General features: G+C 65.1%; 69 protein-coding genes and 2 tRNA genes (1 of these 71 running past the window's edge). 23 read left to right on the top strand and 48 right to left on the bottom strand.

The annotated features are described in order from the left end of the window. Together BMX57_RS19000 and pyrF are read left to right on the top strand one after the other, a co-directional pair. Positions 1-658, top strand: partial view of a PEMT/PEM2 family methyltransferase gene (locus tag BMX57_RS19000; RefSeq protein WP_092371127.1) — the 3' portion only. 44 nt of this gene lie to the left of the window's left edge; only the last 658 of its 702 coding nucleotides appear in the window; its start codon lies beyond the left edge, outside the window; it ends in the stop codon at positions 656-658. 58 nt (positions 659-716) lie between these two features. Further along, entirely contained in the window at positions 717-1,412 is a 696-nt protein-coding gene (gene pyrF / locus BMX57_RS18995; protein ID WP_092371124.1) for an orotidine-5'-phosphate decarboxylase, read from the top strand. A gap of 210 nt (positions 1,413-1,622) precedes the next feature. Here pyrF and BMX57_RS18990 read toward each other — a convergent pair whose 3' ends face one another. After that, positions 1,623-2,024, bottom strand: coding sequence for an NUDIX hydrolase (locus BMX57_RS18990; protein WP_092371121.1), 402 nt, complete (start codon positions 2,022-2,024; stop codon positions 1,623-1,625). A 100-nt stretch (positions 2,025-2,124) separates the two neighbouring features. Here BMX57_RS18990 and BMX57_RS18985 point away from each other — a divergent pair, with 100 nt between their 5' ends. Next, positions 2,125-3,378, top strand: a complete 1,254-nt coding sequence (locus tag BMX57_RS18985; protein ID WP_092371118.1) for a DNA polymerase IV — start codon at positions 2,125-2,127, stop codon at positions 3,376-3,378. Between the two features lie 15 nt (positions 3,379-3,393). Here BMX57_RS18985 and BMX57_RS18980 read toward each other — a convergent pair whose 3' ends face one another. Continuing rightward, entirely contained in the window at positions 3,394-4,254 is an 861-nt protein-coding gene (locus BMX57_RS18980) for an N-formylglutamate amidohydrolase (protein WP_092371115.1), read from the bottom strand. 151 nt (positions 4,255-4,405) lie between these two features. On the opposite strand from BMX57_RS18980, the gene BMX57_RS18975 reads away from it, so the two are divergent. From BMX57_RS18975 to gap, 3 genes are all read left to right on the top strand, one after another. Further along, positions 4,406-4,480, top strand: a tRNA-Val gene (locus BMX57_RS18975). A gap of 81 nt (positions 4,481-4,561) precedes the next feature. Then, positions 4,562-4,687, top strand: a complete 126-nt coding sequence (ykgO, locus tag BMX57_RS18970) for a type B 50S ribosomal protein L36 (RefSeq protein ID WP_068338904.1) — start codon at positions 4,562-4,564, stop codon at positions 4,685-4,687. 301 nt (positions 4,688-4,988) lie between these two features. Further along, on the top strand, positions 4,989-5,996 hold the full coding sequence (gene gap / locus BMX57_RS18965; protein ID WP_092371112.1) for a type I glyceraldehyde-3-phosphate dehydrogenase: 1,008 nt from the start codon (positions 4,989-4,991) through the stop codon (positions 5,994-5,996). Positions 5,997-6,041: 45 nt separating this feature from the next. Here gap and BMX57_RS18960 read toward each other — a convergent pair whose 3' ends face one another. Further along, positions 6,042-7,187: a 2OG-Fe(II) oxygenase gene (locus BMX57_RS18960; protein WP_092371148.1), complete on the bottom strand. Its 1,146-nt coding sequence runs from the start codon at positions 7,185-7,187 to the stop codon at positions 6,042-6,044. A gap of 194 nt (positions 7,188-7,381) precedes the next feature. Beyond that, a complete protein-coding gene (locus tag BMX57_RS20510) occupies positions 7,382-7,561 on the bottom strand; it encodes a hypothetical protein (RefSeq protein ID WP_143057956.1) in 180 nt (59 codons plus the stop codon). 173 nt (positions 7,562-7,734) lie between these two features. On the opposite strand from BMX57_RS20510, the gene BMX57_RS18955 reads away from it, so the two are divergent. Together BMX57_RS18955 and BMX57_RS18950 are read left to right on the top strand one after the other, a co-directional pair. After that, positions 7,735-8,676, top strand: coding sequence for a hypothetical protein (locus tag BMX57_RS18955; protein WP_092371109.1), 942 nt, complete (start codon positions 7,735-7,737; stop codon positions 8,674-8,676). Between the two features lie 21 nt (positions 8,677-8,697). Then, positions 8,698-10,353 carry a DUF3626 domain-containing protein gene (locus BMX57_RS18950; RefSeq protein WP_092371106.1) on the top strand — a complete coding sequence of 552 codons (1,656 nt, stop codon included), beginning with the start codon at positions 8,698-8,700 and terminating at the stop codon, positions 10,351-10,353. A 90-nt stretch (positions 10,354-10,443) separates the two neighbouring features. Here BMX57_RS18950 and BMX57_RS18945 read toward each other — a convergent pair. The 4 genes from BMX57_RS18945 to BMX57_RS18930 form a co-directional block, all read right to left on the bottom strand. Further along, positions 10,444-10,520 (bottom strand) — tRNA-Arg (locus BMX57_RS18945). 65 nt (positions 10,521-10,585) lie between these two features. Further along, the gene (locus BMX57_RS18940; protein WP_092371103.1) at positions 10,586-11,971 is read right to left on the bottom strand and encodes a sensor histidine kinase; all 1,386 of its coding nucleotides are present in this window, start codon (positions 11,969-11,971) and stop codon (positions 10,586-10,588) included. A gap of 16 nt (positions 11,972-11,987) precedes the next feature. Beyond that, entirely contained in the window at positions 11,988-13,406 is a 1,419-nt protein-coding gene (locus BMX57_RS18935; RefSeq protein WP_092371100.1) for a dihydrolipoyl dehydrogenase family protein, read from the bottom strand. Between the two features lie 3 nt (positions 13,407-13,409). Continuing rightward, positions 13,410-14,141: a TVP38/TMEM64 family protein gene (locus tag BMX57_RS18930; RefSeq protein ID WP_092371097.1), complete on the bottom strand. Its 732-nt coding sequence runs from the start codon at positions 14,139-14,141 to the stop codon at positions 13,410-13,412. A gap of 294 nt (positions 14,142-14,435) precedes the next feature. On the opposite strand from BMX57_RS18930, the gene rpmH reads away from it, so the two are divergent. From rpmH to BMX57_RS18870, 12 genes are all read left to right on the top strand, one after another. Further along, positions 14,436-14,570, top strand: a complete 135-nt coding sequence (rpmH, locus tag BMX57_RS18925) for a 50S ribosomal protein L34 (protein ID WP_092371094.1) — start codon at positions 14,436-14,438, stop codon at positions 14,568-14,570. A gap of 25 nt (positions 14,571-14,595) precedes the next feature. Continuing rightward, positions 14,596-15,000 (top strand): ribonuclease P protein component, encoded by a 405-nt coding sequence (gene rnpA / locus BMX57_RS18920; protein WP_092371091.1) that lies wholly within the window; start codon positions 14,596-14,598, stop codon positions 14,998-15,000. A gap of 90 nt (positions 15,001-15,090) precedes the next feature. After that, a complete protein-coding gene (gene yidD / locus BMX57_RS18915; protein ID WP_092371088.1) occupies positions 15,091-15,351 on the top strand; it encodes a membrane protein insertion efficiency factor YidD in 261 nt (86 codons plus the stop codon). Positions 15,352-15,406: 55 nt separating this feature from the next. Further along, the gene (locus BMX57_RS18910) at positions 15,407-17,035 is read left to right on the top strand and encodes an acyl-CoA dehydrogenase family protein (RefSeq protein WP_092371085.1); all 1,629 of its coding nucleotides are present in this window, start codon (positions 15,407-15,409) and stop codon (positions 17,033-17,035) included. 50 nt (positions 17,036-17,085) lie between these two features. Continuing rightward, on the top strand, positions 17,086-17,982 hold the full coding sequence (ttcA, locus tag BMX57_RS18905; protein ID WP_092371082.1) for a tRNA 2-thiocytidine(32) synthetase TtcA: 897 nt from the start codon (positions 17,086-17,088) through the stop codon (positions 17,980-17,982). A 63-nt stretch (positions 17,983-18,045) separates the two neighbouring features. Then, entirely contained in the window at positions 18,046-19,587 is a 1,542-nt protein-coding gene (locus tag BMX57_RS18900; RefSeq protein WP_092371079.1) for a putative bifunctional diguanylate cyclase/phosphodiesterase, read from the top strand. Between the two features lie 125 nt (positions 19,588-19,712). Next, positions 19,713-21,539, top strand: a complete 1,827-nt coding sequence (gene yidC, locus BMX57_RS18895) for a membrane protein insertase YidC (protein ID WP_092371076.1) — start codon at positions 19,713-19,715, stop codon at positions 21,537-21,539. After that, positions 21,536-22,273, top strand: a complete 738-nt coding sequence (locus tag BMX57_RS18890) for an MOSC domain-containing protein (protein ID WP_092371074.1) — start codon at positions 21,536-21,538, stop codon at positions 22,271-22,273. The genes yidC and BMX57_RS18890 overlap by 4 nt, the downstream gene beginning before the upstream one ends. Beyond that, complete coding sequence (yihA, locus tag BMX57_RS18885) at positions 22,270-22,923, top strand: ribosome biogenesis GTP-binding protein YihA/YsxC (protein ID WP_092371071.1); 654 nt, start codon at positions 22,270-22,272, stop codon at positions 22,921-22,923. Before BMX57_RS18890 ends, yihA begins: the two co-directional genes overlap by 4 nt. A 71-nt stretch (positions 22,924-22,994) precedes the next feature. Then, positions 22,995-23,858: an acetylglutamate kinase gene (gene argB, locus BMX57_RS18880; RefSeq protein WP_092371068.1), complete on the top strand. Its 864-nt coding sequence runs from the start codon at positions 22,995-22,997 to the stop codon at positions 23,856-23,858. A gap of 72 nt (positions 23,859-23,930) precedes the next feature. After that, positions 23,931-24,584 carry a ferredoxin gene (locus tag BMX57_RS18875; RefSeq protein WP_092371065.1) on the top strand — a complete coding sequence of 218 codons (654 nt, stop codon included), beginning with the start codon at positions 23,931-23,933 and terminating at the stop codon, positions 24,582-24,584. Further along, the gene (locus tag BMX57_RS18870) at positions 24,581-25,081 is read left to right on the top strand and encodes a SixA phosphatase family protein (RefSeq protein WP_092371062.1); all 501 of its coding nucleotides are present in this window, start codon (positions 24,581-24,583) and stop codon (positions 25,079-25,081) included. Before BMX57_RS18875 ends, BMX57_RS18870 begins: the two co-directional genes overlap by 4 nt. Before the next feature lie 85 nt (positions 25,082-25,166). On the opposite strand, the gene BMX57_RS18865 is transcribed toward BMX57_RS18870, so the two are convergent. The 9 genes from BMX57_RS18865 to BMX57_RS18825 form a co-directional block, all read right to left on the bottom strand. Continuing rightward, positions 25,167-25,934, bottom strand: coding sequence for an amino acid ABC transporter ATP-binding protein (locus tag BMX57_RS18865; RefSeq protein ID WP_092371059.1), 768 nt, complete (start codon positions 25,932-25,934; stop codon positions 25,167-25,169). A 9-nt stretch (positions 25,935-25,943) separates the two neighbouring features. After that, a complete protein-coding gene (locus BMX57_RS18860; RefSeq protein ID WP_092371056.1) occupies positions 25,944-27,236 on the bottom strand; it encodes an amino acid ABC transporter permease in 1,293 nt (430 codons plus the stop codon). 2 nt (positions 27,237-27,238) lie between these two features. Next, a complete protein-coding gene (locus BMX57_RS18855; RefSeq protein WP_092371053.1) occupies positions 27,239-28,459 on the bottom strand; it encodes an amino acid ABC transporter permease in 1,221 nt (406 codons plus the stop codon). A gap of 129 nt (positions 28,460-28,588) precedes the next feature. Next, positions 28,589-29,605: an amino acid ABC transporter substrate-binding protein gene (locus BMX57_RS18850; protein WP_092371050.1), complete on the bottom strand. Its 1,017-nt coding sequence runs from the start codon at positions 29,603-29,605 to the stop codon at positions 28,589-28,591. A 224-nt stretch (positions 29,606-29,829) separates the two neighbouring features. Continuing rightward, positions 29,830-30,537: an ATP12 family chaperone protein gene (locus tag BMX57_RS18845; protein WP_092371047.1), complete on the bottom strand. Its 708-nt coding sequence runs from the start codon at positions 30,535-30,537 to the stop codon at positions 29,830-29,832. Continuing rightward, complete coding sequence (locus BMX57_RS18840) at positions 30,534-31,577, bottom strand: RluA family pseudouridine synthase (protein WP_092371044.1); 1,044 nt, start codon at positions 31,575-31,577, stop codon at positions 30,534-30,536. The genes BMX57_RS18845 and BMX57_RS18840 overlap by 4 nt, the downstream gene beginning before the upstream one ends. Then, entirely contained in the window at positions 31,574-31,954 is a 381-nt protein-coding gene (crcB, locus tag BMX57_RS18835; RefSeq protein ID WP_092371041.1) for a fluoride efflux transporter CrcB, read from the bottom strand. Before crcB ends, BMX57_RS18840 begins: the two co-directional genes overlap by 4 nt. Positions 31,955-31,985: 31 nt before the next feature. Continuing rightward, complete coding sequence (locus tag BMX57_RS18830) at positions 31,986-33,311, bottom strand: replication-associated recombination protein A (protein WP_092371038.1); 1,326 nt, start codon at positions 33,309-33,311, stop codon at positions 31,986-31,988. Positions 33,312-33,314: 3 nt separating this feature from the next. Then, the gene (locus tag BMX57_RS18825; RefSeq protein ID WP_092371145.1) at positions 33,315-34,697 is read right to left on the bottom strand and encodes a trypsin-like peptidase domain-containing protein; all 1,383 of its coding nucleotides are present in this window, start codon (positions 34,695-34,697) and stop codon (positions 33,315-33,317) included. Between the two features lie 118 nt (positions 34,698-34,815). Between BMX57_RS18825 and BMX57_RS18820 the strand changes: the two genes are divergently transcribed. Beyond that, positions 34,816-35,022, top strand: a complete 207-nt coding sequence (locus tag BMX57_RS18820) for a hypothetical protein (protein ID WP_092371035.1) — start codon at positions 34,816-34,818, stop codon at positions 35,020-35,022. Between the two features lie 19 nt (positions 35,023-35,041). Continuing rightward, on the top strand, positions 35,042-35,497 hold the full coding sequence (locus BMX57_RS18815) for a host attachment family protein (protein WP_092371032.1): 456 nt from the start codon (positions 35,042-35,044) through the stop codon (positions 35,495-35,497). A 77-nt stretch (positions 35,498-35,574) separates the two neighbouring features. On the opposite strand, the gene rplQ is transcribed toward BMX57_RS18815, so the two are convergent. From rplQ to rplB, 26 genes are all read right to left on the bottom strand, one after another. After that, a complete protein-coding gene (rplQ, locus tag BMX57_RS18810; RefSeq protein ID WP_092371029.1) occupies positions 35,575-36,000 on the bottom strand; it encodes a 50S ribosomal protein L17 in 426 nt (141 codons plus the stop codon). Positions 36,001-36,193: 193 nt separating this feature from the next. Beyond that, positions 36,194-37,210, bottom strand: a complete 1,017-nt coding sequence (locus tag BMX57_RS18805) for a DNA-directed RNA polymerase subunit alpha (protein ID WP_092371026.1) — start codon at positions 37,208-37,210, stop codon at positions 36,194-36,196. Positions 37,211-37,326: 116 nt separating this feature from the next. After that, positions 37,327-37,716 carry a 30S ribosomal protein S11 gene (rpsK, locus tag BMX57_RS18800; RefSeq protein ID WP_092371023.1) on the bottom strand — a complete coding sequence of 130 codons (390 nt, stop codon included), beginning with the start codon at positions 37,714-37,716 and terminating at the stop codon, positions 37,327-37,329. A 15-nt stretch (positions 37,717-37,731) separates the two neighbouring features. Then, on the bottom strand, positions 37,732-38,100 hold the full coding sequence (rpsM, locus tag BMX57_RS18795; RefSeq protein WP_092371020.1) for a 30S ribosomal protein S13: 369 nt from the start codon (positions 38,098-38,100) through the stop codon (positions 37,732-37,734). Between the two features lie 199 nt (positions 38,101-38,299). Then, positions 38,300-38,941: an adenylate kinase gene (locus BMX57_RS18790; RefSeq protein ID WP_092371017.1), complete on the bottom strand. Its 642-nt coding sequence runs from the start codon at positions 38,939-38,941 to the stop codon at positions 38,300-38,302. Next, positions 38,938-40,311: a preprotein translocase subunit SecY gene (gene secY / locus BMX57_RS18785; protein WP_092371014.1), complete on the bottom strand. Its 1,374-nt coding sequence runs from the start codon at positions 40,309-40,311 to the stop codon at positions 38,938-38,940. Before secY ends, BMX57_RS18790 begins: the two co-directional genes overlap by 4 nt. A 110-nt stretch (positions 40,312-40,421) precedes the next feature. Continuing rightward, positions 40,422-40,895: a 50S ribosomal protein L15 gene (rplO, locus tag BMX57_RS18780; protein ID WP_092371011.1), complete on the bottom strand. Its 474-nt coding sequence runs from the start codon at positions 40,893-40,895 to the stop codon at positions 40,422-40,424. Positions 40,896-41,166: 271 nt separating this feature from the next. Beyond that, a complete protein-coding gene (locus BMX57_RS18775) occupies positions 41,167-41,382 on the bottom strand; it encodes a DUF1127 domain-containing protein (protein WP_092371008.1) in 216 nt (71 codons plus the stop codon). A 237-nt stretch (positions 41,383-41,619) separates the two neighbouring features. Beyond that, a complete protein-coding gene (rpmD, locus tag BMX57_RS18770; RefSeq protein WP_050605831.1) occupies positions 41,620-41,808 on the bottom strand; it encodes a 50S ribosomal protein L30 in 189 nt (62 codons plus the stop codon). A gap of 5 nt (positions 41,809-41,813) precedes the next feature. Then, on the bottom strand, positions 41,814-42,392 hold the full coding sequence (rpsE, locus tag BMX57_RS18765; protein ID WP_092371005.1) for a 30S ribosomal protein S5: 579 nt from the start codon (positions 42,390-42,392) through the stop codon (positions 41,814-41,816). A gap of 141 nt (positions 42,393-42,533) precedes the next feature. Beyond that, the gene (gene rplR, locus BMX57_RS18760; RefSeq protein WP_092371003.1) at positions 42,534-42,893 is read right to left on the bottom strand and encodes a 50S ribosomal protein L18; all 360 of its coding nucleotides are present in this window, start codon (positions 42,891-42,893) and stop codon (positions 42,534-42,536) included. Between the two features lie 11 nt (positions 42,894-42,904). Next, entirely contained in the window at positions 42,905-43,438 is a 534-nt protein-coding gene (gene rplF / locus BMX57_RS18755) for a 50S ribosomal protein L6 (protein WP_092371000.1), read from the bottom strand. 12 nt (positions 43,439-43,450) lie between these two features. Further along, positions 43,451-43,843: a 30S ribosomal protein S8 gene (gene rpsH, locus BMX57_RS18750; protein ID WP_092370997.1), complete on the bottom strand. Its 393-nt coding sequence runs from the start codon at positions 43,841-43,843 to the stop codon at positions 43,451-43,453. A gap of 13 nt (positions 43,844-43,856) precedes the next feature. Then, on the bottom strand, positions 43,857-44,162 hold the full coding sequence (gene rpsN, locus BMX57_RS18745; RefSeq protein ID WP_092370994.1) for a 30S ribosomal protein S14: 306 nt from the start codon (positions 44,160-44,162) through the stop codon (positions 43,857-43,859). An 18-nt stretch (positions 44,163-44,180) separates the two neighbouring features. After that, entirely contained in the window at positions 44,181-44,744 is a 564-nt protein-coding gene (rplE, locus tag BMX57_RS18740; protein ID WP_092370991.1) for a 50S ribosomal protein L5, read from the bottom strand. After that, a complete protein-coding gene (rplX, locus tag BMX57_RS18735) occupies positions 44,737-45,048 on the bottom strand; it encodes a 50S ribosomal protein L24 (RefSeq protein ID WP_092370988.1) in 312 nt (103 codons plus the stop codon). The genes rplE and rplX overlap by 8 nt, the downstream gene beginning before the upstream one ends. Next, positions 45,048-45,416 (bottom strand): 50S ribosomal protein L14, encoded by a 369-nt coding sequence (rplN, locus tag BMX57_RS18730; protein ID WP_008757934.1) that lies wholly within the window; start codon positions 45,414-45,416, stop codon positions 45,048-45,050. The genes rplX and rplN overlap by 1 nt, the downstream gene beginning before the upstream one ends. A gap of 75 nt (positions 45,417-45,491) precedes the next feature. Further along, positions 45,492-45,722: a 30S ribosomal protein S17 gene (gene rpsQ / locus BMX57_RS18725; RefSeq protein WP_092370985.1), complete on the bottom strand. Its 231-nt coding sequence runs from the start codon at positions 45,720-45,722 to the stop codon at positions 45,492-45,494. Between the two features lie 12 nt (positions 45,723-45,734). Continuing rightward, on the bottom strand, positions 45,735-45,941 hold the full coding sequence (gene rpmC / locus BMX57_RS18720) for a 50S ribosomal protein L29 (protein WP_092370982.1): 207 nt from the start codon (positions 45,939-45,941) through the stop codon (positions 45,735-45,737). Between the two features lie 230 nt (positions 45,942-46,171). Then, positions 46,172-46,555: a hypothetical protein gene (locus BMX57_RS18715; protein WP_143057955.1), complete on the bottom strand. Its 384-nt coding sequence runs from the start codon at positions 46,553-46,555 to the stop codon at positions 46,172-46,174. A 189-nt stretch (positions 46,556-46,744) separates the two neighbouring features. Then, complete coding sequence (locus BMX57_RS18710) at positions 46,745-47,365, bottom strand: 2OG-Fe(II) oxygenase family protein (protein ID WP_092370976.1); 621 nt, start codon at positions 47,363-47,365, stop codon at positions 46,745-46,747. Between the two features lie 203 nt (positions 47,366-47,568). Then, positions 47,569-47,982, bottom strand: a complete 414-nt coding sequence (gene rplP / locus BMX57_RS18705) for a 50S ribosomal protein L16 (protein WP_092370973.1) — start codon at positions 47,980-47,982, stop codon at positions 47,569-47,571. A 12-nt stretch (positions 47,983-47,994) separates the two neighbouring features. Continuing rightward, the gene (rpsC, locus tag BMX57_RS18700) at positions 47,995-48,702 is read right to left on the bottom strand and encodes a 30S ribosomal protein S3 (protein WP_092370970.1); all 708 of its coding nucleotides are present in this window, start codon (positions 48,700-48,702) and stop codon (positions 47,995-47,997) included. Next, positions 48,702-49,082: a 50S ribosomal protein L22 gene (gene rplV, locus BMX57_RS18695; protein WP_092370967.1), complete on the bottom strand. Its 381-nt coding sequence runs from the start codon at positions 49,080-49,082 to the stop codon at positions 48,702-48,704. The genes rpsC and rplV overlap by 1 nt, the downstream gene beginning before the upstream one ends. A gap of 3 nt (positions 49,083-49,085) precedes the next feature. Then, positions 49,086-49,364 carry a 30S ribosomal protein S19 gene (gene rpsS, locus BMX57_RS18690; protein ID WP_092370964.1) on the bottom strand — a complete coding sequence of 93 codons (279 nt, stop codon included), beginning with the start codon at positions 49,362-49,364 and terminating at the stop codon, positions 49,086-49,088. Positions 49,365-49,367: 3 nt separating this feature from the next. Further along, a complete protein-coding gene (gene rplB / locus BMX57_RS18685) occupies positions 49,368-50,210 on the bottom strand; it encodes a 50S ribosomal protein L2 (protein ID WP_092370961.1) in 843 nt (280 codons plus the stop codon). Between the two features lie 355 nt (positions 50,211-50,565). On the opposite strand from rplB, the gene BMX57_RS20505 reads away from it, so the two are divergent. Next, on the top strand, positions 50,566-50,889 hold the full coding sequence (locus tag BMX57_RS20505) for a hypothetical protein (RefSeq protein ID WP_143057954.1): 324 nt from the start codon (positions 50,566-50,568) through the stop codon (positions 50,887-50,889). A 160-nt stretch (positions 50,890-51,049) separates the two neighbouring features. Here BMX57_RS20505 and BMX57_RS18680 read toward each other — a convergent pair whose 3' ends face one another. The 5 genes from BMX57_RS18680 to BMX57_RS18660 all read right to left on the bottom strand — a co-directional run. Continuing rightward, a complete protein-coding gene (locus tag BMX57_RS18680) occupies positions 51,050-51,346 on the bottom strand; it encodes a 50S ribosomal protein L23 (protein ID WP_092370958.1) in 297 nt (98 codons plus the stop codon). Further along, positions 51,343-51,960 (bottom strand): 50S ribosomal protein L4, encoded by a 618-nt coding sequence (gene rplD, locus BMX57_RS18675; RefSeq protein WP_092370955.1) that lies wholly within the window; start codon positions 51,958-51,960, stop codon positions 51,343-51,345. The genes BMX57_RS18680 and rplD overlap by 4 nt, the downstream gene beginning before the upstream one ends. Beyond that, positions 51,957-52,691, bottom strand: coding sequence for a 50S ribosomal protein L3 (gene rplC / locus BMX57_RS18670; protein ID WP_092371142.1), 735 nt, complete (start codon positions 52,689-52,691; stop codon positions 51,957-51,959). Before rplC ends, rplD begins: the two co-directional genes overlap by 4 nt. Positions 52,692-52,708: 17 nt before the next feature. Then, entirely contained in the window at positions 52,709-53,023 is a 315-nt protein-coding gene (gene rpsJ / locus BMX57_RS18665) for a 30S ribosomal protein S10 (RefSeq protein ID WP_092370952.1), read from the bottom strand. Between the two features lie 161 nt (positions 53,024-53,184). Further along, positions 53,185-53,279 (bottom strand): EF-Tu C-terminal domain-related protein (locus BMX57_RS18660; RefSeq protein ID WP_207545791.1); only part of this gene is annotated, 95 nt, incomplete at its 5' end.

Here is a 53,279-nt window from a genome sequence, read left to right as displayed (position 1 = left end):
CATGCTCGAAGGCCAACCGCAACATGCCGGGCTTGCCCTGCTTCTGGCCATCGGAGCGCTCGCCCTGCTGATAGAGCCGCCGCACGCGCCCCGGCTGCTGGGGTTGACTGCCGGTGCGTGGGCCACTCTTTCGATCTCGCTCGCCATCCTGCATCAGGTCCTCGTCGCGATCGTGTTCCGCCTGCAACTGCATCGCAACCTGATGACGCGGGCCTTCGGGGACCGCGACATGAGGGTTTGGGCCGCGCTTTTCCTGCCTCTGCTGATCGCGCGCCCACTGACCATCCTGCTTTGCGGCTGGGCCGATACCGTTCCGATCACCCCCTATCGCGGCGCCGAGATCGCGGTGGGCGTTGTTTTGCTGGGCGTCGCAATATGGGCGCTGCACTCGACGCTGGTACATTTTACTATCCGCCGCGCCCTGGGCGGCGACCATTTCCGCGACGAGATCGCGGCGATGCCCCTGGTGGACAAGGGGGCGTTCCGCTACACCTCGAATGCGATGTATGGCGTGGCGTTCCTGGGCCTCTGGGGCATTGCCCTGCTGTTCGGGTCGTGGAACGCACTGATCGCGGCGCTGTTCCAGCACGTCTATATCTGGGTCCACATGTACTGCACCGAAAGGCCGGACATGGACTGGATCTACGGCAATCGGTGACTTGATCCGGCCCGCACCCGCCACTAGGAAGGCGCGACCCAGATCCGCGAGGCCACCCATGTCCGATGACCGCCTGATCGTTGCCCTCGACGTTCCCGACGCCCGTGCGGGGCTGACACTTGCCGACCGGTTGGGCGAGACCGTGTCGTTCTACAAGATCGGTCTGGGAATGCTGACCGGCGGCGGGCTGGCGCTGGCCAACGAGCTCAAGCAGGAACAGGGCAAGCGCATCTTCCTCGACATGAAGCTCTTTGACATCGGCCACACCGTCGAGGCGGCGGTGCGCGGGCTGGCGCAGTTCGATCTGGATTTCCTGACGGTCCATGGCGACCCGCATGTGGTCCGCGCCGCCAAGGAAGGTGCCGCCGGCAAGGATCTCAAGATCCTCGCCGTGACCATCCTCACCTCGCTTGACCGCGGCGACCTGGACGCCGGGCTGATGGTGCCCGGCCCGGTACCCGACCTGGTGCTGGAAAGGGCCGCCCGGGCCTTCGGGGCCGGCGCGGACGGCGTCATCGCCTCGCCACAGGAGGCCGCCGCCATCCGCGCCCTCCCCGAGGCGCAGGGCCGGTTGATCGTCACGCCCGGCGTGCGCCCCGCCGGCAGCGATCTGGGCGATCAGAAGCGCATCGCCACGCCGGGCCGCGCCGTTTCGGACGGGGCCGACCACATCGTCGTGGGCCGCCCCGTGCACGCCGCGCGCGATCCCGCGGCCGCCGCGCGGGCCATCATCGACGAGCTTTCAGCGCTCTGACGGGCTGTGCCCGCAAAAGCACATTCGCGGTGCATATTCCGGACACCGGCCATTCGCGGCTGGCCTTTGTGCCCGTTTCGGGCGACTCTCAAAACGAGACACTCCCCAACGGACCTTCCTCTTCCTGAGGTTCGTTACCTCCCCCCGCACACTGCGGGGGTTTCTTTTGCGCTTCCTTCGACATCCCGGCCATGCCTTTCGCGACCCGCATCATGTGGTGTCGAGGTAATCCTGCAGCTGCGAGGGGAAGAACGGCACGGTCATCGGGTGCCGCATGAAGGCCTCGGGCGACATCATCATCCAGCCCTGCCCCTCGTCCCCGAACCGGACATCCCGCGCCGTTCCGGCCGGTCTGTGCGCGGCAAAGAGCCAGTGGCGCCCCGACCGGCGCACATAGTTGCGCGACCATATCAGCTCGGCCGGGTCCAGCTGCAGACCCACCTCCTCTGCGGTCTCGCGCAGCACGCAGGCCTCGGGGCTTTCCCCCATCTCGCGCCCACCGCCGGGCAGGTCCAGGTGGTCGGGAAAGGGTATGTCGGGCCGGTTGTCGCGCCGGATCACCAGCAGATCGGCGCCCAGGAACAACGCCAGTTTCGCTCCGGAAAACTCCATGCCGACGGCCTGCCCCGCTTTTGCTCGATCCCGCAACAGGCTAGAGTGAAATGCGTTCCGCGCCGGTTTGCAACCCGCCCCCGATCCAAGAGTAGCACCGATGCCAGGTCTTTGCCGCGACTGCTTCGAACAGGTGCCGCCTGCGCGGCGGTGCCCGTCCTGCGGCAGCCCGCGTCTGCTGCACCATCCCGAGCTGTTCGACCTGACCATCGCGCATATGGATTGCGACGCCTTCTATGCCTCGGTCGAGAAGCGCGACAATCCCGAACTGGCCGACAAGCCGGTGATCATTGGCGGCGGCCGGCGCGGAGTCGTCTCGACCGCCTGCTATGTCGCGCGCATCCGCGGCGTGCGCTCGGCCATGCCGATGTTCCAGGCGCTCAAGCTCTGCCCCGACGCGGTGATCATCAAACCCCGGATGGAGGTCTATGCCGAGGCCAGCCGCAAGATCCGCGCCATGATGGACGCGCTGACCCCGGTGGTGCAGCCGCTGTCGCTGGACGAGGCCTTCATGGATCTCTCCGGCACACAACGGCTGCATGGCGCACCGCCGGCGGTGATGCTGGCGCGGCTGGTCCGGCGGATGAAGGACGAGCTGGGCCTGACCGGTTCGATCGGGCTCAGCCACAACAAGTTCCTGGCCAAGGTCGCCTCGGACCTGGACAAGCCGCGCGGGTTTTCGGTGATCGGAAGGGCCGAGACCGCCGATTTCCTGCGCGATAAGCCGGTTCGGCTGATCTGGGGCATCGGCCCGTCGGCCCAGGCGGCGCTGGAGACCGCGGGCATCCGCAGCTTCGCCGACCTGCTGCGCTGGGAACAGGAGGCGCTGGTGGCCCGCTTCGGGTCGATGGGCGCGCGCCTGTGGCACCTGGCGCGCGGCGAGGACGCCCGCCGTGTCGATGCGCGCGAACCGGTCAAGTCGATCTCGAACGAAACCACCTTTTCCAGCGATACTGCCGATCCCGACCTGCTGGACGGCCATCTGTGGCGGATGGCCGAGAAAGTGTCGGACCGCGCCAAGGCCAAGGGACTGGCCGGCCGGGTCGTGACGCTCAAGCTCAAGCGGGCCGACCATCGCATCCTGACCCGGCGGCTCAGCCTGCGTGACGCCACCCAGATGGCCGACACCGTCTATCGCACCGCGCGGGCGCTCTTCGACCAAGTGGGCGCGCAGGGGCCATATCGCCTGCTTGGCTGCGGCTTGTCCGACCTTGTGCCCGCGGCGCAGGCCGACATCTCGGGCGACCTGCTCGATCCCGGCGCCATTCGCCGTGCCGGGGCCGAGCGCGCCACCGACGAGATCCGGCGCCGCTTCGGATCGGATGCTATTCTCAAGGGCCGCGCGTTGCGCTGATACCGCCGGCCGGCCCTATTCCGCGGCCATCGGCATCCGGGTCTGACCGATCACGGCGATCCGCGCGACGACGGTGCGCAGGGCGGCACGAAAGCCGTCGAAATCGGAACTGGGGCGAATGCGGCTCTCGTCCATATAGAGCGAGCGGTCGATCTCGACCTGAACCGCATGCTGGTTGCGGGACGGACGGCCATAGGCCTGCGTCACATAGGCCCCGGCAAACGGCGTGTTGCGGACCACGCGGAACCCCGCCCCGGCAAAGGCCGCCTCGACCTCTTCCATGATCTCGGCCGAGGCTGAGGCACCGAACCGGTCGCCCAGCACGATATCGGGGCGCCGCGCACCGCTGCGCGACAGGCTCTCCAGCGCCTCACGCGGCATCGAATGACAGTCGATCAGAAGCGCCTGCCCGAAATCGGCCCGCGCCTCGTCCAGCAAGGACTGCAACCGCGCGTGATAGGGCCGCCAGATCGTGTCGATCCGCGCCTGTGCCTCGGCCATCGCCAGCTTGCCGCGATAGATCTCGCGCCCGTTGGCCACCACCCGCGGGATCACCCCCAGGCCGGAGGCCACGCGCGGGTTGTGACCATGCCGGCGCAGCCCGCCGATCAGGGCCGGATCCAGCTCATCCGCGGCCCGGTTGAGATCCAGATAGGCCCTGGGCGCCGCCGCCTTCAGGAACGGTGCGCCGAAGCCGGTTGCCGGCTCGAACAGCAGATCCACAAAGGCGTCCTCGGAACTGCGAATCGCGTGCCGGTCCAGGACCGAGCGGCGCAGGAACTCGGGCGGGTAATCGCTGCCGCTATGCGGGGAGGCGAAGACGACGCAGGATGCGCGCGCCGCCGGCAGGGACAGATAATAGGGCGCAATGGACATGCTCACTCCTCGTTCGGAAAAAATAATAGACCGGAAACCGGATCGTTCAAAAGCCCTTGATCCCCCCTGCGACTCCTTTTATAGACCCCGCTACCGGCGCGGGCTTCCGCGCCCCATTTCGTTGTGGGGTCAGGCGCGGGTCGGTATTCATGGGCGATTAGCTCAGCGGTAGAGCACTTCGTTGACATCGAAGGGGTCACAAGTTCGAACCTTGTATCGCCCACCATGAATTCACTGTTCCGGACCTGCTCCGGGACACCCGACAACCCAGGCGCTGGCCCGCGCCGCAGGAACTGGAGAGACGGCGATGAAAGTTCGGAACTCGCTTCGCTCGCTGAAGAACCGGCACCGCGACTGCCGGGTCGTGCGTCGCAAAGGCCGCGTCTACGTGATCAACAAGACGCAGCGGAAATTCAAGGCGCGCCAGGGCTGAGCCCCAGCAAACCCGACCAAAGACCCGAACCGCGCCCATCGAGGCGCGGTTTCTTTTTGTGCCGCCGGCATCGGCGAGCGCGCGCCGCCCCGGACTGCCGAGACGGTCGATCCGTTTTCGCCTTCAGCGCCACGCGCGCTCTTCCCCTTGTTGAACCGCCACCCCGAAGAGTAGCGTATCCGGGTGATCGCCCCTTCTGCCCCGCTGGCGGGGCAGTTAGGATTTGCCTTTCCAGCTCGTTAGCGCTAACAAGCGCGGGACCCGCAAACTGGATTCATTTCAACTTACCGGAGCGACTGCCATGACCCTGAGAATCGCGATCAACGGCTTTGGCCGCATCGGCCGCAACGTCCTGCGCGCGCTGATCGAAAGCGGCGCCAAGGATGTCGAAGTTGTCGCCGTGAACGACCTGGCCCCGCCGGAGACGCAAGCGCATTTGCTGAAATACGACAGCGTCCACGGCCGCCTGACCACCCCGATCCAGATCGAGGCCGAGCGGCTGAAGGTCGGCGGCCAGGACATCCGCATGACCGCCATCCGCAACCCCGAGGAGCTGCCCTGGTCCGATGTCGACGTGGCCTTCGAATGCACCGGGCTGTTCACCGCCCGCGACAAGGCATCGATGCTGCTCAAAAGCGGCGCCCAGCGGGTGCTGATCTCGGCCCCCGGCAAGGACTCGGACCGCACCGTGGTCTTTGGCGTCAACCACAAGGATCTGACCGCCGAGGACGTGATCGTCTCGAACGCGTCCTGCACCACCAACTGCCTGGCGCCGCTGGCCATGGTTCTGGACAACGCCTTCGGTATCAAGACCGGCTACATGACCACGATCCACGCCTATACCGGCGACCAGCCCACCCATGACGCGCCGCACAAGGATCTTTACCGCGCCCGCGCAGCGGCGGTGTCGATGATCCCGACCTCGACCGGCGCGGCCCGCGCGATCTCCGAAGTGCTGCCGCATCTCAAGGGCCGGCTCGAAGGCTCGGCGATCCGCGTGCCGACGCCGAACGTGTCGCTGGTAGACTTTACCTTCGTGCCGGAAAACCGCGCCACGGTGGACGAGATCAACGCCGCGGTGAAGGCCGCCGCCGAGGGCGATCTGCGCGGGATTCTTGATTATGGCGACGAACCGACGGTATCGATCGACTACAACCACGACCCGCATTCGTCGAACTTCGCGGCCGCCCAGACCGCCGTCACCACCGAGGGGCTGGTCCGCGTGGTCAGCTGGTATGACAACGAATGGGGCTTTTCCAACCGGATGCTGGACACCGGCCGGGCGATGGGCAAGCTGATTTCAGGCTGACGCCGAAATGCGGATCGGGGCGCGTCACCGCGCCCCGATCCGCGTTCAGGCCTGCGCCTCACGCGGGCCGCCGCCCTTGTAGGCGCCGATGTTTTCACCCAGGAACGCGTTGTTCTGCTGACGGATCTCGGCCGCCGCATCGTCATAGAGGAAGGGCAGGAAGGCATAACGCCGCCCCCGCGTGACCTTGGACACCGCGTGCAAAAGAGAGCACGAAAACACCACGGCACCGCCCGCCGGCGCCTTGTAGCTGCGCGGCCCGTATTCGGGGAAACTCACCTCGCCGCCATCGAAATCGTCGTTCAGGTTCACCGACACGGCGAAGCGCCGATGTGCCGTGCCCTTGGTCGTGTTGTCCCGATGCGGGCGGAAATGGCCACCATCCTCTTCGGAGTAGCAGGCAACGATATACCGCTCCATCCGGGTCACGTGGTACTGATGGACCTTGGCGATCTCGGGGATCACCCGGCGCAGGAAGCGGGCACGCAAATCGCTGATGAGGCTGGCGTCTTCGATGTTGTAGTCGCGTCGTGACTTGTGACTGTGATCGGTCACCCCAACGGTCTTTCCGTCGATTTCGCGAACGAATCCGGACTCGGTTCCTCCATCGGCTTCATACAGACCGATCAGGTGCCGGCAAAACGACTCCTCGAACACGTTTGGCAGGACAAGTATGGGGGCATTCACTTCGAACCCGGCAAATTGGTTCGGTGGCGGAAGGGATTGCAGGTAATTCATCACTTCCGGTATGTCGCTCAGATCCTTTTTGAACCCGAAAACCCTCATCACCCGCATGGTCGGATCGATGACAACCCAGAACCTTCTATAGACGTGCGAGGAATCGTTTGGCACTGCTTCGGTATCCGCGGCGCCATAGAGCTTGCTGACCGAAAGATCGAAATCCCAGAAGGTCCGGTAGCCCGGAATCCTGTTGTAGGTGCGGCCGGCCTCTTCATCCGAGGGATCGACACAGACCCCGAAGAAACTGGCGGTTTTATCGTCAAAGACACTTGGCAGTTTCTGAACGGCCTCAATGGCTTTCTGGCTGTGTGGCTCGCCGGCCGATCCGAAAAAACAAAGGACAAGGTAGCGCCCGGCAGCGCTGTCGAATGAATAGGATTCGTTGCTGGGACTGCGCTGTCGAAAATAGGGTGCCGCGTCTCCCAGCGAAATGTCGATTGAATAGGCCATATCCGGAAACTCGCTTTGGAATATCTTGGGTATCATTCCACGCTCTTGCCGATCCGACAAGCGGCAAGCCGGCCCGATCCACCGGGCTGGTTCATGCGGCGCGGCGTTTGCGGGAGTCGATTTGGCCGGACCCTTCCGGATCCGGCCTTCTCCCCCGGCAAACGGCCGCCCGTTTCCGGACGCGGCCCGAATACTCAGTGATCCATATAGCGGTCGACCCTCAATTGGATCCGGGCGCAGCGGCGCAAGGCCCCGAAAAACCCGTCGAGAAAGTCCAACCTGCCGTGATGCGCGGTGATGGCGGCGCAGGCCCGCCGATGCGTGGTGATGTGGTAGTGCCGTTCCATGGTCTTGCCCCCAATGTCATGTGCCAAACTCAGCAAGTCCCCCGACCCTAGGTCATCGCCACGGGGCCGTCTGTGAACTGCCCCACATAGATGGCCGCCCCCGCCCGCACTGTTTCCGTTGCCAGAACATTCGAGCTGACCTAGGGTAAACCGTTGAAGGCGGCGGATTTCCCGGCCGCTGAAATTCAGGATCCCAGCCGATGTCCGGAGCCGAACTCAAGGCGTCCCTGTCCAAGGCGCGCACCACGCCGATGAACTTTCTGCTGGTGACCAAAGGCGCGTCCGTTCTGGGCCTGATCGTCCGCAAGAAACCGATTCGCGACAACGAGGGAACGCAGTTCAAGACAGAAACCAAGGCCTCGGCGATACACACCGGCATCTGCGTCGGCGGATCCGGCGGGCTGATCTTTCGCTTTCGGGCCGAGAAGGCCCCCGGCTTCGAGGCGAAGCTCAAGAAATTCATCAAGGACAAGGCCGACACCAGCCTGTCGCTGTCCTTCGAGGCCGATGCGTCGCTCGAAACGATCGACGAGGACAGCCTGGATCTGCCCACCGAGATCGCAACGCTCAACGCGGCGCTGGCCAAACTGGCCAAGCGGGCGTCGAAGGTCATAGCACTTCGGCCCGAGGCGCGCTCGGACCTGCTGGCCCGGCTGGGCGAGGCCAAGCGCCTGATCCAGGAAATCAGCGACGAACGCCGCGACCGGGTTGCGACCGCGAAATCCTATCTGGCCGAGTTGACCGCCTCTGTCGCCGAACTTCAGCAGCAGGCCGATGACGACGCGTCCGAGTCCTCTTCAAGCGACGAGTTCTCCTCGGCGCTCGATTCCGCGAGCGAGACCGACCCGGATGACGACGTGCTCGGCAAGGGCAAGGGCAAGGCCAAGGCATCCGACAAGGGCGACAAGGACATCCCGGACAAGGCCAAGGCGGAGCTCAAGAAGGTCTATGTCGCTGCCGTGCTGAACGGCGACGAGGCACAGTGGCCGCGGTTTCACAAGCATTTCAGCTCGGCCTCGCAGGCGGCCCTGCTCAAGACCTTCGGCGGGCCGCGCGGCCTGACGGCGCTCGGCAAGCTGCTGAACGAGGTCTGCGGCGGCGACGCGGCGCGGCTGCGCCGGCTTTCGGACGCGCTGGATTGATAGGAAGGGAACGCCGGTAAAATGCCCAAGGACGGACTCAAGAAGCTCTATGTCACATTCCGGGGCGATACCGCCGCGATCTCGCTGTTCCTGAAGCAGTGCGGCAGCACCAAGGCGCTGGCCGCCGCGCTCAAGGCCGCGGACTGGGATCTCTCCGTCTTGCGCCAGGACCTTCTGGACAGTCGCGAAAAGGCGGCCGACAAGGCCGACCGCAAACTGGCCAAGGGGGAGAAGAAGCGCGACGCAGCAGCCGAAAAGGACGCGGCGGGTTTCATCGATGCCGAGCAGATCGAAAGCGCCGAGGTCAAGGCGCTGGCCGGGAAATTCGCCAAGGTGGCCAAGGCCTTCGAGGCGCAGGGGTTCGACCCCAAGGGCGCGACGCCGGACATGCAGTATCTCGACGTCTCCAAGGCCGACCGGTTCGGCATGGGGTCGCCCGGCAACGTGATGGCCGGTGACGTCGGCAAACTGCTGGACCAGGAACCGGCCATCAAGATGGGCAAGATCCTGACCGCGCTGTCCGATGATCTGGCCAAGATCCGCAAGGACGCAGAGGATGACGACCAGCAGGCCCTGGACCTGATCGCCGCACAGATCCAGTCGCTTCAGGATCGGCTGGCCGAATTCTTCAACGCTGCGGCGCCCGCACCCCGGAAGATGCCCCGCGACGAGCAGTACATGGTCCCCGGCGCCACCGACATGGGCGCCATCGAGGACCGGCTGGAGAAGACCCGCGGCATCGACACCGAGAGCCAGGCTTGGGCGCTGGAAGGCGCCGAGATCAAGGGCGAGGCCGATCTCGACCGCAACCGCCTGCTGGCGCTCGACCGGCTGATCGAGATCGGCAAGCGGACCGGCGCCGGCTATGACGAGAGTCACCTGCAGACGGTGCTCGACTACATCGCCAAGGGCAAGATCGCCACGAACTACTGGCTGTCGCAGCCGCCGGGCTACAACGTCGACAAGTCCGACCAGAAACTGAAGGGCCCCAGCCTGGCGTCGCTGCTGGTCAAGAGCAAAAACTTCAAGAATGTCTGGGAAACCGGCGCCAGCCAGGCCAGCAACGAGAAGAACCGCCGCGGCGGTGTCGAAGAGGGCATGGGCTATGGCGCCGCCCTTAAACGGACCGAGGGCACGCCACAGGACTTCACGGTGGCCCAGGACACCAAGTTTCGTGCCGAGGATCCGAGCGATGGCGAAACCGACCCCGCCGAGATGCCGAAATACGCGGCCCAGATCGGCGACACCCAGGCCGAAGAGAACATGGACGGGGTCTCGCAGCGCTATGGCGACTGTTTCGTGATCTGGAAGGACGACATCCGCGAGCGGATCACCCACACGCCAGCGGACAGCTGGTCACCCGAGTTTCGCAGCGGGGTGATGAATTTCACCAGCAACTCGAACCCCGAAGTGTTACTGGCCGAGGGCGACTACCAGGTCATGCGCCTGCTCGCCGCCGAGGCCACCGGCAAGGACCAGGGGTTCATCAAGGAGATCAAGGACAGTGCCGAAGGCGTGAAACGCTATGTCGAGACGCAGATCCACGGCGACCTGACCTGGGAGGACGTGGATGTCCTGGTCCTGGGCGGCAGCAAGGACGAGCAGGAAAAGCTCAACGCAATGTTCACGACATTCAAGAAGAAGGAAGGGCACAGCTTCAAGATCCAGCTCAAGTGATCCCTGAGCCGCCCGAAACGCAACGACACTCAGACGCCTGCCGACCCGGTCAGGTGGCGCTTGAGATCTGCGTATTTATTGAAGGCCAAGTGGCGGACCGAGGAGGATTCGAACCCCCGACCCCTTGATTCGTAGTCAAGTACTCTATCCAGCTGAGCTATCGGTCCACTTGGTGAGGCGGTGTGTAGACTCAGCGCTCCGGGGGTGCAAGCCCCATTTGTCCGGTTTTCCGTCAAAAAGTCCCGTCGCCGCGCGGCAGGCGGATCGCAAAGACGGTTCCGTCCTCTCCGGTCGAGGCCAGTGTCAGTGTGCCGCCGTGCCCGCGCACCAATTCCTCGGAAATCGCCAGCCCCAGCCCCGAGCCGCCCTTGCGGATGCCGCCCTGGAACGGCGTGAAGAGATGCTCCCGTGCCTTGGGCGGCAGGCCCGGCCCCGTGTCCGCGACCTCGATCTGCCAGTCGGCCTCGCTCTCACATGCCGAGAGGGTGATCCGACCCGTGATACCTGCGGTCTCCAGCGCCTGACGGGCATTGCGCACCAGGTTCAGCAGAACGCGGAACATCTGTTCGGGGTCGGCCCGCAGCATCAGATCCTCGGGCACCGCATTCTCGATGTCGGTTCCGGTCTCGCCGGTGGCCAGCCGCTCGCTGGCCACCACGTCGCGGGCCACGTCATGCAGACGGAACCAGGTCAGCGTCGGCGCCGGTTCCTCGGCCCGGCCAAAGGCCAGCGTGCCCTCGCACAGCGACACCGCGCGGGTGATCGAGCCCACCAGCTTGGGCGCCATGCGCCGCACCAGCGGATCCTCGCTGGTCTCGATCCGGTCGGTGAACAGCTGAGCCGAGGTCAGGATGTTGCGCAAATCGTGGCTGACCTTGGCCACGGCGCCGCCCAGCTGCGCCAGCCGCTCGCGCTGCTTCAGGGCATGGGTCAGCTCGGTCTGCAACGCCAACAGCGCCTCTTCGGCCTCGCGCAGCTCGCGCACCGATGAGCTGGGCCGGATCACGCCGCGACTGTCCTCGGGCGCCCGTGCATAGCGTTGCATATGCCCCACCACGCCCTTGATCGGGCGCACCAGGAACACCCGGACCGCCAGGAACAGCAACGAGGCGGTGATCACCGAGATCACCAGCGACAGCCACAGGATCCGCAGGCCGTAATCCAGCATCGCGGCGCGCAGCGGGTCGGTTTCCATGGTGATCTCGATCAGCAGGCCTGCGTCCCGCACCGGCTCGCCGATCACGCGGATGATGCGGTTCTCGGCATGCCACAGCTGCATGAGCGCATCGCGGATCAGGGTCCAGCCCGAGGCCATGCGCAAATCGTAGGTGGTGGCGATCTCACCGGGAATCGGCGAGGACAGGACCAGCTGGCGCACCTCGTCGCGGCGCAGCACGACGTTGAACACGCCGGCATTTTCCAGCAATTCGGCCTCCAGCTCTGTGGCCAGCATATCGTCGGCCAGCAACGCCAGCGACGCAATCTGCGCCCGTTCCAGCCGGTTGAGTAGGAAATCCTCGCGGAAACGCGCGACCGACGGCACGAAGATCAGGACCTCGGCCAACATCACGAAGACCGTTGTCAGGATCAGGAACCGGCCCGAAAGCGTGTTCAGCATGAATTCCCTTTTCCGGTCAGGGGATCCAGCGCTGGACGAACCCGACCACTCGTTTCACCATCGGGCTTTCGAACAGCCGGGGCGAGAAATAGGCGCCCGCAACCCGCTTGTTCAGCTCGCCCATGGTCGGATAGGGCGCGACCATCGCCGCAACCTGGCTCATCTTGAGATTATTGGCCAGGACCAGCGACCACAAGCCGATCAATTCGCCGGCCTGGTGCCCGACGATGGTCACGCCCACCGGCCGGCCGCGCACCATCATCACCTTGGCGAATCCCGCCATCCTGCGTTCCGCCCGCGCCCGGTCGTTGCCGTCATAGTCGAACCGCGCGACCTCCAGCCGGTCGCCGTGGGTGTCGCGCGCCTGCGCCTCGGTCAGCCCGACCTGCGCCAGTTCCGGATCGGTATAGGTGGCCCAGGGGATATGCGCGGTCCTGGCCTTGGACGGCAGGCCGAACAGGATCGAGCGGATGACCACCCCAGCCTGGTAGCCGGCCGCGTGGGTGAACTGCATGCCCCCTGCAATATCCCCGATGGAATAGACCCGGCGGTTGGTGGTGCGCAGGCCGGCATCGACCTTGATCCCGGCCTTGGTCGTCTCGATGCCGGCCGCCTCCAGGTTCAGCCCTTCGGTGTTGGGCGTCCGGCCCAGCGCGACCAACAGGTGAGTACCCCTGAAGGTCCGTCCGTCCTCGGCCTCGATCTCGATCGCGCCGGCCTTGCCGCGCACAGCGGCCGCCATCGCGCCCTCGGCGATCTCGACGCCCTCGGCGCGCAGGTGGTCCAGCACCAGCGCCGCCGCTTCGGGGTCGTCCTTGCCCAGCGCGCGGGCGCCCTCGATCACCGTCACCTTGCTGCCCAGCCGCGCATGCGCCTGTGCCATCTCCATGCCGATCGGCCCGCCGCCCAGGATCAGCAGGTGCTCGGGGCGCTCGCGCCGGTCGAACAGGGTCTCGTTGGTCTCGAAGGGCACGCCGTCCAGCCCCGGGATTGGCGGCACCAGCGGCGAGGACCCGGTCGCCAGCACGATCCGCCGGGCCGCGATCACGTGGCCGCCGGCCTCGACCTCGCTGGCCGACACAAATAGGCCATGCTCGCGGATGACCCGCACGCCCAGCTCCTCGAACCGCTCCTGGCTGTCATGCGGCTCGATCCCTGCGATCACGTCGCGGACATGGTCGTTGACCGCGCCGGGATCCACCTGCGGCGCCTGGTCCGCCACGCCGAACGCCGCCGCATGCGCCTGCTGATGCGCCGCCTTGGCACTGGCCAGAAGCGCCTTGGAGGGCACACAGCCGTAGTTGAGGCAATCGCCCCCCATCCGGCCGCTTTCCAGCAAAACCACCCGCGCGCCCATCTGCACCGCGCCGGCGGCCACGGACAACCCTCCCGACCCGGCCCCGATGACCAGGATGTCGGTCTCGATCCGCTCCATGCCTCAGATCTCCTTTCGCCCGCGCAGGGCCTTGATCACCAGCGGCAGCGCCGCCAGCGCGCACAGCCCCAGGATCGGGCCGAGGATATGCGGCTCCCAGATCAGCGACAGGTCGGGCCGGCCGCCGCGGTCGAACACATCGCCCAGCCCCACGCCGATCCAGGTATAGACCAGCGCGCCCGGCACGATGCCCAGCGCCGTGGTCAACAGGAAGTTGCGATACGACACGCCCACCAGCGCCGGCAGCAGGTTGGCCACGAAGAACGGCACCGCCGGCACCAGCCGCATCAGGAAAAGCACAGGTATCTCGTTGTCGTTGAGCGCGGTCTTGAGCTGCTTGATACGGCCCTCGGACGCCTCCATCTTCGCCGCCAGCGTCTCGCCCAGCCCCCAGCGCGCGGCCAGGAAGATGGCCGAGGCCCCCACTGTCGCGGCCAGCACGTTCAGCCCGGTGCCCGCCGCCAGCCCGAACAGGAACCCGCCGGTCATGGAGGCCACAGCCGCACCGGGCAGCGAGAACGCCACGATCGCCACATAAGTGGCAACAAACAGCAGCGCCATGCCCAGGTAGTTCGCATCCCGGAACGCCAGCAGCGCTTCGCGGTTTTCGCGCAGGGTCTCGAAGGTCAGGTGATCGCGCAAGGTAAAGGCCCCGATCAGTGCCACGGCGGCGATGACCAGCAGGGGTATGTGACGCGCCGGGCTGCGGCGCGGGGCGGGTTCGGTCGTGTCCATCGGCTCTCTTGGGGTTCTGTCCACCATGCCCGCCCAAGATGCGCGCCTGTGCCGCCCACCGCCAGCCCGCTCACGGGCGCTTGATGACCGGGGCCGGTTTCGTGACGTCGGGCAGCCGCGTGACCGAAAACTGAAACCTTCCGGGGCCGGGTGGCGCATTTTGTTGCAATGCGCCGGGAAAACCGCCGCCTTGGGGTTTGACTTGCCCCCGATCCGGCGGTAGAGGACGGGCTTCGAATGAACGGGCAGGCGAATCCGCGCCGATCCCGACCGCAAGAGATTGGAGACGGAGCGATGAAGCGCACCTTTCAGCCCTCGAACCTGGTTCGCAAACGCCGCCACGGGTTCCGCGCCCGCATGGCCACCAAGGCCGGGCGCAAGATCCTCAACTCGCGCCGCGCCCGCGGCCGCAAGTCGCTGAGCGCCTGAGCGCCAGCAAAGCGATCTGACACGGATGACGCCGCCGGAGGCCCCTGGGGATGGCACTGCCAACCGCGGGGAGACGCCCCCGGCGGCGTCCGTTTGCGCGCTTGAAACCCTGCGCAACCGCTCGGATTTCCTGGCCGCCGCGCGCGCCCGGCGACAGGGAACCGCCTCGATGATGGTGCAGGCCCGCCGGCGCGGCGACGACACACCCCAGATCCGCGTGGGCTTCACCTGTTCCAAGAAGGTCGGCAACGCCGTGGCTCGCAACCGTGCCAAGCGCAGGCTGCGAGAAGCCGCCCGGGCGGTGCTGCCGGACCTGGGCCGCAGCGGCTGGGACTATGTGCTGATCGGACGGCGCGAGGCGACCGCCGAGCGGCCCTTCGACCTGCTGCTGGATGACCTGCGGCGGGCGCTGCGCAAGCTGCACGCCTGATCGGCTGCGTCCGGCTGTCCCAAAACCTGCCAGGAAACTCGCCGGTCAACGCGCTTTCCCCGCATCGCCAATCGCATTACCCTCGGTCCCATGACACCGCTCGCCCGCCTGCTTGCCCTGCCCGTCCGCGGCTATCGGCTGATCTTCAGCCCCTGGGTCGGGTTCCACTGCCGGTATCAGCCGACTTGCTCGGCCTATGCGCTGGAAGCGCTGCAGAAGCATGGAGGCGTGCGCGGGGCCTGGCTGGCGGCGCGGCGGATCGGCCGGTGCCATCCGCTGGGCGGGACCGGATATGACCCGGTGCCCGGCCGCGATGCCCCGGAGCCGGAGGTGACGGACCGTCAGCCTTGACCTGACGCCGCACCAAACCGGAAGCTGCCATTGCAGAAACCGCCCGAGGCCGCCCATGTCCACCCCGCCAAGCCGGACCGACCTGCCCACCCACGAGGTCACGAACCAGCCGCCCGAACGCGGCGATGTCGACCTTTGGGCAAGCGATCCGGTGCTGCGCGGTCTTGCCGCCCGCACGGGCGCGCAAACCGCTCCTCTGGTGGAGTATGGCCGGGCACTGGGCACCGCCGACATGCGCCAGGCCGGGCGCGACGCCAACCGCAACCCGCCCGAGCTGCGCGCCTTCGACCGGGCCGGCCGCCGGGTCGACGAGGTGCGCTTTCACCCGTCCTATCACCAGCTGATGCGGTTGGGCACGGCGGCGGGCTATTCGGCCATCGCCTGGGAAAAGGCTCCCGGCGGCCACGCGACCCATGCCGCGATGGTCTATCTGGCCAGTCAGACCGAACCCGGCCATTGCTGCCCGCTGACCATGACCTATGCGGCTCTGCCGGCGCTGGCCGCTGCGCCGGATCTCGACGCGGCCTGGCGGCCACCGTTGATGTCGCGCGACTATGACCCTGCGGCGTGTCCCGTGGCCGCCAAGCGGGGCGCCACCCTCGGTATGGCGATGACCGAGAAACAGGGCGGCTCGGACATCCGCGCCAACACCACCACGGCCATGCGGGACGGCGATGCCTGGCGGCTCAGGGGTCACAAGTGGTTCTGCTCGGCGCCGATGTCCGACGGTTTTCTCACATTGGCCCAGGCCCCGGGCGGTCTGACCTGCTTCCTGCTGCCCCGCTGGCTGGAGGACGGGCCCAACGGGCTGCACCTGATGCGGCTCAAGGACAAGCTGGGCAACCGCGCCAACGCCTCGGCCGAGGTCGAGTTCCACGACGCGCTGGCCTGGCAGATCGGAGACGAAGGCGACGGCATCCGCACGATCCTCGGGATGGTCCACCACACAAGGCTCGACACTGCGATGGCCCCGGCGGGCCTGATGCGCGCCGCCCTGGCCGAGGCGCATCACTGGACCGCCCACCGCAGCGCCTTTCAACGCCGCCTGATCGACCAGCCGCTGATGCGCGCGGTGCTGGCCGACCTGGTGCTGGACTGGGAAGGCGCGCTGACGCTGGGGATGCGTGTGGCGCAGGCCTTCGACGGCACGACCGATGGCGACCGTTCCTTTGCCCGCGTCGGGGTCGGCCTGGCGAAGTTCCTGTCCAACAAGCTCTGCCCGCGGGTCACCGTCGAGGCGATGGAGGTGCTGGGCGGCATGGGATATGTCGAGGACACGCCCCTGCCCATGCTCTACCGCGAGGCACCGCTCAACGGCATCTGGGAGGGGTCTGGCAACGTGATCTGCCTGGACATCCTGCGCAGCCTGGCGCGCGACCCGCTTGCCGCGCAGGGGGTTCAGTCCGAGCTTGAAGCCGCCACCGGCGCCGACCGCCGCTATGACGCAGCGCTGCGCGCCCATGCCGAACGCTGGCCGGACCTGCCGCCCGAGGCCGAGGCGCGCTGGTTCGCCGAACGGCTGGCGCTGTTGCTCACCGCATCGCTGCTTCTGCGTTTCGCGCCCGCCGAGGTGGCCGACGCCTATGTGGCGACCCGCATCGCGAGTACCGCCGGCCGCGTCGCCGGGGCGATCCCGCAGGGGGATGTCGGGGGCATCCTCGCCCGGCTCGTACCCGATCCGTGACGCACCGGGCCGGCCTTGCCCGGTCGCGGCAACTCTTGTAAGGCCGGTCCATGCTCGACGACAGCAACGATATCCATCCGCTCTTTGCCGGTGCGCCCTCGACCACCGAGTTCAAGAAGCTGCGCAAGCGCATCGTGCGTCAGACCCGCGAGGCGGTCGAGCAATACGGCATGATCGACGGTGGCGGCGCACGATCGGAGACCGGCGGAAAACCCAGGTGGCTGGTCTGTCTGTCCGGCGGCAAGGACAGCTATACACTGCTGGCCGCGCTGCACGAACTGCAATGGCGCGGCCTGCTCCCGGTCGACCTGCTGGCCTGCAACCTCGACCAGGGGCAACCCGGTTTCCCGGCCACGGTGTTGCCCGAGTTCCTGCAGAAGATGGGCGTACCGCACCGGATCGAGTATCAGGACACCTATTCCATCGTCGTCGACAAGGTGCCCGCCGGGCGCACCTACTGCGCGCTCTGCTCGCGGCTGCGGCGCGGCAACCTCTACCGGATCGCCCGCGAGGAAGGCTGCTCGGCCGTGGTTCTGGGCCATCACCGCGACGACATCCTCGAGACGTTCTTCATGAACCTCTTTCACGGCGGGAGGCTGGCAACGATGCCGCCGAAACTGGTCAACGAAGAGGGTGACCTCTTCGTCTATCGCCCGCTTGCCCATGTCGCCGAGGCCGATTGCGCGCGCTTTGCAGCCGCGATGAACTATCCAATCATCCCCTGCGACCTGTGCGGCAGCCAGGACGGGCTGCAGCGCCAGCAGGTCAAGCAGATCCTCGACGGCTGGGAGAGCAACAGTCCCGGCCGCCGCCAGGTCATGTTCCGCGCTCTGATGAACGCCCGGCCCTCGCATCTGCTCGATCCGAAACTCTTTGATTTCCAGGGACTTTCCCTGGAACCGGATCAAAAAGACAAAAATCCGGACGAGATTCCGCGCCTGCGTTAATCCTCCGCTCAGATCACGTGCTTACGGTCTGTTCCGCACATTGCGACTGGCCCGAGGCACCCCATGCGGACGATATCCAACCTGACGACACTGCGCGCCCGGATCCTCCCGATCCTGACTGGGCCGCCGATCCTGGCCTTCCTGCCGGCCCTGACACTGGGCGCCTTCTGGACCGGCGGCGAGGCCGCGTTGATCCTCGTCGCGCTGGGCCTTCCCCTGTTCTTCGCCCTGGCCGGCGCCCTGCAGCTGTGGCCCCCACAACGCGGCGTTCCGCGCGACGCTGTGACCGGGCTGATCCTGCGCCCCGGGTTCGAGGCTGCCCTGCAAGAGATCCACGACACCGCCATCGAGGCCGGGCTGAACTCCGCCTGTTTCATCATCGAGCTGGACGACCATGCCGAGCTGGTAGAGCGCCACGGCCCGTCGGCGGGTGACCTCGTGGCGCGCCGCAGCGGCGAGCGCATCCTGTCCGCGCTGCGCCAGGCCGACAGCGTCGCACGTCTGGGTGAGAAGCGCTTTGCGGTGTGCCTTGCGCCGGTGCAGCAGTTTGACCTGGAACTGTGCATCCAGCTTGCCGGCCGAATCCAGGCCGCGATCGAGGACGCGATCTCGCTGGACGGGATCGCGGTCTATGTCTCCTGCTCGATCGGCTTCTGCCAGTTGGGCCGCGCCAGGACGAGTGGCGGCCGGGACTGGCTGGTCGCCGCGGCAGAGGCCCTCGCAGACGCCCGCCTGCACGGCCCCTCGGCCATCCGCGCCTACTCCGCGCGAAGCGCCGGACAGGCAGAAACCCGGTCAGGTCTGCAGGGTGACATTGCCGCAGCCCTGGAAAGCGGACAGATCCAGCCGTGGTATCAGCCGCAGATTTCCACTGACACCGGCAAGATCACCGGATTCGAGGCGCTTGCGCGATGGGCCCACCCGGTGCGCGGCACGCTGGGGCCCGAGTGCTTTCTGGACCTGATCGAGGAGGCCGGGCTGACCCAGCGCCTGGGCCAGGTGATGCTCTATCACGCGCTCACCGCGCTCAAGGCCTGGGACAGCGCCGGCCTCCCGGTGCCGCGGGTGGCGGTGAATTTCGCCGCGGCCGAGCTGCGCGACCCCGGGCTGGTCGACCGCATCCGGTGGGAGCTCGACCGGTTCGACTTGCGCCCCGAGCGGCTGGCGGTCGAAATCCTGGAAACGGTGGTGGCGACCCCATCGGACGACACCATCGCCCGCAACATCGCGGGTCTCAGCGCCCTGGGCTGCGGTATCGACCTGGACGATTTCGGAACCGGCCATACCTCGATCGCATCGATTCGGCGGTTCGACATTTCCCGAATCAAGATCGATCGGTCCTTCGTGATGAAATCCGACCGCGACCCCGAGCAGCAGAAACTGATCGGCGCGATCCTCACCATGGCCGAGCGGCTCGACCTGGAAACGCTGGCCGAAGGTGTCGAGACCGTCGGCGAACACGCGCTGCTGGCCCAGTTGGGCTGCGATCATGTCCAGGGCTTTGGCATCGGCCGCCCCATGCCCTTCGACAGGACCCTGGACTGGATCAGCGCCCACGGCGCCAAGCTGCGGGAGGCGCCGCGCATCGGGCGCCAAACCGGTTGAGATCGCGGAAGAGGACCGATGCGGGCGGTTTGGCCCCGCAAAAAAAGGGCGAATCCGCTTGACCTTTGGCCCCGTCCCCTGTTGAACCCGGCCTTGTCTTTTCTTGCACAAGGTGGCTGTCTCCGATGGACGATCAGAACAAGAATCTCATACTCGCAACCGCGCTGAGTTTTCTGGTGATCCTGGTCTGGTTCGTTCTGTTTCCGCCGCCGGAACCGACCCCGCCCGCCGATGAGTCCGCCATCGGCACCAACACCGCCGACGAACCCGTGGCCGTGGCCCCGCAGGCTGCTGACGGCGCCGCACCGGCCGCCGACCAGGTCGCCGCCGAGGCTGTGGAAGACGCCCCCCGCCTGCCCATCGAGACGCCGCGCCTGACCGGATCCATCTCGCTGACCGGCGGTCGCATCGACGAGCTGTCGCTCAAGGACTACCGCGTGTCGCTGGGCAAGGACGCCGAAATCGTCGAGGTCCTCAACCCGGTCGGCAGCGGCGCCGCTTACTACGCGCTCTATGGCTGGGCGCCGGGCACCGGGCTGAACCTGGAACAGGTTCCCGGCGCGGCCACCGAGTGGCAGGTCGAGAGCGGCGAGACCCTGGGTGTGGACAGCCCGGTGACGCTGGTTTGGGACAATGGCAACGGGCTGACTTTCCGCCGCACCATCGCCGTCGACGCGGATTTCATGTTCACCGTCACGCAATCGGTTCAGAATACCGGCGGCGGCGCAGCCGCTGTTGCCCCCTACGGCATCCTGGCCCGCCACGGCATCGGCGAGGATGCCGATCTGCCCGGCCTCAAGAACTTCTTCATCCTGCATGAAGGCGCGGTCGGCATGACCGATGGCAGCCTGTCCGAGATCGATTACGGCGACATGCGCGATTTCGACGTGAATGCCGAGGAGCGCGCCCAGGCCGAAGTGTTCCAAGTCCAGGAAAGCGGCTGGATCGGGTTCACCGACCATTACTGGATGACCACGCTCATCCCCGAACCCGGCACCCCGTTCAAGGCCGCGGCCAAATACGACGACCGGCGCAAGATCTACCAGACCGAGACCGTCCTGCCGACCATGACCGTCGAGCCGGGCGAAACCGCGCAGGTCCAAACCCGCCTGTTCGCCGGCGCCAAGGAATGGGAAACGATCCGCGAATACCAGCGCTCGGGCGTCGCCGGGTTCATCGACAGCATCGACTGGGGCTGGTTCTTCTTCCTGACCAAGCCGATCTTCTGGCTGCTGCACAACCTCAACCAGCTGATCGGCAACATGGGCTGGTCGATCATCGGCCTGACCCTGATCATCAAGGCGATCGTCTTCCCGCTGGCCTACAAGTCCTACGTCTCGATGGCCAAGATGAAGGAGCTTCAGCCGCAGATGGAGGCCCTGAAGGAGGCCGCCGGCGACGACCGCCAGAAGATGCAGCAGGGCATGATGGAGCTCTACAAGAAGGAGAAGGTGAACCCCGCCGCCGGCTGCCTGCCGATCCTTCTGCAGATCCCGATCTTCTTCTCGCTCTACAAGGTGATCTTCGTCACCATCGAACTGCGCCATGCCCCCTGGTTCGGCCCGTTCCGCGACCTCAGCGCGCCGGACCCGACCTCGATCATGAACTTTTTCGGCTGGGCACCCTGGCCGGGGCCCGAGCCGGGCTCGATCGTGGCGCTTATTTTCATCGGCATCCTGCCGCTGCTGCTGGGTATCTCGATGTGGCTGCAGCAGAAGCTGAACCCGGCGCCGACCGACGCGACCCAGGCGATGATCTTTGCCTGGATGCCTTGGGTGTTCATGTTCATGCTGGGCAGCTTTGCCAGCGGGCTTGTGGTCTACTGGATCGCGAACAACACGATCACCTTCATCCAGCAATACGCGATCATGCGCAGCCAGGGCTATACGCCGGACGTGTTCGGCAACATCCGCTCCAGCTTCAAGCGCGGGCCGAAACCGGACGAGAAATGACCGGCAGCGTCGTCAGCCTGTGGCGCCACCCGATCAAGAGCCACGGGCGCGAGGCGCTTGACCGGGTCACGCTGGAGGCCGGGCAGACCATGCCCGGCGACCGGATCTGGGCGGTCGCGCACGAGGCCTCGCGGGCCGATGGCAGCGAATGGGTGCCCTGTGCCAATTTCAGCCGCGTCGCCAAGGCACCGCAACTGATGGCGATCACCGCGCGGCTGGACGGCGACCGCGTCGCCCTGTCCCATCCCGACCGCCCCGATCTGAGCTTTGAGCCCGACGGAGATCCGGCCGGTTTTCTGGACTGGGTGCGCCCGCTGACGCCGCCCGAACGCGCAGCCTCGGCGCGGATCCTCCGGGTTCCGGGGCGCGGCATGACCGACAGCGACTTCCCGTCAGTGACACTGTGCAACATGGCCTCGCACCGGGCTGTCGAGCAGAAGCTAGGCCGCACGCTGTCGATCCACCGCTGGCGCGGCAACATCTGGATCGACGACCTGGCCCCGTGGGAGGAGTTCGACTGGCTGGACCGGCAGGTGCAGGTCGGCGAGGCGATCCTGCACGTGCGCGAACGCACCGACCGCTGCGCCGCGACCAGTGCCAATCCCGAAACCGGCCGGCGCGATGCCGACACGCTAGGCGCGTTGGAAACCTGGGGGCATACCGATTTCTCGGTCCGCGCCGAAGTGGTGCAGGGCGGCGCGATCGGCATCGGTGACACGGTGCGCCCGGCATGAACGATCTGCCCTTTCCCCTCGCCGAGACACCGGACGACCACGCGGCCGAGCGCGGCCGCAAGCTGTTCGCCGGGGCGTCGGAATTCGTCAAGGGCGTTGTCGCCATGTCCGGCCTGCCCGCGCCCGACCGTTTGGAGGTCTGTTTTGCCGGCCGGTCCAATGTCGGCAAGTCCAGCCTGATCAACGCGCTGACCGGCACCAAGGCGCTTGCCCGGGCCTCGAACACGCCGGGGCGGACTCAGGAGATCAACTTCTTCACCCAGGGGCCGGATCTCTATCTGGTGGACCTGCCCGGCTATGGCTATGCCAACGCGCCGCTCAAGGTCGTCGAGAAGTGGCAGAAGCTGTTGAAGCAATACCTGTCGGGCCGCCAAACCCTGCGCCGCGCCTTCGTGCTGATCGACGCGCGGCACGGCATCAAGCCGGTGGATGACGAGATCATGCGGCTGCTGGACACCAGCGCGGTCACGTTCCAATGCGTTCTGACCAAGGCCGACAAGGTCAAGGCCGCCGAACGCGACAAGATCCTGACCCAGGTGCGGGCCGGATTGGCCAAGCACCCCGCCGCCTTCCCCGAGATCCTTCTGACCTCGGCGGAAAAGGGCGACGGGATCGCCACGCTGCGGTCGATCATCGCGGGTCTGGAATAGCCCGGGCACGGCAATCCCTTGGCAGCGGCGGGCAAAACGCCTAACAGGTTGCGACACAGGGATATCGAGCGATGAAGACACGAGCCATGAACCGCGACTGGATTGCCACTGCCGCCACACTCAGCAGCGCCCTGCCCTATCTGCAGCGCTATGACGGTGCCATCGTGGTGATCAAGCTGGGCGGCCACGCCATGGGCTCGGACGACGCGATGGAGAGCTTTGCCCGCGACGTCGTGCTGCTGCGGCAGGTGGGCGTGAACCCGGTCGTGGTGCATGGCGGCGGGCCGATGATCAACGCGATGCTGGACAAGCTGCAGATCCGGTCGGACTTCGTGGGCGGCAAGAGGGTCACCGACGCGGCCACGGTCGAGGTGGTCGAGATGGTCCTGTCCGGTGTCGTCAACAAGCGCATCGTGCAGGCGATCAACGGCCAGGGCGGCCGCGCCGTGGGCCTGTCGGGCAAGGATGCCAACCTGATGGTCTGCGACCAGGCCGATGCGGCCCTCGGATTTGTCGGCACCCCGGCGCAGATGAATCCCCGGTTGTTACACGACCTGTTCACCAATGACGTGATCCCGGTCATCGCCCCGCTGGGCGCGGGCCGCAACGGCGAGACGCTCAACGTCAACGGCGACACGGCGGCCGGCGCCATCGCCGCAGCGCTCAAAGCTGATCGCCTGTTGCTGCTGACCGATGTGTCGGGGGTCAAGAACGCGGCGGGCGAGGTCGTCACCGAGCTGAAGGCGGGCCAGATCCGCGAGATGACCCGCGACGGCACCATTGCCGGCGGAATGATCCCCAAGACCGAGACGGCGCTGGACGCCCTGCATGGCGGGGTGCGGGCCGCCGTGATCCTGGACGGGCGGGCGCCCAACGCGGTGCTGCTGGAGCTGTTCACCGAGCATGGCGCGGGTTCGATCATCCGTCCGGATTGATCGGCGCGCGCTTGCCGCGCCGGGACACATGGTCGACTGTACGGGCATGGATCCGTCAGCAGGGGCCCGCCAATGACCTACGAAGACCTGGAACGCGCGGCCGGCGCGAGCGGCCTGCTGGTCATGGGCGCGCTGCACCCGCGCCGGTGCGGTGCCGCGCAGCTGACCGACGGAACCTTGATCCTGCTCGGGGCGGGTCCGGCCTTCTGGCCCGCCTTCACGACCGCCCCCGAGGCGCGCGACGGCGCGCCCGACCCGATCGACCGCTGGTCGCGGCGCGTGGTGGGCGGGCTGGCCGCGCAATACGGGGCCGAGGCGCATTTCCCCTTCGGCGGGCCGCCGTATGCACCGTTCATCGACTGGGCCCTGAAATCCGGCCGCGCCTTCCTGAGCCCGACCGGCATGATGGTGCATGACACGGTCGGGCTGATGATATCGTTTCGCGGCGCCCTGCATTTCGGGCAGGAATTCGACCTGCCACCGTTGCACGCCCGATCCCCTTGCACGGGTTGCCCGGCGCCCTGCCTGACGGCCTGTCCGGTCGAGGCTCTGCGCCGCGATGCGCCCTATGATCTGGCGGCCTGCCATTCTTTTCTGGACAGCCCCGCCGGTGCGGATTGTATGATGAAAGGGTGCGCTGCACGCCGGGCCTGCCCGCTCAGCGCGGGTGCAGGCCGGACGGACGCGCAATCCGCCCTGCATATGAAGGCCTTTCATCCATCATGACCCGCACTCTCATCCTGACCCGCCATGCCAAATCCAGCTGGGACACCCCCGGACAGCCTGACCATGAACGCCCGCTGAACAAGCGTGGCCGCGCCTCGGCCGAGGCGATCGGCCGATGGCTCGACGCCAAGGGCCTGAGACCCGACCTGGTCCTGTGTTCCGCCGCTGTCCGCACCCGCGAGACCTGGGACCGGATGAAGCTGGAGGCCGGCGAGGAGCGGTTCACCGACCTGCTCTATCACGTCACCGCCAACCAGATGCTGCGGGCGCTCAACGCGGCCCAGGGGCGGACCGTGCTGATGCTGGGCCACAATCCGGGCCTTGCGGATTTCGCCGCGTCACTGGTGGCCGAGCCCCCCGAGCATGCCCGGTTCGAGGACTACCCGACCGGGGCAACCCTGGTGCTGGACTTCGACACTGACGACTGGAAGCGCGTGGCCTGGCACATGGGCCAGGTACGCGAGTTCGTTCTGCCGCGAGAGTTGCTGGAAGACTGAACCACCCCGGCGGCCCGCCACGGCCAGAGCAGAGAAACGGCCCCCGGTTCACAAACCGGGGGCCGCCTTTTTGGAACCGGTGCCTTCAGTGCCCGAGGATCTGGCTGAGGAACAGCTTGGTCCTGTCGCTCTGCGGGTTGTTGAAGAACTCTTCGGGTTCGTTCTGTTCCACGATCTGACCTTCGTCCATGAAGATCACCCGGTTCGCCACCTGCCGGGCAAAGCCCATCTCGTGGGTCACGCAGAGCATCGTCATACCTTCCTCGGCCAGCTCGATCATGGTGTCGAGCACTTCCTTGATCATCTCGGGATCGAGCGCCGAAGTCGGTTCGTCGAACAGCATGATCCGCGGCTTCATGCACAGCGACCGGGCAATGGCCACCCGCTGCTGCTGGCCACCCGAAAGCTGACCGGGATACTTGTCGGCCTGCTCCGGGATTTTCACTTTCTCCAGGAAATGCATCGCCGTTTCCTCGGCCTCGCGCTTGGGCGTCTTGCGCACCCAGATCGGCGCCAGCGTGCAGTTTTCCAGGATCGTCAGATGCGGGAACAGGTTGAAGTGCTGGAAACACATCCCGACCTCGGACCGGATCTTGTCGATGTTCTTCAGATCCGAGGACAGCACAGTGCCGTCCACCTCGATCAACCCCTGCTGGTGCTCTTCCAGCGCGTTGATGCAGCGGATCAGCGTGGACTTGCCCGAGCCCGAGGGGCCGCAGATCACGATGCGCTCGCCCTGATAGACGGTCAGGTTGATGTCGCGCAGCACGTGAAAGCTGCCGAACCACTTGTTCATGCCCTGGATGGTGATCGCGACCTCGTCGGACACTTTCATTTGTGCAGTTTCAGCCATTGCGGCCTCCTAGCGATGGTCGGTCTGAAGACGGCGCTCCAGCCATTGTGAGTATTGCGAGATGCTGTAGCAGACGACGAAGAACAGCAGCGAAGCGAACAGGAACAGTTCCCAGTAGACGCCGTTCCAGTCAGTCGAGGCCAGGATCGGCCCGCGGATCATGCCCACAAGATCGAACATCGAGATGACCGAGACCAGTGTGGTGTCCTTGAACAGCCCTACCGACACGTTGACGATGCCGGGGATCGAGATCTTCAGCGCCTGCGGCAGGATGATCAGCCGCATCGCCTGCGCATAGTCGAGCCCGAGGCTGTCGGCGGCCTCGTACTGCCCCTTGGGCAGCGCGGCCAGACCGCCCCGGATGACCTCGGCGATATAGGCCGAGGCGAACATGGTGATCATGATGATGACACGCAGGATCAGGTCGAAGGACGTGCCGGGCGGCAGGAAATAGGCCAGCACCACGTTGGCGACGAACAGCAAGGTGATCAGCGGCACGCCGCGGATGAACTCGATGAAAACCACGCAGATCCACTTGATGATCGGCATGTCCGACTGCCGCCCCAGCGCCAGCACGATGCCGATGGGCAGCGACAGCGAGACACAGACCGTGCCCAGGATCATGTTCAGCATGAAGCCGCCCATGTCCCGCGACTGCACCGCCTCCAGCGCCGGGGTCTCGGACGCCAGAAGGTCGGTCAGGAAACCGCCCAGCCACCACGACACCAGCGCAGCCGCGATACCGCTGAAAAACGCAGTTGCAAAGCTGTTCCGAACCAGCCGCGAATAGACCACATAGCCGACGACAAAGCCCAGAAGCGCAAAAATCGGGGTCCAGATCGTGCCGCCCCAGATCAGGTAGAAGGCGATGAACGGGTAGAGGCCGGTGAAGATCAGCATCTTGCGCGGCAGGTCGAAGAACAGGACGGGCGCCGCGGCGACGATCAGAAGGACGAAGGCCAGCGTCGGACGCCAATACTGCTCGGACGGGTATTTGAACCCGAACAGCAACTGGTTCCATCGGTCCGTCAGGACCGAGAAACACGCGCCGGTCGTGCCATCCAGGATCTCGCGGCACTCCGCCAGGCTGTCGGTGTTCCAGATCCCGTTGAGCAGCCAGGGCAGCGTATCGCTGGCCAGTTTGTAGATGAAGATCAGCGACAGCACCGTCAGCAGCGTGTTCAGCCAGCCCGAGAACAGGTTCTCGCGCAGCCACTTGACGATACCCTGTTCGGTTGCCGGCGGCGGCAGTTGCGGCAGCGGCTCGGTGCGTACGAAGGAGACTGAGAGATGCTCTTCCATTATCAGCGCTCCTTCAGCCGGATCGACTTGTTATAGACGTTCATGACCGCCGAGATGCCCAGCGAGATCAGCAGGTAGAAGAGCATCAGCAGCAGAACCGTCTCGATCGCCCGCCCGGTCTGGTTCAGCGTGATGCCGCCCAGCGTGCCGGTGACGTCCATGTAGCCCACGGCGATGGCCAGCGAGCTGTTCTTGGTGATGTTGAGGTAGTTCGAGATCAGCGGCGGGATGATGACCCGCAGCGCCTGCGGCAGGATCACCAGGTTCATGATCCGCCCCGGGCGCATGCCCAGAGAGGCCGCGGCTTCGGTCTGGCCCTTCGAGATCGCCTGGATGCCGGCGCGCACGTTCTCGGCGATGAAGGCCCCGGTATAGATCGCCAGCGCGAACCACAGCGCGATCAGCGAGCCCAGGATGGTAACGCCGCCCTGCAGGTTGAACCGGTTCGCCAGCGGGTCGGGCCGGTCCAGCGTGATCGGCTGACCCAGCAGGTAGAAGGCGATGATCGTCGGCAGGATCAGGATGGCCAGAGACGGCCAGCCCATCGGCAGCAGCTTGCCGGTGTCGTAGAGCAGTTTGGTGGCATAGCGGCGATAGGCGATTACCCCGAAGACCGACGCGATGAAGACACCGAGCACGGCCCAGCCCAGCGGCTGAAACACCGGCAGCGGCATGACGATCCCGCGATTGGTGAAGGCGAAGAGGCCCAGGAACAGGTCGCGCTCCGGGTCCTCGCCCAGATAGACGCGCGCCGAAGGCAGCGCGGCGGTCATGATGAAGAAGATGATCAGGATCCAGATCAGCACCGGAACGTTCCGGAACGCCTCGACATAGATCGCCATCAGCTTGCGCACGATCCAGTTCTTCGACAGGCGCAGGACACCGGCGATCACGCCGAAGATGGTCGCCGTCACACAGGCCAGGAAAGCCACAATCAGGGTGTTGATGATCCCCACGATCGAGGCGCGCAGATGGGTCGACTGGCTGGTGTATTCGATCGGCCGCTGGTTGATGTCGTACCCGGCCGGTTCGCCCAGGAACCCGTACGAGATGTTCAGACCGGCGGCCCGCAGGTTGGTGATCAGGTTGCTTCCCAGATAGGCGAAGGCCGCGATCAGCAACAGCAAGGCGATGAATTGAAAGGTTAGGCTGCGATACCGCGTGTCGTTGAGCAGCATCGACAGGCGAAACTGCTCCTTCGGCGGGTCAGTGATTGTGGTCATGACCTATGGTTTTCCCCGTTTCGACCCGGACGGTTCCGCGGCAGGGTTGATCCCTGCTCCCGCTCGCCGGGCCTTCTTATCGTTGATGCAAAAAGGGCGCAGGTTGCCCTGCGCCCCTTGCATGAGGTTTTACCGGAACGGCGGCGAGTACAGCAGCCCGCCATCGGTCCACTGCGCGTTCAGGCCGCGCGCCAGGCCGATCGGAGTGTCCTCGCCGATGTTCTTGGCGAAGATCTCACCATAGTTGCCGTTGGTCTTGATGGCGCGCATGGCCCACTCGGCGTCCAGACCCAGCATCTCGCCCAAGGTACCTTCGGTGCCCAGCAGACGGTTGATTTCCGGGTTGTCGGTGCCGGCGGCCATCTCGTCGATATTGGTCGACGTGACGCCCAGCTCTTCGGCCGAGATCAGCGCGTTCAGGGTCCAGCGGACCACATCGCCCCACTCGTTGTCGCCGTGACGGACCAGCGGGCCCAGCGGCTCTTTCGAGATGATCTCGGGCAGCAGGACGTGATCGCCCGGGTTTTCGAACGTGGCGCGGGTTGCGGCCAGGCCCGAAGCGTCGGTGGTGTAGACGTCACAGGCGCCCGCCAGGTACTGCTGCTGCGCTTCGGCATTGGTCTCGATCGGGACCGGCTCGTAGCTGATGTTGTTCGAGCGGAAGAAATCCGCCAGGTTCAGCTCGGTCGTGGTGCCGGTCTGGATGCAGACCGTCGCGCCGTCGAGTTCCTTGGCCGAGCTCACGCCCAGCTCCTTGGGGATCATGAACCCCTGGCCGTCATAGTAGTTCACGCCGACGAATTCGAACTTGAGGTCGACGTCGCGGCTGAAGGTCCAGGTCGTGTTGCGGGCCAGCATGTCGATCTCGCCCGAGGCCAGCGCGGTGAACCGCGTCTTGCCGGTCGTCGGCACGAATTCGACCGCCGATGCGTCGCCCAGAACCGCGGCTGCCACGGCGCGGCACACGGCCACGTCGAACCCATTCCATTCCCCGTTGGAATCCGGTGCCGCAAAGCCGACCAGGCCGGTTGTCACACCGCAGTTCAGCGTGCCACGGGCCTTGACGTCGTCCATCGTTCCGGCCGCGGCTGCTCCAGCTGCCAGGCCGGCCACGGTGAGCGCGCCCAAAAATACGGATTTCTTCATTTTTACCTCTTCCTGATGTTCCGCCCATCGAGACGGTTCGGCCGTTGTTTTACGGCCGGTTCGATTACCGAAACGCACATTGGCGCTTCAATGCGCCCGAGTTTGGTCGCATAAGCCGACAAAGGTCAAGTCACCTATCATGAAAACAAGGGCTGCCGGAGGCTTCCGCTAGGGCAGCGCGCGCATGGCGCGCTTTCACTGACCGGAAAACTCCCGCGAGAGGGTCAACCGGCCAGGTCGTAGAACCGTTTAGCGTGCATGAACGCCTTGCCCTTTCGCTCTGCGAGGGTGCGGGCCTCGTCATCGACGCCCCAGATCTCCTCCTGCCAAAGCTCGTCCAGGCGCGACAATTGCCAGATCGCCTCGGGGCGATCCCAGTCCAGCGCGGCGGCAAATCCAAGGATCAGCGACCCCGACATGCTGACGAGATCGTGAAACGCCGCCAGGTGATACGGGCTCATCGCGTGGACCCGGCGGCCAAGTGCGGCCAGCGCGCGCGGATCTTGTGGACGGTGAATCACGCCCGCGGCCGGCAGCAACCGGGCGCTCAGCTCGGTTTCCGCCCAGTCCAGCGGCGGATCCCAAGCCGCGGACTGGCGCGCGACCAGTTCGTCGGGGTGATCGGCGCGATAGCACAGCAGGTCCGAATCACCATAGGCGGCCAGCATCTCGGCGACCTCGGCATGTTGCGGCCGGACCTTGTCGATTGCGGCATTGGCCGAGCGGGTGACGGGCATGGACTCGGGGTCGACCACCTTGCCCTGCGCATCCCATTCCGCGGCCACCGCCTCGGCCATCGCGCGGGTCGGAAGCACCAGCAGCGCCTTGGCCGGGGTTCGAACAGGGCGGCCGTCCAAGGCGACGGAATGGCCGTCAGCGTCCGCCACCACGGTTGCCTCTTTCCAGAACCGCTTGGGCTTCCAGTCGCTCATTGCAGCGCCTCGAACGGGTCGTTCGCAGCCAGATCCTCGGTCCAGCCCAGCGTGTTCCAGCTGTCTTTCATGTGCTGCGGCAGCGGCGCGGTGATTGTAACAGTGCGCCCGGTTTCGGGATGCTTGAACGATATGCTGCGGGCGTGAAGGTGAAGTTTCTTGCTGATGATGCCGCCCAGCTGGGCGCCCCAGCCGTCGCCCATGTTCTCCTGGCTCGACCCGCCGTATTTCCCGTCGCCGATGATCGGATGCCCCATCCCGGCCATGTGCACGCGCAGCTGATGGGTCCGGCCCGTGACCGGCTCCATCGCCACCCAGGACGCGCGCCCGGCCACCCGGAACAGCGTGGCATAGAGCGTGTGCGCCCGTTTCGCCCCCGGCATGTCCGACACCTCGGAGGTGCGGATCGCGATCATCTTCTCGCCTTCGCCCTTGGCGCCGTGGCCCGCAGCCTTGACCAGCCCGGTCTTGATCTCGCCCAGATAGGGCGTCGGCACGCCGGCCACCAGAGCCCAGTAGATCTTGCGCGTGTCGCGGTGGCGGAAGGCGGCGGTCAGCGCCCGCGCGGCCTCGCGGGTTCGGCCCATCAGCAGCACGCCCGAGGTGTCCTTGTCGAGCCGGTGGACCAGTCGCGGCGCCTCGTCCAGATCGAAGCACAGCGCCTCGGCCAGCCCGTCCACATGCCGGGTCTGGGCGCTGCCGCCCTGCACGGCCAGGCCTGGCGGCTTGTTCAGCGCGATCACGTGATCGTCGCGATAGATCACGCAGTCGCGGATCATCTTCGCATCCGCCGCGCTGGGTGCGGCCGGCTTGGGCGCGGGCGCCGCACCCGGTTCGGGCAGGGGCGGCACGCGCACCGCCTGCCCCACCTCCAGCCGCGTCGAGGCCTTGACCCGGCCGCCATCCACCCGCAGCTCGCCCTTGCGGCACATCTTCTCGATGCGGCCCTGCGGCACATGCGGAAACTGCCGGCGCAGCCAGCGGTCCAGCCGCTGGTCGCCATCGCCCTCGGCCACGGTAATCGTCTGCACACCGCTCATGCCCAAATCCCCCGTGCAATCACCAAACCGGCCATCAGCCCGCCGATCGACAGGATCACCGACGCCCCGACATAAAGTGCCGCCTGCCCCACCGCCCCGCGTTCATAAAGCGTCACCGCTTCCAGCGAGAAGGCCGAAAAGGTGGTGAACCCTCCCAGGATCCCGGTCATCACCAGCGGGCTCAGATGCGTCAGCCCGCGATGCGCCGCCGCCACCACGAAGACGCCCATCAGGAACGAGCCCAGCACGTTCACGGCAAGGATCGCCACCGGGAACGGCTGATGGCCTATCATTCGCAGGATGCCCAGCCCGGCGAGATAGCGCAGCGATGCGCCCAGAGCGCCGCCAAGCGCCACGTGGAGAAGCGAAGAAAACATGGCGTCCCTGTCGCGCGGGCGGGTGCGGATGTCAAGTTTCGCCGCGCTGCGCCCGCAGCTTGGCGAAATAGTCCAGGCGTTTCTTCAGCTCGCGCTCGAAGCCGCGCTCGACAGGCTGATACAACACTGGCCGCTTGATGCCTTCGGGAAAGTAGTCCTGGCCAGAGAACCCGCCCTCGGCATCGTGGTCATAGGCATAACCGGCGCCATAGCCCTGTTCCTTCATCAGCCCGGTAGGCGCGTTGAGGATATGCTTGGGCGGCGGTTCGCTGCCGGTCTGCCCGGCCAACTTCATCGCCGCCTTGTAGCCGACATAGGCCCCGTTGGATTTCGGCGCCAGCGCCAGATAGACCACGGCCTGCGCCAGGGCCAGCTCGCCCTCGGGGCTGCCGAGGCGTTCATAGACCTGCCAGGCGTGCAGGCAGATCGACTGCGCCTGCGGGTCGGCCAACCCGATATCCTCGACCGCCATGCGGGTGATACGCCGCGCCAGATAGCGTGGGTCCTCGCCCCCCTTCAGCATCCGCGCCAGCCAGTAGAGCGCGGCATCGGGATCCGACCCGCGCACCGATTTGTGCAGGGCCGAGATCAGGTTGTAATGCTCGTCGCCCGACTTGTCGTATTTCGCGGCCCGCCGCATCAGCCGGGCCGACAGCGCCTCGCGGTCCAGCGGCGCGTCGACCTTCCAGGCCGCCACCTGTTCGACCAGGTTGAGCAGCGCCCGCCCGTCGCCATCAGCCATCTCCTGCAGCGCATCGCGGGCGTCGGGACCCAGCGGCAGCGGGCGGCCCAGTTCTTTTTCGGCCCGCTGGGTCAGCCGTTCCAGGTCGGCGAGAGACAGCCTTTCCAGCACCAGAACCTGCGCCCGGCTGAGCAGCGCGGCGTTCAGCTCAAAGGACGGGTTCTCGGTGGTGGCGCCCACTAGGAGGATCGTGCCGTCCTCCATATGCGGCAGGAACCCGTCCTGCTGCGCCTTGTTGAAGCGGTGGATCTCATCGACGAACAGCAATGTGCCCTGGCCGTTGCCGCGCCGAATCTTGGCCGCCTCGAAGACCTTTTTCAGATCCTGAACGCCGGTGAAGATCGCGCTGATCTGCACGAAATGCAGATCGGTTTCATCCGCGAGAAGCCGCGCGATCGTGGTCTTGCCCACCCCGGGCGGCCCCCAGAACACCAGGCTGGACAGTGTGCCCGAGGCCAGCATCACGCCCAGCGGCGCCTCGGGACCGAGGATCTGCTCCTGGCCGATCACCTCGGCAACGGTCCGGGGGCGCAGACGGTCGGCCAGCGGTCGCGGGGCGCCGCCCTCCGGTCCGGGATCCGGCGACTTGGCGCCCTGGTCGAACAGATCCGCCATCCCTCAGAGCCGGAACCGAAGCGACAGCCGCTTGCCCTGGCGCAGCACGTCCAATTGAAGCCAGCGGCCCGGATCGCGCAGCAAGGCTTCTGCATCGGCGGGCGCCTCGATAGCGGCGCCGTTGACCGCCGCAATCTGGTCACCTCGCCGCAGCCCGGCCCGTGCGCCATAGCGGCCGGGATCGACGACAACCACGCCTTCGGCCGAGATCGGCAGGCCCAGATCGGCAATCACCGCCGGGTTGGCCCGCGCCAGAACCAGGCCTGGCAGGATTGTCCCGTCATCCAGCATGGTACGCTGGGCCGGCGGCTCGTCCGGCGCGGCGATCATCGACACCTCGGCCTCTTCGGCGCGGCCATCGCGTATTCGAGTGACGACCGAGCTGCCGCCGATCCCGGCCACGGACATGCGGAACATCATCTCGGGCGGTGAATTGACTTCCTGCCCGTCCATGTGGGTGATCACGTCACCGGCGCGGAACCCGGCGGCGGCAAACGGGCTGAGCTTGTGCAGGTCGGCCACGACGAACCCCATCGGCGGATCGAGGCCCAGCGACTCGGCGATATCGGCGGTCATCGACTGGCCGGTCATGCCCGCCCAGGGGCGCACGAATTCCGGGTTGCCGGCCTGCGCCTGACGCAGGAACTCGGCCACCAGGTTGGCCGGCACCGCAAAGCCGATTCCGTTCGAGCCGCCGGACCGTGTCAGGATCGAGGTGTTGATGCCAATCAGGTCTCCGTTCACGTCGATCAGCGCCCCACCCGAGTTGCCGGGGTTGATCGCCGCATCGGTCTGGATGAAATAGCCGCGCGCATTGCCGGTCGCGGTTCCGGTGCGCGCCAGGCCCGACACGATGCCGCTGCTGACCGTCTGGCCCACGCCGAACGGGTTGCCGATCGCCAGCGCCAGCTCGCCGACCTCGACATGATCGGAATCGCGCAGGTTCAGATGCGGCAGGTCGCGCGCCTCGGCCAGCTTGAGGATTGCGATATCGGTTTCCTCGTCCGCCAGCACGACGGTGGCGTCGAATTCCCGCCGGTCGGTGGTGACAACGCGGATCTCGGACGCCATGCCCACGACATGGTAGTTCGACACGACAAACCCGTCCGGGCTGAGGATCACGCCCGAGCCCAGCGAGTTGCGCACCTGCGGCCGCGGCGCCGCGCGCCCGCCGAAGAAGTCCCGGAAGAACGGATCCGAGAACAGCGGATTGGCGCGGCCCTCGGTTATGATCTTGGCATAGATGTTCACCACCGCCGGCGCGGAACGCTTCACCACCGGCGCAAAGCCCAGCGCAATCTCGGACTGCGAGGCCGGCACGCGGGTTTCGGCCAGGGGCTGCGTGGCGAGGCCGATGGCCAGCACGGTCAGTAGAATACGGATCATGTTCATTCCCCTTGATCGACTGCGGATATGCGGTCAGCCGCCGCGAAATGCAAGCAGAGGAACATCTCGGGGCGGTCGCGCGTTGGACCAGTGACCCAGACAAGAGGAGGGAATTCCCATGGCCGAACGCAAGAGATCCCGGGACGGGCAGCGCGAGAGCGAGGCCTTTGTCGACACCGCCGAAACCCCCTCGCAGCAGGGCCGCGCCGGCGGCAACCTGGAACGCAAAGTCGGCACCCGCGACCTGCTCAAGCGGGCGATGCAGGACAACCCCGGCACGACGCGGGTGCGCAAATCCGACGAGCGGGACGACGACAATTCCTGACCCAGACAGGAGACAGAAGATGGCACGGCTGAAACACGACACATGGGTTGTGGTGACCGACAGCGAGAAGGCCCTGTTTCTCACCAACCTGACGGATCACGAGGATCCCAACCTGGACGTGATCGAGAAGGAAGAACAGGACAACCCTTCGGACCGGGACCAGTCCGCAAACCGCCCGGGTCGGATGCAGGATACCGGCGTTCAGCAGAGATCGGCGATGGATGACACCGACTGGCACGAGCTGGCCAAGGAACGGTTTGCCAAGGACCTGTCGCAAATCCTCTACGACAAGGCCCACAAGGGTGCGTTCGACAAGCTGATCCTGGTGGCTGCGCCGCAGGTGCTGGGCGTGCTGCGTGAGGATCTGCACAAGGAGGTGGCCGACCGGATTGTCGCGGAGATCCCCAAGAACCTGGCCAACCACCCGGTGGACAAGATCGGCGACCTGGTGAAACGCGAACTCGACACCGCCTGAGGTCGTCCACAGGCACCCGGAAAAGCAAAACGCCGCGGCCGGACCGGCCGCGGCGTTTTCCGTCCGGCAGGGCCGGATTATTCTTCTGCGTCGGCGGCGTCTTCGAGCGCAAGGCGGGCCTTGTCGGCAGCGCCTTTCGCATCGACGTCACGGTCGACGAATTCGATGATCGCCATCGGCGCCATGTCGCCATAGCGGAAGCCGGCCTTGAGGATCCGGACATAGCCGCCCTGGCGGTCCTTGTAGCGCGGGCCCAGAACGTCGAACAGCTTGGCGACGTCCTTGTCTTCCTTCAGCTTCGACGCGGCCTGACGGCGGGCGTGCAGGTCGCCGCGCTTGGCGAGCGTGATCAGCTTTTCCACCACCGGGCGCAGTTCCTTGGCCTTGGGCAGCGTCGTCTTGATCTGCTCATGCTCGATCAGCGAGCCGGCCATGTTGGAAAACAGCGCCTTGCGGTGCTCGTGGGTGCGGTTCAGGCGGCGATAGCCTCGTGCGTGACGCATGGTTCTTACTCCTTTTGCCCTCTACGGGCGGTTTTGCTTTGTCCGGCGACCGATGCGTGTCAGCCGCTCTCCTTGGGGCGGAATCGCCCGAATTGTTCCCCGGCATCCCGGGCATTCGACGGATCGCGTATCAAGAGGGATGGGGTGGAACCCCATCCTACGGGTGCGTAGGATGGGATTTATCCCATCCGCCTCAGAACGCGTCTTCGAACTTCTTGGCCAGATCCTCGATGTTGTCCGGCGGCCAGTCCTCGACATCCATGCCCAGGTGCAGGCCCATGCCCGAGAGCACTTCCTTGATCTCGTTGAGCGACTTGCGGCCGAAGTTCGGAGTGCGCAGCATCTCGGCTTCGGTCTTCTGGATCAGGTCGCCGATATAGACGATGTTGTCGTTCTTCAGGCAGTTCGCCGAACGCACCGACAGTTCCAGCTCGTCCACCTTCTTGAGCAGCAGCGGGTTGAACTCCAGCCCGTCGTCGTCGTCCTGGCGGCCGGCGGCCTCGGGCTCTTCGAAGTTGACGAAGATCGACAGCTGGTCCTGAAGGATGCGCGCAGCAAAGGCGGTCGCGTCCTCGGGAGTGATCGAACCGTCGGTCTCGATCTTCATGGTCAGCTTGTCATAGTCCAGGACCTGGCCCTCGCGGGTCGGCTGAACGTCATAGGCGACCTTCTTGACCGGCGAGTAGATCGCGTCGATCGGGATGAGGCCGATGGGCGCATCTTCGGGCTTGTTCTTGTCGGCCGAGACATAGCCCTTGCCGGTGCTCACGGTCAGTTCCATGAACAGGTCGGCGCCATCGTCCAGGTGACAGATCACGTGGTCGCGGTTGAGAACCTCGATGCCGGCGCTTTCGCTGATGTCACCGGCGGTCACGACCGCCGGACCCTTGGCGCTGATCGACAGGCGCTTGGGGCCCTCGACCTCCATGCGCAGAGCGACGCCCTTGAGGTTGAGGATGATGTCGGTCACGTCCTCGCGCACGCCCGCGACGCTGGAAAACTCGTGCAGCACGTTGTCGATCTGCACACTGGTGATGGCGGCGCCCTGCAGGCTGCTCATCAGGATGCGGCGCAGCGCGTTGCCCAGCGTCAGGCCGAAACCGCGCTCGAGCGGCTCGGCCACAACGGTGGCCTGGCGCGCAGGATCGTTGCCCGGCTTGACCTCAAGCTGGGTCGGTTTGATCAATTCTGCCCAATTCTTGTGGATCATGTGGTCCCTCCATTCCTGTCCGCGCCCCATGTCCAGAAGGTGCAGACGCCCGAGGATTCAAACGGCGGACTGGGGCCGCGGTCCATGCCACGGCCCCAGTCCGAAAATCGTGCGGCTCAGACCCGGCGGCGTTTCGGCGGGCGGCAGCCATTATGCGCGATCGGCGTCACGTCACGGATCGACGTGATGTTGAAGCCGACAGCGGCCAGCGCGCGCAGCGCCGATTCACGGCCCGAGCCGGGGCCCTGGACCTCGACCTCGAGCGTCTTCACGCCGTGGTCCTGCGCCTTGCGGCCGGCGTCTTCGGCGGCCAGCTGGGCGGCATAGGGGGTCGATTTCCGCGATCCCTTGAAGCCCATCGTGCCGGCCGACGACCAGGAGATCGCGTTGCCCTGCACGTCCGAGATCAGGATCTTGGTGTTGTTGAAGGTCGAATTCACATGGGCGACGCCCGTTGCGATATTCTTGCGTTCCTTGCGCTTTACGCGCGTCTTGTCGCGTGCCATCGGTCAGACCCTCCCTTATTTCTTCTTGCCTGCGATGGGCTTTGCGGGGCCCTTTCGCGTGCGTGCGTTGGTATGGGTGCGCTGACCGCGAACCGGCAGGTTGCGGCGGTGACGCAGACCGCGATAGCAGCCCAGATCCATCAAGCGCTTGATGTTGATCTGGGTCTCGCGGCGCAGGTCGCCTTCGACGGTGAAGTTGGCGTCGATATGCTCGCGGATCGCCAGGACCTCGGCATCGCTCAGCTCGTTGACGCGGCGGGACTGGTCGACATTGACCGCCTCGCAGATCTGCTTGGCCGAGGATTTTCCGATACCGGTGATGTAGGTGAGGGCGATGGGTACCCGCTTGGCAGTCGGGATGTTAACGCCGGCAATACGTGCCACGTGTCACTTTCCTTTCGTTGCGGTTCCGTAACTCCAGAACCTTTTTTCACAACGCTTGACCGTGGCAGTGTGGCCAGAGGGTCCAGCATCATTTCGAGGTGGTCATGAGGGCAGACGAATCCACCCACAGGAATCGATTCCCGTCAGGGATGGGGGTGGGTAGTGGGTTTTCTCCGGGGCGTCAACCCCGGCCCGGATCTCACCCCAGGATCGCTTCGATCGAGGCGGTCACTTCCTGGATATCGGACATGCCGTTGACCGGACGCAGATCGCCCTTGGCGTAGTAATAACCGATAAGCGGCGAGGTCTTCTTGTAGTATTCCATCAGCCGGGTGCGCAGGCTGTCGGCGTTGTCGTCAGCGCGGCGGACCATGTCGGTGCTGCCGCAATGGTCGCAGACACCATCCTTGGCGGTGGGCTTGGTCTCGTCGTGATAGACCTCACCGCAATTGCCGCAGGTGAAGCGGCCCGAGATGCGGGCGACCAGCGCGTCGTCTTCGACGCGGATCTCGACCACCGCATGCAGTGACTGGCCCAGCTTGGCCAGCAGCGCCGCCAGCGCATCGGCCTGGGCCAGCGTACGCGGAAATCCGTCGAAGATGAAACCGGCGCCCTTTTCCGTGGTCAGCTTCTCTTCGATCAGGCCGATCACGATCTCGTCGGTCACCAGCTTGCCGGCATCCATGATCGCAGCGACCTTCTTGCCCATCGTGGTGCCCGAACTGCGCGCCTCGCGCAACATGTCACCGGTGCTGAGCTGGATCATGCCGCGGGTCTCGACAAGGTGCCGGGCCTGGGTGCCCTTGCCCGCACCAGGCGGGCCCAGGAGAATGATGTTCATCGCCGCGCCGGTCCCTTCTTGCCACGTTTCTTGCCCTTGCCGCCCTTGCCGCGCAGTTGCGACTTTTCGATCAGCCCTTCGTATTGGTGGGCCAGAAGGTGGCTCTGGATCTGCTGGATCGTGTCCATCGTCACCGAGACGATGATGAGCACGGAGGTGCCGCCGAAGTAGAAGGGAATGGCAAACTGCCCGCGCAGGATCTCGGGCAGCAGCATGACCGCCACAAGGTAGGCCGAGCCGAGAACCAGCACGCGGTTGACCACGTATTCCAGGTATTCAGCGGTTTTCTTGCCGGGACGGATGCCGGGGACGAAGCCGTTCTGCTTCTTCAGGTTGTCGGCCACATCATCGGGTTTGAACGAGACGTTGAACGTGTAGAAATAGGTGAAGAACACGATCATCGTCAGGAAGAACAGCAGGTAGAGCGGCTGGCCCGGTCCGAAATTGGCCAGGAGCCACGACATCACCGGCCCCGAGGCGGCGCCGGAGGAGAAGGTCGAGATCGTCACCGGCAGCAGCAGCAGCGAACTGGCGAAGATCGCCGGGATCACGCCGGCCGGGTTGACCTTGACCGGCAGGTGCGACGAGCCGCCGTCATAGACCTTCATGCCGACCTGGCGGCGCGGATACTGGATGTGGATCTTGCGCAGGGCGCGCTCCATGAAGACCACGAACGTGATGACTGCGATCACCATCACGATCACGCCGACGATCACCGCGGGGCTGAGCGCACCGCTGCGGCCGCTGGCGAAGAACTGCGCAAGTGCTGCGGGCACTTCGGCGATGATGCCGACGAAGATGATCAGCGAAATGCCGTTGCCGACGCCGCGGGCGGTGATCTGTTCGCCCAGCCACATCAGGAACATCGTGCCGCCGACCAGCGTGATCATCGTGGAAAAGCGGAAGTACAGACCGGGATCGGTGGCCAGGTCGCCCGATTCAAGCGACACAGCCAGGCCGTAGGCCTGCACGGTGGCAAGCAGCACGGTGCCGTAGCGGGTATACTGGTTGATCTTCTTGCGCCCCTGCTCGCCCTCTTTCTTGAGCTGTTCGAGCTGGGGGACCATCGCGGTCAGCAGCTGCACGATGATCGAGGCCGAGATGTAGGGCATGATGCCCAGGGCGAAGATGCCCATCCGGCCCAGCGCGCCGCCGGTGAACATGCTGACCATGCCGCCGATGCCCTGGCTCGCCTGTTCCATGAATTCGCGCAGCGCGGCGCCGTCGATACCCGGCACCGGGATGAACGTGCCCAGGCGGTAGACGATCAGCAGACCCAGCGTGAACAGGATGCGGTTGCGCAGATCTGTGGCCTTGCCCAGGGCCGCCCAACTGGTGTTGGCGGCCATTTGTTCTGCTGCTGATACCATGAATCGGTCTCTCTGATGTAAACACCGCCCGGAACCGTTTTCCGGCTCGGGCGGCGTCCTGGGAAAACTTCAGGCTCTATGTAAGCGGGTCATCGCCCGCTCACAAGCCGTTACTCTGCCGCGGCGGCGTTTGTGACCTTGAGTGAACCGCCCGCCTTTTCGACCGCCTCGATCGCCGACTTGGATGCGCCGGTGACTTCGAGGGTCAGCTTCGCCGAAACGTCGCCCTTGGCCAGGATCCGCACACCGTCACGCTTGCGGCGCACCAGGCCGCTCTCGACCAGAGCGTCCTCGGTGATCGCGGACTTGGCATCCAGCTTGCCGGCATCGACGAATTTCTGGATCAGGCCCAGGTTGACGATCGCGTATGCCTTGCGGTTGGGCTTGTTGAAGCCCCGCTTGGGCAGGCGCTGATAGAGCGGCATCTGGCCGCCCTCATAGCCGTTGATCGCCACGCCGGAACGGGATTTCTGGCCCTTGATGCCCCGGCCGCCCATCTTGCCCTTGCCCGAACCCGGGCCACGGCCGACGCGCATGCGTTTCTTGGTTGCACCCGGATTGTCGTGCAGTTCATGCAGTTTCATGTCGCTTCTCCTAGAGCCGGATGTGACCCCCGAAGCGATACGGGGCCAACCACGGCATTTTTCGGTTGATTCTCGTGCATCCCACGGGACCACCGGAGGCGTATAGACGGGATGCCGCCGGCGTTCAAGGGTATCCGGCCAACGTCGCAAGCGATTCCGGCGGCGGCGGGTCAGGCCGGTTTGCGCGCGCCGCGGACGCTCGGATCCCGGGACGCAAAAACGCCCCCGCGGCGGCGCGGGGGCGTTGGGATGCGTGAGTGGTGTGTTTGCCTCAGTGGCCGTAGACGTGCCGCCGGGCCACCTCGGGGATGTCGTAGCGGCCGAGGCCCAGATCCGTCAGTTCGCGGTCGCTGAGGTTCGACAGTTCGTCGACGGTGCGGCGATATTCGGCACGCTGCGTGCGGGCGGCCTTGTAGGCGTCGAGCGCGGTGCGGATGCGTGCGGTCAGGCCGTGGCCGAGATGTTCGGTGATGTTTGCATAAGCCATGATTGTGCTCCTTTTCCAATGCCGGGACCCATTCCCCGGTCTGCGTGTGTGCGTCCTTGTGACAGGGCTGAAATAGGCTCGTCCGGTTGCGCTAACAACGCACATATGGGTCTGCCCGCTATGCAGCCCGCTCATGGCGGCGGGGCTTGCGGGATGGGCAACGAAAAACGCCCCCGGCAGACCGGGGGCGTCCTTGAAGTCGCATCAGGCTGCGGGGGTTCCGCCGCTCTGGCGGCGTCAGCCGCGTTCTTCGACGATCTCGACCAGGTGCGGGATCTTGCGGATCATGCCGCGCACACTGGGCGTGTCCTCCAGCTCGCGGGTCTTGTGCATCTTGTTGAGGCCCAGACCGATCAGCGTGGCACGCTGTTCGGCGGGGCGGCGGATCGGGCTGCCGATCTGTTTGACGACGATGGTTTTTGCCATGTGACTCAAGCCTCCTCGGCAACCTGGCTCTGCTCGGCGGGTGCTTCGTCCCGCTTGGGCAGGATGTCGGACACCTTCTTGCCGCGGCGCTGCGCGACCGAACGGGGCGATTGTTCTTTCTTCAACCCGTCGATGGTGGCGCGGATCATGTTGTAGGGGTTCTGCGAGCCCAGCGACTTGGACACCACGTCCTTGACGCCCAGCATTTCGAACACGGCGCGCATCGGACCGCCGGCGATGATGCCGGTGCCCTCGGGCGCAGTGCGCATCACGACCTTGCCGGCACCGTGGCGGCCATACATGTCGTGGTGCAGGGTGCGGCCCTCGCGCAGCTGCACACGGATCATCTGGCGCTTGGCCTGCTCGGTGGCCTTGCGGATGGCCTCGGGGACCTCCTTGGCCTTGCCCTTGCCGAAGCCGACGCGGCCCTTCTGATCGCCGACGACCACAAGCGCGGCGAAACCGAAGCGCTTGCCGCCCTTGACGGTCTTGGACACGCGGTTGATCGCGACCAGGCGATCTGCGAATTCCGGAGTCTCGTCGCGGTCGCGACCCCTGCCCCGGCGGTTGTCATCTCTTGCCATGCGGCATCCCTTTCTTTGTGACGCGCGATCAGCCGATCCGGCGCCGGTTTTGTCAATCGAAGTGCCCCGGATCCGGTCCGGGGCCCCGATCATCGAGACGGGCGAACCCGCCTTCAACCCGGATGGGGTGGAACCCCATCCTCAGATCTTCAGCCCGCCCTCGCGCGCGGCGTCGGCCAGGGCCTTCACCTTGCCGTGGAACAGGAAGCCGCCGCGGTCGAAATAGGCTTCTTCCACGCCGGCCTTCTTGGCCCGCTCGGCGATCGTCGCACCAACCTTGGCGGCCGCTTCGACGTTGTTCTTGCCGACGAGGCCAAGATCCTTTTCCAGGGTCGAGGCGGAGGCCAGGGTCACGCCGCGCACGTCGTCGATCAGCTGGACGCTGATGTTCTTGTTGCTGCGGTGCACCGACAGGCGCGGACGGCCTGCATTGACCTTGCGAAGTTTGTTCCGAACGCGCAGGCGGCGCTTCAGAAACAGGGTTCTTTTGCTGTTTGCCATTGTTGCGTTCCTTACTTCTTCTTGCCTTCCTTGCGGAAGATGAACTCGCCCTTGTAGCGGATTCCCTTGCCCTTGTAGGGCTCGGGCACGCGCCAGGCACGGATCTCGGCGGCCACCTGGCCGACCTGCTGTTCATCGGCACCCTCGACCACGATTTCGGTCTGCTTGGGCGCCGAGACGGTAACTCCCTCGGGCGCCACGAAGTCGACATCGTGGCTGAGGCCGAGGTTCAGGCGCAGGGTGTTGCCCTGCATCTGGGCACGGTAGCCGACGCCCTGGATCTCGAGCTCCTTGCGGAAACCCTGGGTCACGCCGGTTACCAGGTTGGCGACCATGGTGCGGCTCATGCCCCACTGCTGGCGCGCCCGCTTGGACGAACCGCGCGGATCCACCGAGACGACATTATCGTTGACCGCAAGGGTCACGTCGTCGGTCGCGGTGAAGCTGCGGGTGCCCTTGGGGCCCTTCACTTCGATGGTCTGGCCGGACACAGTGGCGGTGACGCCGCTGGGCAACTCGACCGGTTTCTTACCAATACGAGACATCTCCGGACCTCCTTAGAAGACGGTGCAAAGCACTTCGCCGCCAACATTGCTGGAGCGAGCGTTTGCATCCGACATCACACCTTTCGGAGTGCTGACAATCGACACGCCCAGGCCCTGACGGACCTGCGGAATGTCACTGACGCCCATATAGACGCGGCGGCCGGGCTTGGAGACCCGCTTGATCTCGCGGATGACCGGTTCGCCCTCATAGTATTTCAGGCTGATCTCGATGGCCGGGTGGCCATTGCTGCCAGTCGTCTTCTCGTAGCCGCGGATGTAGCCTTCGTCGGCCAACACGTCCAGAACCCAGGCCCGCAGTTTCGAGGCCGGAGTCAGTACCGTGCTTTTGCCGCGCAGCTGGGCGTTGCGGATTCGGGTGAGCATATCGCCGATAGGATCGTTCATATCATGTCTCTCCTTACCAGCTCGATTTCACCATGCCGGGGATCTGCCCCGACGAACCCAGATCGCGCAGCTTGATCCGCGACACCTTGAGCTTGCGGTAATACGCATGCGGACGGCCGGTCAGCTGGCAGCGGTTGTGCAGGCGGGTTGCCGAGCTGTTGCGCGGCAGTTTCGCCAGTTTCAGCCGCGCCTTGAAGCGCTCCTCCATCGGGCGGCTTTCGTCATTCGCGATCTCTTTGAGCTCGGCGCGCTTTGCGGCGTATTGGGCCACCAGGCGCTCGCGCTTCTTCTCGCGCTCGATCATTGCTTTCTTAGCCATGTCTAATCCTCCCGCGCGTCAGCTGTTGAAGGGCATGTTGAATTGCTTCAACAGCGCCTTGGCTTCAGCGTCGGTTTTCGCTGTGGTGGCAATTACGATGTCCAGGCCCCAGACCTCGTCGACCTTGTCGAAGTCGATTTCCGGGAACACGATGTGCTCTTTCATGCCCATGGCATAGTTGCCACGGCCGTCGAAAGACGTGCCCGACACGCCGCGGAAGTCACGCACGCGCGGCAGCGCGATGGTGATCAGGCGGTCGAGGAACTCGTACATCCGGTCGCCGCGCAGGGTCACCTTGGCGCCCAGCGGCATCTCTTCGCGGACGCGGAAGCCGGCGATGGACTTCTTGGCCTTGGTGATGACGGCCTTCTGGCCGGCAATGGCGGTCAGGTCTTCCTGCGCCGATTTGGCCTTCTTGCTGTCCTTCACCGCCTCGGCGCCACAGCCGATGTTCAGAACGATCTTGTCCAGCCGCGGAATCATCAGATCGTTCTTGTAGCCGAACTCTTCCTTCAGAGCGGCGCGGATGGTGTCGCGGAACTGCGCGCGCAGACGCGGGGTATAGGTTGCGGCATCAAGCATCGATCACGTCCCCCGTGGTCTTGGCGAAACGCACCTTCTTGTCGCCTTCCATGCGGAACCCGACACGGGTGGGTTTGCCGTTCTTGTCCAGAATCGCCAGGTTGGACAGGTCCACCGGCACGGCCTGCGGCAGGCGGCCGCCCTGGCTGTTCTGCGACTGGCGGGTGTGGCGGATGGCGATGTTCACGCCGTCGACCACGGCCTTGCCGGCCTTGGGATCGACCGAGGTGATCGTGCCTTCCTTGCCCTTGTCCTTGCCGGACAGGACGACGACCTTGTCGCCCTTTTTTAGTTTCGCAGCCATCAGAGCACCTCCGGAGCCAGCGAGATGATCTTCATGAAGTTCTTGCCCCGCAGCTCGCGCACGACGGGGCCGAAGATACGGGTTCCGACCGGCTCGTTGTTGTTGTTGAGGATGACGGCGGCATTGCGATCGAAGCGGATCGCGGTGCCGTCCTCGCGGCGGACTTCCTTGGCGGTGCGCACGACGACGGCCTTGCGGACATCGCCCTTCTTCACGCGGCCGCGCGGGATGGCTTCCTTCACCGAGACGACGATGATGTCGCCGACGGAGGCGTATTTACGCTTGGAACCACCCAGGACCTTGATGCACTGAACCCGGCGCGCGCCGGAGTTGTCAGCGACATCCAGATTGGTCTGCATCTGGATCATGTGGTTTCTCCCGACCTTTGGGGGCTGGTCTCGTTCTGTCCCCCAGGGTTTCGATTGGCCAGTCGGCCTGCAGGCTTATGCCTCCAGAACCTCCCAGCGTTTGGTCTTCGATTTCGGCGCGCATTCGATGATGCGGACCGTGTCGCCCACCTTGTAGGCGTTCTTCTCATCGTGAGCCCGGTACTTCTTGGACTTGCGGATGGTCTTCTTCAGAACCGGGTGCGTGAAGCGGCGTTCCACCGACACGGTGACGGTCTGGGCATTGGCGTCGCTGGTGACGGTGCCGGAGAGGATACGTTTGGGCATCTTGCAGGCTCCTTATGCGTCGCCAGCTGCGGCGGCAGCTTTTTCGTTGAGGATGGTCTTCACCCGGGCGGCATTGCGCCGTGCGGCCTTGATGCCGGCGGTGCTTTCCAGCTGGCCGGTGGCCTGCTGGAAGCGCAGGTTGAAGGCCTCTTTCTTGAGGTTGGCAAGCTCTTCCCGAAGCTGGTCGGGGGTCTTGTCACGCAGTTCCTTGGCGTTCATGCGCCCTTTTCCTTTCTCAAAACACCAGAAGGCCCCTGCAACGGGTCACCCTTGACCTGGTGGATGAATGACAGACATGCGAATCCCCCGCACGGGCGGGTGATCGCAGGATGCCGCTCTATAGGGGAAGCGGCGGATGGGGGCAAGGGGGTGTTTGGACATGAATGATACGCGTCGCCTCTGGGGCCATCTATTCCAGAACTCCCCGAGTTCGCACATGCTTTCCATGCTCATAGCGAGTGAAAGAACACGTAGGCCTCAATCTGTTCCAGGTTGGACGCATTCTCGTATACCAATATTCGTAGCTCGTATCGTGACACGACGGTATTGAAGTATTGGCTGGAGAAAACCGTCAGTTTGGTGGCACTTCGCCCAGCCAAGCTTTCCCTTTGATTTGGCGACAAACCGGCATCCGCTATTGCTACCTCGTAGTAACCGCGGTTCGCGTTTTGCTCGAGATACTCGGTGACATTCTGCACACGTTTTTCGGACAAGTGGCGCAGCAATCGCTGCGTCACGACCGGTTCGGGACTGTGCCCGAGATCCCTGATGGCTCGTTTCGCAAAGGCGTCAAAGTCTGAAGTTGTAGACACCCCAATCAGGTAGGTGGCCAATACCACAGACGCCGCTGCGACTACTATGTAGTATTTTCTTGGAAGCATCGGGTTTCTCACAACGTGTCGGTCACGGCGACCGCGGTGAATTGATTAAATCCCGGGCTTGATCGTCCAAGGCAGCTTGGGCTCCTCCCGTTCGGCCCTCAGTCGCTCCGCTGGACCGATCGCCGCTGCGCGGACCTGGCCTCACCCCCAACCATAGTTGAAACTCACCGAGATCCGCTCCTCCTCGGCCATGTTCATCGGCACCTCGTGGCGCAGCCAGCTTTCCCACAGCAGCACGTCGCCCACATCCGGCTGCACATAGATGAACGGCTGCAACTCCCGCCGGGCCCCCTTGACCCGCGTGGGTGCCGCCATCATCCGGGCCGAACGCGGATCCTCCAGCTTCAGCGCGCTGGCCCCCTCGGGCATCGCCACATAGGTCGTGCCGCTGATCACCGAATGCGGATGAATGTGGGAACTGTGCATCCCCCCCTCGGGCAGGATGTTGATCCAGATGTCCTCGAGCTTCAGGTCGCGCCCGTCCAGGTCGAATTCCAGATCCCCGGCAAAGGCGGCCACATGCGCGTCGAGTGCCGTGACCAGATCGGCAAACACCGGAAACCGCCAGGGCAGATCGGTCAGCGAGGCATAGGACGTGTAGCCGGGATACCCGTTCGCCGCGCACCACTCCTGCCCGGCCTCGTCATCCTCGGCGATCACGAGGCACGAGTTTTCCAGCTCAGAGGGGTCGATGCGCGGCGCAAGCTCGGCAAGCGGTGCGCGGTAGAGGCGGGTGACGAAAAGCGAGTCGATCTGGGACATGGCGCCGTCTTACCTCAGCGCTTCGCGGCGCGCGAGGGACTTTGGGCCAGTTGAATGAAGGATCCCTGCTTCCTCTCGCCCCAAATACCTCGGGGGAGTCGCCCGGCACGGGCGACGGGGGCAGAGCCCCCGACAAAGCAAAGACCCCCGCCAGTTTCCCGGCGAGGGTCAGAAACCGTAGGATGGGGTTTCACCCCATCCCCCTACCAGTCTTCGCGGATCACGATACGGGTCTTGATCGGCAGCTTCATCGCGGCCAGGCGCAGGGCCTCGCGTGCGACTTCGTCGCCGACGCCGTCGATCTCGAACATCACACGGCCGGGCTTGACCTTGGCGGCCCAGTAATCGACCGAGCCCTTGCCCTTGCCCATCCGTACTTCAGTGGGTTTCGACGTCACCGGCGTGTCCGGAAAGATCCGGATCCACACGCGGCCCTGGCGTTTCATGTGGCGCGTCATGGCGCGGCGTGCCGCTTCGATCTGACGTGCCGTCACCCGCTCGGGCTGGGTCGCCTTGAGACCGTAGGTGCCGAAGTTCAGATCCGAGCCGCCCTTGGCGTCGCCCTTGATCCGGCCCTTGTGCATCTTGCGGAATTTCGTGCGCTTTGGTTGAAGCATCTCTTTTCCTCCTTAGCGGCGGCCACCGGCGCCACGCGGGGCCGGACCGTCCTGGAGTTCCTGCGCCTTGCGGTCGCGCGCCTGGGGATCGTGCTCCATGATCTCGCCTTTGAAGATCCAGACCTTGATCCCGATGATGCCATAGGGCGTTTCCGCCACGGCCAGGGCATAGTCGATGTCGGCGCGCAGCGTGTGCAGCGGCACGCGGCCCTCGCGATACCACTCGGTCCGCGCAATCTCGGCACCGCCGAGGCGGCCGCCGACATTCACCCGGATGCCCAAGGCACCCATGCGCATGGCGTTCTGCACCGACCGCTTCATCGCGCGGCGGAAGCTGACCCGCCGCTCGAGCTGTTGGGCGATGGATTCGGCCACCAGCTGCGCGTCAAGCTCCGGCTTGCGCACTTCGACGATGTTGAGGTGCAGCTCGCTGTCGGTCATCGCCGACAGTTTCTTGCGCAGACCCTCGATATCGGCGCCCTTCTTGCCGATGATCACGCCGGGGCGGGCCGTGTGGATCGTCACGCGGCACTTCTTGTGCGGCCGCTCGATGATCACGCGGGCCACGCCGGCCTGCTTGCACTCTTCCTTGATGAACTCGCGGATCTTGATGTCTTCCAGCAGAAGATCGCCGTAGTCCTTGGTGTCGGCATACCAGCGGCTGTCCCAGGTGCGGTTGACCTGAAGGCGCATGCCGATCGGATTGACTTTGTTACCCATCAGACTTGCTCCTCAACTTGACGCACCTTGATGGTGATCTCCGAGAACGGCTTCATGATCTTGCCGAACCGGCCACGGGCGCGCGGACGTCCGCGCTTCATGACCAGGTTCTTGCCGACCCAGGCCTCGGCGACGATCAGCTCGTCGACATCCAGGTTGTGATTGTTCTCGGCATTGGCGATGGCAGACTGAAGACACTTCTTCACGTCGGCCGCGATCCGCTTGTTCGAGAAGGTGAGATCGGTCAGCGCCTTCTCGACCTTCTTGCCGCGGATCATCGCTGCAACCAGGTTCAGTTTCTGCGGGCTGGTGCGAAGCATGCGGGTTTTCGCCATTGCTTCGTTTTCGGCCACGCGGCGGGGGTTCTTTTCCTTGCCCATGACTTACTTCCGCTTCGCTTTCTTGTCGGCCGCGTGCCCGTAATAGGTGCGCGTCGGCGAATACTCACCGAACTTCTGACCGATCATTTCCTCGGAGACCAGCACGGGGACGTGCTTGTGGCCGTTGTAGACGCCGAACGTCAGGCCCACGAATTGGGGCAGGATCGTCGAGCGGCGCGACCAGATCTTGATGACTTCCTTGCGGCCCGATTCGCGGGCAGCTTCGGCTTTCTTGAGCACGAAACTGTCGACGAAGGGTCCTTTCCAGACGGAACGCGACATGTTCTAGCGCCCTTTCTTCTTGGCGTGACGCGAGCGGATGATCAGCTTCTGCGACGCCTTGTTCTTGTTGCGGGTGCGCGCACCCTTTGTCGGCTTGCCCCAGGGCGTCACCGGATGACGACCGCCCGAGGTCCGGCCTTCACCGCCGCCATGGGGGTGATCGATCGGGTTCATCACGACACCGCGAACCGAGGGGCGCACGCCCTTGTGGCGCATCCGGCCGGCCTTGCCGTAGTTCTGGTTGCTGTTGTCGGGGTTCGACACGGCACCCACGGTGGCCTTGCATTCCTGGCGCACCAGGCGCAGCTCGCCCGAGCTGAGCCGGATCTGGGCATAGCCGCCGTCACGTCCGACGAACTGGGCATAGGTGCCCGCCGCGCGCGCGATCTGGCCACCCTTGCCGGGCTTCATCTCGATATTGTGGACGATCGTGCCGATCGGCATGCCCGAGAAGGGCATCGCGTTGCCGGGCTTGATGTCGGCCTTTTCCGAGGCGACGATCTTGTCCCCCACGGCCAGGCGCTGCGGCGCCAGGATATAGGCCTGCTCGCCGTCGTCATACTTGATCAGCGCGATGAAGGCGGTCCGGTTCGGGTCGTATTCGATCCGCTCGACGGTGGCCGCCACGTCATATTTGTTCCGTTTGAAGTCAACGATCCGGTAGAGGCGTTTGGCGCCACCACCCCGCCTGCGCGAGGTGATCCGTCCGGTGTTGTTGCGGCCGCCCGACTTGGTCAGTCCCTCGGTGAGGGATTTGACCGGACGCCCTTTATACAGCTCCGAACGGTCGATCAGCACCAGCCCGCGCTGGCCCGGCGTCGTCGGCTTGTACGACTTGAGTGCCATGCTTTCTGTCTTCCGTTTAGCAATGCGGGACGTTTGCGCCCCGCTATGTTTGAGGCCCCGAGGGCCCTGGGTATAGGGCCCCGAAGGTCCCCGGTTGCAAAAATCATGGGCCCCGGAACGAATCCGGGGCCGCAGGATTGGGGCGATGTAGCAGAGGGCGGCGGGGGTGTCTATAGGCAGGGCGCACTTATTCCCCCCCTGCCCCCGTCGACACATTTCGCATCGAAACCCGAGAGATTTACGATGCTTGATGGCGGCTACCGGTCAGTCGTGAAGTGTCATGTGACTAACAGCGTTGGTTGCGTAGGTTTCCCACATGTTTCATCGAGCGATAATCTTCGCTAAGCTTTTATGCATGGTGAACAACAAAACTGGAATGACAAAGAAAGTACGAGAATTCATCGCGTCGGCTCGAAAGAGGCTTCGTGATGAGCTTAAGTCGGCTTCGCCTGAACGCCGAGAAGAACTACTTCAAGCAGAACATGCGATCCAACGGATAGTGGACCGTTCAAAAAAAGAAAGGATCGCCTTTGGGACACTTACTGAAGAACTAAATGCCTTGGAGAAGCGTGACAATAAGAGAAGAGCAAACAAGTCCGGCAGGTCGCATTTGAATTGGCAAAATGAGCATTTACCGATGAACCAAGCAGGCGCGCCTAGCTTAGGGAAACGACGATAGGATCCTTATCAAAAGCTTGCAACTTTCTGCCTGAATCGCCGATCAAAAGAGACCGTAGTAGCGATCCGTCGTCAGAGGTTCTCACTAAATTGACGAAGCCCCCACCTCTCGGCGGGGGCTTTTACAATCTCGCTGGGAGGGCACTCTCCCCGCCGCAGGATCACAACCCGGTGGTCACGTCGATCGTATTGCCTTCCTCAAGCGTCACATAGGCCTTCTTCACGTCCTTGCGGCGGCCCAGCTGGCCGCGGAAGCGTTTGACCTTGCCCTTGGTGATGGAGGTGTTGACCGCCTTCACCTTCACACCGAAGAGCGCCTCGACGGCCTCCTTGATCTGCGGCTTGTTGCTGTCGATCGCCACTTCGAACACCACCGCGCCGTTTTCCGACGCCATGGTGGATTTCTCGGTGATGACCGGCTTGCGGATCACGTCGTAATGTTCTGCCTTCGCGCTCATTTCAGTCGAGCCTCCAGTGCTTCGACACCCGCCTTGGTGAGCACCAGCGTGTCACGGCGGAGGATGTCATAGACGTTTGCGCCCATCGTCGGCAGGATGTCCAGACCTTCGATGTTGCGGGCGGCACGGGCAAAGCCCTCGTTCACCTGCGCCCCGTCGATGACCAGCGCGCGTTTCCAGCCCAGGTTCGCGACCTGCTTGGCCAGGGCTGCGGTCTTGCCCTCGGCAGCGGCATCCTCGATCACCACCAGCTCGCCTGCGCGGGCCTTGGCGCTGAGCGCATGCTTGAGCCCCAGCTTGCGGAACTTCTTGGGCAGCTCGTGGCCATGCGACCGGGGGGTCGGACCCTTGTAGATCCCGCCCTTGCGGAAGATCGGCGCGTTGCGGTCACCGTGGCGTGCGCCGCCGGTACCCTTCTGGCGATAGATCTTCTTGGTCGAATAGCTGGTCTCGGACCGGGTCTTGACCTTGTGGGTGCCGGCCTGCGCGTTGTTGCGCTGCCAGCGGACCACGCGGTGCAGGATGTCCGCACGCGGCTCCAGACCGAAGAGTTCCTCGTTCAGCTCGACCGAACCGGCCTTGCCGCCGTCCAGTTTGATCACATCGAGTTTCATGCTTCACCACCTTCCGCGGGCGCTTCTTCCGCGGGTGCTTCGGCCGCCGCGGCAGCCGCCGATTTCAGCGCCGCCGGAAACGGCACACCATCGGGCAGTTTCTTCTTCACGGCATCCTTGACAGTGACCCAGCCACCCTTGGAGCCGGGAACCGCGCCCTTGATGAACACCAGGCCGCGCTCGGCGTCGGTGCGGACGACCTCGAGGTTCTGGGTGGTCACGCGGGCGGCGCCCATGTGGCCGGCCATCTTCTTGCCCTTGAACACCTTGCCGGGGTCCTGGCACTGGCCGGTCGAGCCGTGCGAGCGGTGGCTGATCGACACGCCGTGCGAGGCGCGCAGGCCGCCGAAATTGTGCCGCTTCATGGCACCGGCGAAACCCTTACCGATCGAAGTGCCGGTCACGTCGACCTTCTGGCCCGACAGGTAGTGCTCGGCCGAGATCTCCTCGCCCACGCCGATCAGGTTGTCCTCGGACACCCGGAACTCGGCCAGCTTGCGCTTGGGCTCGACCTTGGCGGCGGCGAAATGGCCGCGCATGGCCTTGCTGACCCGCTTGACCTTGGACGCGCCGGCGCCCAGTTGCACGGCCGAATAGCCGTCTTTCTCGGCGGTCCGCTGCGCCACGACCTGCAGCCCGTCCAGCTGCAGAACGGTGACGGGGATCTGCTTGCCATCTTCCATGAAGAGGCGCGTCATGCCGACTTTCTTCGCGATAATACCGGAACGCATGTTCATACCCTCCGATTTCAGGACTGCAGCTTGATCTCGACATCCACGCCAGCGGCGAGGTCGAGCTTCATCAGCGCGTCCACGGTCTGGGGGGTCGGATCAACGATGTCGAGCAGCCGCTTGTGGGTGCGGATCTCGAACTGGTCGCGGGATTTCTTGTCGACGTGAGGGCCACGGAGAACCGTGAACTTCTCGATCTTGTTCGGCAGCGGGATCGGGCCACGCACCTGCGCGCCGGTCCGCTTGGCGGTGTTGACGATCTCCTGGGTGCTGGAATCCAGCACGCGGAAATCGAACGCCTTGAGCCGAATCCGGATGTTTTGGCTTTGCATTGCTCTTTCGCCTTTCAAGGCTCTTGGAGTTGATAGGACGACCAGCAGCCCATTCCGCTGGCCCTCGTCGAACCCGAAGGGCGGGAGTAACCCCGCCCATAGGTAAGATCGGTCTTGCGAACCGGGGCCGCATACACGACCCCGGCCGGTGCATCAAGCGATTACTCGATGATCTTCGACACCACGCCGGCGCCAACCGTGCGGCCGCCTTCGCGGATGGCGAAGCGCAGGCCGTCTTCCATCGCGATCGGTGCGA

The sequence above is a fragment of the Cribrihabitans marinus genome (assembly GCF_900109035.1).
GTDB lineage: Bacteria > Pseudomonadota > Alphaproteobacteria > Rhodobacterales > Rhodobacteraceae > Cribrihabitans > Cribrihabitans marinus.
Note: the sequence above shows the minus strand (reverse complement) of the source record. Positions and strands in the feature narration are given on the sequence as shown.

Bases quoted from the DNA above. Each gene is read 5' to 3' on its own strand.
- pyrF (WP_092371124.1), top strand. From the start codon at position 717: ATGTCCGATGACCGCCTGATCGTTGCCCTCGACGTTCCCGACGCCCGT.
- BMX57_RS18990 (WP_092371121.1), bottom strand. From the start codon at position 2,024: ATGGAGTTTTCCGGAGCGAAACTGGCGTTGTTCCTGGGCGCCGATCTG.
- BMX57_RS18985 (WP_092371118.1), top strand. From the start codon at position 2,125: ATGCCAGGTCTTTGCCGCGACTGCTTCGAACAGGTGCCGCCTGCGCGG.
- BMX57_RS18980 (WP_092371115.1), bottom strand. From the start codon at position 4,254: ATGTCCATTGCGCCCTATTATCTGTCCCTGCCGGCGGCGCGCGCATCC.
- ykgO (WP_068338904.1), top strand. From the start codon at position 4,562: ATGAAAGTTCGGAACTCGCTTCGCTCGCTGAAGAACCGGCACCGCGAC.
- gap (WP_092371112.1), top strand. From the start codon at position 4,989: ATGACCCTGAGAATCGCGATCAACGGCTTTGGCCGCATCGGCCGCAAC.
- BMX57_RS18960 (WP_092371148.1), bottom strand. From the start codon at position 7,187: ATGGCCTATTCAATCGACATTTCGCTGGGAGACGCGGCACCCTATTTT.
- BMX57_RS18955 (WP_092371109.1), top strand. From the start codon at position 7,735: ATGTCCGGAGCCGAACTCAAGGCGTCCCTGTCCAAGGCGCGCACCACG.
- BMX57_RS18950 (WP_092371106.1), top strand. From the start codon at position 8,698: ATGCCCAAGGACGGACTCAAGAAGCTCTATGTCACATTCCGGGGCGAT.
- BMX57_RS18940 (WP_092371103.1), bottom strand. From the start codon at position 11,971: ATGCTGAACACGCTTTCGGGCCGGTTCCTGATCCTGACAACGGTCTTC.
- BMX57_RS18935 (WP_092371100.1), bottom strand. From the start codon at position 13,406: ATGGAGCGGATCGAGACCGACATCCTGGTCATCGGGGCCGGGTCGGGA.
- BMX57_RS18930 (WP_092371097.1), bottom strand. From the start codon at position 14,141: ATGGACACGACCGAACCCGCCCCGCGCCGCAGCCCGGCGCGTCACATA.
- rpmH (WP_092371094.1), top strand. From the start codon at position 14,436: ATGAAGCGCACCTTTCAGCCCTCGAACCTGGTTCGCAAACGCCGCCAC.
- rnpA (WP_092371091.1), top strand. From the start codon at position 14,596: ATGACGCCGCCGGAGGCCCCTGGGGATGGCACTGCCAACCGCGGGGAG.
- yidD (WP_092371088.1), top strand. From the start codon at position 15,091: ATGACACCGCTCGCCCGCCTGCTTGCCCTGCCCGTCCGCGGCTATCGG.
- BMX57_RS18910 (WP_092371085.1), top strand. From the start codon at position 15,407: ATGTCCACCCCGCCAAGCCGGACCGACCTGCCCACCCACGAGGTCACG.
- ttcA (WP_092371082.1), top strand. From the start codon at position 17,086: ATGCTCGACGACAGCAACGATATCCATCCGCTCTTTGCCGGTGCGCCC.
- BMX57_RS18900 (WP_092371079.1), top strand. From the start codon at position 18,046: ATGCGGACGATATCCAACCTGACGACACTGCGCGCCCGGATCCTCCCG.
- yidC (WP_092371076.1), top strand. From the start codon at position 19,713: ATGGACGATCAGAACAAGAATCTCATACTCGCAACCGCGCTGAGTTTT.
- BMX57_RS18890 (WP_092371074.1), top strand. From the start codon at position 21,536: ATGACCGGCAGCGTCGTCAGCCTGTGGCGCCACCCGATCAAGAGCCAC.
- yihA (WP_092371071.1), top strand. From the start codon at position 22,270: ATGAACGATCTGCCCTTTCCCCTCGCCGAGACACCGGACGACCACGCG.
- argB (WP_092371068.1), top strand. From the start codon at position 22,995: ATGAAGACACGAGCCATGAACCGCGACTGGATTGCCACTGCCGCCACA.
- BMX57_RS18875 (WP_092371065.1), top strand. From the start codon at position 23,931: ATGACCTACGAAGACCTGGAACGCGCGGCCGGCGCGAGCGGCCTGCTG.
- BMX57_RS18870 (WP_092371062.1), top strand. From the start codon at position 24,581: ATGACCCGCACTCTCATCCTGACCCGCCATGCCAAATCCAGCTGGGAC.
- BMX57_RS18865 (WP_092371059.1), bottom strand. From the start codon at position 25,934: ATGGCTGAAACTGCACAAATGAAAGTGTCCGACGAGGTCGCGATCACC.
- BMX57_RS18860 (WP_092371056.1), bottom strand. From the start codon at position 27,236: ATGGAAGAGCATCTCTCAGTCTCCTTCGTACGCACCGAGCCGCTGCCG.
- BMX57_RS18855 (WP_092371053.1), bottom strand. From the start codon at position 28,459: ATGACCACAATCACTGACCCGCCGAAGGAGCAGTTTCGCCTGTCGATG.
- BMX57_RS18850 (WP_092371050.1), bottom strand. From the start codon at position 29,605: ATGAAGAAATCCGTATTTTTGGGCGCGCTCACCGTGGCCGGCCTGGCA.
- BMX57_RS18845 (WP_092371047.1), bottom strand. From the start codon at position 30,537: ATGAGCGACTGGAAGCCCAAGCGGTTCTGGAAAGAGGCAACCGTGGTG.
- BMX57_RS18840 (WP_092371044.1), bottom strand. From the start codon at position 31,577: ATGAGCGGTGTGCAGACGATTACCGTGGCCGAGGGCGATGGCGACCAG.
- crcB (WP_092371041.1), bottom strand. From the start codon at position 31,954: ATGTTTTCTTCGCTTCTCCACGTGGCGCTTGGCGGCGCTCTGGGCGCA.
- BMX57_RS18830 (WP_092371038.1), bottom strand. From the start codon at position 33,311: ATGGCGGATCTGTTCGACCAGGGCGCCAAGTCGCCGGATCCCGGACCG.
- BMX57_RS18825 (WP_092371145.1), bottom strand. From the start codon at position 34,697: ATGATCCGTATTCTACTGACCGTGCTGGCCATCGGCCTCGCCACGCAG.
- BMX57_RS18820 (WP_092371035.1), top strand. From the start codon at position 34,816: ATGGCCGAACGCAAGAGATCCCGGGACGGGCAGCGCGAGAGCGAGGCC.
- BMX57_RS18815 (WP_092371032.1), top strand. From the start codon at position 35,042: ATGGCACGGCTGAAACACGACACATGGGTTGTGGTGACCGACAGCGAG.
- rplQ (WP_092371029.1), bottom strand. From the start codon at position 36,000: ATGCGTCACGCACGAGGCTATCGCCGCCTGAACCGCACCCACGAGCAC.
- BMX57_RS18805 (WP_092371026.1), bottom strand. From the start codon at position 37,210: ATGATCCACAAGAATTGGGCAGAATTGATCAAACCGACCCAGCTTGAG.
- rpsK (WP_092371023.1), bottom strand. From the start codon at position 37,716: ATGGCACGCGACAAGACGCGCGTAAAGCGCAAGGAACGCAAGAATATC.
- BMX57_RS18790 (WP_092371017.1), bottom strand. From the start codon at position 38,941: ATGAACATCATTCTCCTGGGCCCGCCTGGTGCGGGCAAGGGCACCCAG.
- secY (WP_092371014.1), bottom strand. From the start codon at position 40,311: ATGGTATCAGCAGCAGAACAAATGGCCGCCAACACCAGTTGGGCGGCC.
- rplO (WP_092371011.1), bottom strand. From the start codon at position 40,895: ATGAAACTGCATGAACTGCACGACAATCCGGGTGCAACCAAGAAACGC.
- BMX57_RS18775 (WP_092371008.1), bottom strand. From the start codon at position 41,382: ATGGCTTATGCAAACATCACCGAACATCTCGGCCACGGCCTGACCGCA.
- rpmD (WP_050605831.1), bottom strand. From the start codon at position 41,808: ATGGCAAAAACCATCGTCGTCAAACAGATCGGCAGCCCGATCCGCCGC.
- rpsE (WP_092371005.1), bottom strand. From the start codon at position 42,392: ATGGCAAGAGATGACAACCGCCGGGGCAGGGGTCGCGACCGCGACGAG.
- rplR (WP_092371003.1), bottom strand. From the start codon at position 42,893: ATGGCAAACAGCAAAAGAACCCTGTTTCTGAAGCGCCGCCTGCGCGTT.
- rplF (WP_092371000.1), bottom strand. From the start codon at position 43,438: ATGTCTCGTATTGGTAAGAAACCGGTCGAGTTGCCCAGCGGCGTCACC.
- rpsH (WP_092370997.1), bottom strand. From the start codon at position 43,843: ATGAACGATCCTATCGGCGATATGCTCACCCGAATCCGCAACGCCCAG.
- rpsN (WP_092370994.1), bottom strand. From the start codon at position 44,162: ATGGCTAAGAAAGCAATGATCGAGCGCGAGAAGAAGCGCGAGCGCCTG.
- rplE (WP_092370991.1), bottom strand. From the start codon at position 44,744: ATGCTTGATGCCGCAACCTATACCCCGCGTCTGCGCGCGCAGTTCCGC.
- rplX (WP_092370988.1), bottom strand. From the start codon at position 45,048: ATGGCTGCGAAACTAAAAAAGGGCGACAAGGTCGTCGTCCTGTCCGGC.
- rplN (WP_008757934.1), bottom strand. From the start codon at position 45,416: ATGATCCAGATGCAGACCAATCTGGATGTCGCTGACAACTCCGGCGCG.
- rpsQ (WP_092370985.1), bottom strand. From the start codon at position 45,722: ATGCCCAAACGTATCCTCTCCGGCACCGTCACCAGCGACGCCAATGCC.
- rpmC (WP_092370982.1), bottom strand. From the start codon at position 45,941: ATGAACGCCAAGGAACTGCGTGACAAGACCCCCGACCAGCTTCGGGAA.
- BMX57_RS18710 (WP_092370976.1), bottom strand. From the start codon at position 47,365: ATGTCCCAGATCGACTCGCTTTTCGTCACCCGCCTCTACCGCGCACCG.
- rplP (WP_092370973.1), bottom strand. From the start codon at position 47,982: ATGCTTCAACCAAAGCGCACGAAATTCCGCAAGATGCACAAGGGCCGG.
- rpsC (WP_092370970.1), bottom strand. From the start codon at position 48,702: ATGGGTAACAAAGTCAATCCGATCGGCATGCGCCTTCAGGTCAACCGC.
- rplV (WP_092370967.1), bottom strand. From the start codon at position 49,082: ATGGGCAAGGAAAAGAACCCCCGCCGCGTGGCCGAAAACGAAGCAATG.
- rpsS (WP_092370964.1), bottom strand. From the start codon at position 49,364: ATGTCGCGTTCCGTCTGGAAAGGACCCTTCGTCGACAGTTTCGTGCTC.
- rplB (WP_092370961.1), bottom strand. From the start codon at position 50,210: ATGGCACTCAAGTCGTACAAGCCGACGACGCCGGGCCAGCGCGGGCTG.
- BMX57_RS20505 (WP_143057954.1), top strand. From the start codon at position 50,566: ATGGTGAACAACAAAACTGGAATGACAAAGAAAGTACGAGAATTCATC.
- BMX57_RS18680 (WP_092370958.1), bottom strand. From the start codon at position 51,346: ATGAGCGCGAAGGCAGAACATTACGACGTGATCCGCAAGCCGGTCATC.
- rplD (WP_092370955.1), bottom strand. From the start codon at position 51,960: ATGAAACTCGATGTGATCAAACTGGACGGCGGCAAGGCCGGTTCGGTC.
- rplC (WP_092371142.1), bottom strand. From the start codon at position 52,691: ATGCGTTCCGGTATTATCGCGAAGAAAGTCGGCATGACGCGCCTCTTC.
- rpsJ (WP_092370952.1), bottom strand. From the start codon at position 53,023: ATGCAAAGCCAAAACATCCGGATTCGGCTCAAGGCGTTCGATTTCCGC.